At 50.9% G+C, this 57,671-nt stretch carries 62 protein-coding genes and 1 pseudogene (1 of these 63 running past the window's edge); 28 read left to right on the top strand and 35 right to left on the bottom strand.

What is annotated here, in order from left to right; genetic code table 11:
• The 17 genes and pseudogenes from D568_RS0100325 to D568_RS21330 all read left to right on the top strand — a co-directional run.
• Positions 1-178: the final stretch of a hypothetical protein gene (locus tag D568_RS0100325; RefSeq protein WP_020207553.1), read on the top strand. The gene continues 365 nt to the left of window position 1, outside the view; only the last 178 of its 543 coding nucleotides appear in the window; its start codon lies beyond the left edge, outside the window; it ends in the stop codon at positions 176-178.
• A gap of 35 nt (positions 179-213) precedes the next feature.
• Entirely contained in the window at positions 214-1,116 is a 903-nt protein-coding gene (locus D568_RS0100320) for a hypothetical protein (protein WP_020207552.1), read from the top strand.
• A 54-nt stretch (positions 1,117-1,170) separates the two neighbouring features.
• On the top strand, positions 1,171-1,848 hold the full coding sequence (locus D568_RS0100315; RefSeq protein WP_020207551.1) for a hypothetical protein: 678 nt from the start codon (positions 1,171-1,173) through the stop codon (positions 1,846-1,848).
• Positions 1,845-2,102 carry a hypothetical protein gene (locus D568_RS0100310; protein ID WP_020207550.1) on the top strand — a complete coding sequence of 86 codons (258 nt, stop codon included), beginning with the start codon at positions 1,845-1,847 and terminating at the stop codon, positions 2,100-2,102. The genes D568_RS0100315 and D568_RS0100310 overlap by 4 nt, the downstream gene beginning before the upstream one ends.
• Positions 2,103-2,105: 3 nt before the next feature.
• Complete coding sequence (gene cpaB, locus D568_RS0100305) at positions 2,106-3,077, top strand: Flp pilus assembly protein CpaB (RefSeq protein WP_020207549.1); 972 nt, start codon at positions 2,106-2,108, stop codon at positions 3,075-3,077.
• 1 nt (position 3,078) lies between these two features.
• Positions 3,079-4,398, top strand: coding sequence for a type II and III secretion system protein family protein (locus D568_RS18720; RefSeq protein WP_083915264.1), 1,320 nt, complete (start codon positions 3,079-3,081; stop codon positions 4,396-4,398).
• 9 nt (positions 4,399-4,407) lie between these two features.
• Entirely contained in the window at positions 4,408-6,072 is a 1,665-nt protein-coding gene (locus D568_RS0100295; RefSeq protein WP_026286750.1) for a TadA family conjugal transfer-associated ATPase, read from the top strand.
• A gap of 3 nt (positions 6,073-6,075) precedes the next feature.
• Positions 6,076-6,930, top strand: coding sequence for a type II secretion system F family protein (locus D568_RS0100290; protein ID WP_157497584.1), 855 nt, complete (start codon positions 6,076-6,078; stop codon positions 6,928-6,930).
• Positions 6,923-7,801, top strand: a complete 879-nt coding sequence (locus tag D568_RS0100285) for a type II secretion system F family protein (RefSeq protein ID WP_020207545.1) — start codon at positions 6,923-6,925, stop codon at positions 7,799-7,801. Before D568_RS0100290 ends, D568_RS0100285 begins: the two co-directional genes overlap by 8 nt.
• Entirely contained in the window at positions 7,802-8,155 is a 354-nt protein-coding gene (locus D568_RS18715; RefSeq protein WP_020207544.1) for a DUF192 domain-containing protein, read from the top strand.
• A complete protein-coding gene (locus D568_RS0100275) occupies positions 8,152-8,607 on the top strand; it encodes a tetratricopeptide repeat protein (protein WP_157497583.1) in 456 nt (151 codons plus the stop codon). The genes D568_RS18715 and D568_RS0100275 overlap by 4 nt, the downstream gene beginning before the upstream one ends.
• Positions 8,588-9,343, top strand: coding sequence for a TadE/TadG family type IV pilus assembly protein (locus tag D568_RS0100270; protein WP_020207542.1), 756 nt, complete (start codon positions 8,588-8,590; stop codon positions 9,341-9,343). The genes D568_RS0100275 and D568_RS0100270 overlap by 20 nt, the downstream gene beginning before the upstream one ends.
• An 11-nt stretch (positions 9,344-9,354) precedes the next feature.
• Positions 9,355-10,260, top strand: coding sequence for an OmpA family protein (locus D568_RS20810; RefSeq protein WP_020207541.1), 906 nt, complete (start codon positions 9,355-9,357; stop codon positions 10,258-10,260).
• Positions 10,261-10,624: 364 nt separating this feature from the next.
• Positions 10,625-11,625 (top strand): annotated as a pseudogene (locus D568_RS21335) (integrase core domain-containing protein).
• Between the two features lie 124 nt (positions 11,626-11,749).
• Positions 11,750-12,406, top strand: coding sequence for an HAD family hydrolase (locus tag D568_RS0100250; protein ID WP_020207538.1), 657 nt, complete (start codon positions 11,750-11,752; stop codon positions 12,404-12,406).
• Positions 12,407-12,575: 169 nt separating this feature from the next.
• A complete protein-coding gene (locus tag D568_RS0100245) occupies positions 12,576-13,139 on the top strand; it encodes a type 1 glutamine amidotransferase domain-containing protein (protein ID WP_020207537.1) in 564 nt (187 codons plus the stop codon).
• Between the two features lie 61 nt (positions 13,140-13,200).
• Entirely contained in the window at positions 13,201-13,359 is a 159-nt protein-coding gene (locus D568_RS21330) for a YqaE/Pmp3 family membrane protein (RefSeq protein ID WP_020207536.1), read from the top strand.
• A gap of 39 nt (positions 13,360-13,398) precedes the next feature.
• Here D568_RS21330 and D568_RS0100235 read toward each other — a convergent pair whose 3' ends face one another.
• From D568_RS0100235 to mutM, 6 genes are all read right to left on the bottom strand, one after another.
• Entirely contained in the window at positions 13,399-14,220 is an 822-nt protein-coding gene (locus D568_RS0100235; RefSeq protein WP_020207535.1) for a hypothetical protein, read from the bottom strand.
• A 309-nt stretch (positions 14,221-14,529) separates the two neighbouring features.
• Complete coding sequence (locus tag D568_RS0100225; protein ID WP_157497582.1) at positions 14,530-15,162, bottom strand: hypothetical protein; 633 nt, start codon at positions 15,160-15,162, stop codon at positions 14,530-14,532.
• Between the two features lie 253 nt (positions 15,163-15,415).
• Complete coding sequence (locus tag D568_RS0100220; RefSeq protein WP_020207532.1) at positions 15,416-15,784, bottom strand: hypothetical protein; 369 nt, start codon at positions 15,782-15,784, stop codon at positions 15,416-15,418.
• Entirely contained in the window at positions 15,772-15,972 is a 201-nt protein-coding gene (locus tag D568_RS0100215; RefSeq protein WP_020207531.1) for a hypothetical protein, read from the bottom strand. The genes D568_RS0100220 and D568_RS0100215 overlap by 13 nt, the downstream gene beginning before the upstream one ends.
• A 380-nt stretch (positions 15,973-16,352) precedes the next feature.
• Entirely contained in the window at positions 16,353-16,796 is a 444-nt protein-coding gene (locus D568_RS0100210) for a DUF2059 domain-containing protein (RefSeq protein WP_020207530.1), read from the bottom strand.
• A 67-nt stretch (positions 16,797-16,863) separates the two neighbouring features.
• Complete coding sequence (gene mutM / locus D568_RS0100205; RefSeq protein ID WP_020207529.1) at positions 16,864-17,676, bottom strand: bifunctional DNA-formamidopyrimidine glycosylase/DNA-(apurinic or apyrimidinic site) lyase; 813 nt, start codon at positions 17,674-17,676, stop codon at positions 16,864-16,866.
• 92 nt (positions 17,677-17,768) lie between these two features.
• On the opposite strand from mutM, the gene D568_RS0100200 reads away from it, so the two are divergent.
• Positions 17,769-19,763, top strand: coding sequence for a hydantoinase/oxoprolinase family protein (locus D568_RS0100200; protein ID WP_020207528.1), 1,995 nt, complete (start codon positions 17,769-17,771; stop codon positions 19,761-19,763).
• Positions 19,764-19,775: 12 nt separating this feature from the next.
• Here the strand turns inward: D568_RS0100200 and D568_RS0100195 are convergent, their stop codons facing one another.
• Positions 19,776-20,759: an alpha/beta hydrolase gene (locus D568_RS0100195; RefSeq protein ID WP_020207527.1), complete on the bottom strand. Its 984-nt coding sequence runs from the start codon at positions 20,757-20,759 to the stop codon at positions 19,776-19,778.
• Positions 20,760-20,847: 88 nt separating this feature from the next.
• On the opposite strand from D568_RS0100195, the gene D568_RS0100190 reads away from it, so the two are divergent.
• The gene (locus D568_RS0100190) at positions 20,848-21,564 is read left to right on the top strand and encodes an SIMPL domain-containing protein (protein ID WP_020207526.1); all 717 of its coding nucleotides are present in this window, start codon (positions 20,848-20,850) and stop codon (positions 21,562-21,564) included.
• Between the two features lie 31 nt (positions 21,565-21,595).
• Positions 21,596-22,039 carry an MgtC/SapB family protein gene (locus D568_RS0100185; protein ID WP_020207525.1) on the top strand — a complete coding sequence of 148 codons (444 nt, stop codon included), beginning with the start codon at positions 21,596-21,598 and terminating at the stop codon, positions 22,037-22,039.
• Here D568_RS0100185 and D568_RS0100180 read toward each other — a convergent pair.
• From D568_RS0100180 to D568_RS0100140, 9 genes are all read right to left on the bottom strand, one after another.
• The gene (locus tag D568_RS0100180) at positions 22,024-23,301 is read right to left on the bottom strand and encodes a glycosyltransferase (RefSeq protein WP_040516095.1); all 1,278 of its coding nucleotides are present in this window, start codon (positions 23,299-23,301) and stop codon (positions 22,024-22,026) included. The two genes, D568_RS0100185 and D568_RS0100180, sit on opposite strands and share 16 nt — an antisense overlap.
• Entirely contained in the window at positions 23,298-24,284 is a 987-nt protein-coding gene (locus D568_RS18700; RefSeq protein WP_020207523.1) for a lipid A deacylase LpxR family protein, read from the bottom strand. Before D568_RS18700 ends, D568_RS0100180 begins: the two co-directional genes overlap by 4 nt.
• A complete protein-coding gene (locus D568_RS0100170) occupies positions 24,268-24,561 on the bottom strand; it encodes a DUF3144 domain-containing protein (protein ID WP_020207522.1) in 294 nt (97 codons plus the stop codon). Before D568_RS0100170 ends, D568_RS18700 begins: the two co-directional genes overlap by 17 nt.
• 8 nt (positions 24,562-24,569) lie before the next feature.
• Complete coding sequence (locus D568_RS0100165) at positions 24,570-24,959, bottom strand: nuclear transport factor 2 family protein (protein WP_020207521.1); 390 nt, start codon at positions 24,957-24,959, stop codon at positions 24,570-24,572.
• Positions 24,960-25,244: 285 nt separating this feature from the next.
• Positions 25,245-26,000 carry a hypothetical protein gene (locus tag D568_RS0100160; RefSeq protein ID WP_020207520.1) on the bottom strand — a complete coding sequence of 252 codons (756 nt, stop codon included), beginning with the start codon at positions 25,998-26,000 and terminating at the stop codon, positions 25,245-25,247.
• The gene (locus D568_RS0100155; RefSeq protein ID WP_020207519.1) at positions 25,994-26,341 is read right to left on the bottom strand and encodes a hypothetical protein; all 348 of its coding nucleotides are present in this window, start codon (positions 26,339-26,341) and stop codon (positions 25,994-25,996) included. The genes D568_RS0100160 and D568_RS0100155 overlap by 7 nt, the downstream gene beginning before the upstream one ends.
• A 9-nt stretch (positions 26,342-26,350) precedes the next feature.
• Complete coding sequence (locus D568_RS0100150) at positions 26,351-27,256, bottom strand: hypothetical protein (protein ID WP_020207518.1); 906 nt, start codon at positions 27,254-27,256, stop codon at positions 26,351-26,353.
• Entirely contained in the window at positions 27,253-28,113 is an 861-nt protein-coding gene (locus D568_RS0100145) for an ABC transporter ATP-binding protein (protein WP_020207517.1), read from the bottom strand. The genes D568_RS0100150 and D568_RS0100145 overlap by 4 nt, the downstream gene beginning before the upstream one ends.
• On the bottom strand, positions 28,110-28,472 hold the full coding sequence (locus tag D568_RS0100140; RefSeq protein WP_020207516.1) for a GntR family transcriptional regulator: 363 nt from the start codon (positions 28,470-28,472) through the stop codon (positions 28,110-28,112). The genes D568_RS0100145 and D568_RS0100140 overlap by 4 nt, the downstream gene beginning before the upstream one ends.
• Positions 28,473-28,706: 234 nt before the next feature.
• Between D568_RS0100140 and D568_RS0100135 the strand changes: the two genes are divergently transcribed.
• A complete protein-coding gene (locus D568_RS0100135) occupies positions 28,707-31,031 on the top strand; it encodes a Tex family protein (RefSeq protein WP_040515935.1) in 2,325 nt (774 codons plus the stop codon).
• A 138-nt stretch (positions 31,032-31,169) separates the two neighbouring features.
• Here D568_RS0100135 and D568_RS18695 read toward each other — a convergent pair whose 3' ends face one another.
• Positions 31,170-31,994 (bottom strand): alpha/beta hydrolase, encoded by an 825-nt coding sequence (locus D568_RS18695; RefSeq protein ID WP_169334776.1) that lies wholly within the window; start codon positions 31,992-31,994, stop codon positions 31,170-31,172.
• Between the two features lie 250 nt (positions 31,995-32,244).
• Here D568_RS18695 and D568_RS18690 point away from each other — a divergent pair, with 250 nt between their 5' ends.
• On the top strand, positions 32,245-32,490 hold the full coding sequence (locus D568_RS18690) for a VOC family protein (protein ID WP_157497580.1): 246 nt from the start codon (positions 32,245-32,247) through the stop codon (positions 32,488-32,490).
• Here the strand turns inward: D568_RS18690 and D568_RS0100120 are convergent.
• Positions 32,479-32,973, bottom strand: a complete 495-nt coding sequence (locus D568_RS0100120; protein ID WP_020207512.1) for a DUF4019 domain-containing protein — start codon at positions 32,971-32,973, stop codon at positions 32,479-32,481. The two genes, D568_RS18690 and D568_RS0100120, sit on opposite strands and share 12 nt — an antisense overlap.
• A 138-nt stretch (positions 32,974-33,111) precedes the next feature.
• Here D568_RS0100120 and D568_RS0100115 point away from each other — a divergent pair, with 138 nt between their 5' ends.
• On the top strand, positions 33,112-33,636 hold the full coding sequence (locus tag D568_RS0100115) for a hypothetical protein (RefSeq protein ID WP_040515933.1): 525 nt from the start codon (positions 33,112-33,114) through the stop codon (positions 33,634-33,636).
• A gap of 63 nt (positions 33,637-33,699) precedes the next feature.
• Here the strand turns inward: D568_RS0100115 and D568_RS0100110 are convergent, their stop codons facing one another.
• From D568_RS0100110 to D568_RS0100090, 5 genes are all read right to left on the bottom strand, one after another.
• Complete coding sequence (locus D568_RS0100110) at positions 33,700-35,061, bottom strand: TolC family protein (RefSeq protein WP_020207510.1); 1,362 nt, start codon at positions 35,059-35,061, stop codon at positions 33,700-33,702.
• 3 nt (positions 35,062-35,064) lie between these two features.
• Positions 35,065-37,035: a MacB family efflux pump subunit gene (locus D568_RS0100105; RefSeq protein ID WP_245551586.1), complete on the bottom strand. Its 1,971-nt coding sequence runs from the start codon at positions 37,033-37,035 to the stop codon at positions 35,065-35,067.
• Positions 36,992-38,170: an efflux RND transporter periplasmic adaptor subunit gene (locus D568_RS18685; protein WP_040515930.1), complete on the bottom strand. Its 1,179-nt coding sequence runs from the start codon at positions 38,168-38,170 to the stop codon at positions 36,992-36,994. The genes D568_RS0100105 and D568_RS18685 overlap by 44 nt, the downstream gene beginning before the upstream one ends.
• A 155-nt stretch (positions 38,171-38,325) precedes the next feature.
• Entirely contained in the window at positions 38,326-39,954 is a 1,629-nt protein-coding gene (locus tag D568_RS0100095) for a methyl-accepting chemotaxis protein (protein ID WP_245551585.1), read from the bottom strand.
• An 83-nt stretch (positions 39,955-40,037) separates the two neighbouring features.
• Positions 40,038-41,951 carry an ATP-binding cassette domain-containing protein gene (locus tag D568_RS0100090; RefSeq protein ID WP_020207506.1) on the bottom strand — a complete coding sequence of 638 codons (1,914 nt, stop codon included), beginning with the start codon at positions 41,949-41,951 and terminating at the stop codon, positions 40,038-40,040.
• Positions 41,952-41,997: 46 nt separating this feature from the next.
• Here D568_RS0100090 and D568_RS18680 point away from each other — a divergent pair, with 46 nt between their 5' ends.
• The gene (locus D568_RS18680) at positions 41,998-42,465 is read left to right on the top strand and encodes a TIGR02444 family protein (RefSeq protein ID WP_020207505.1); all 468 of its coding nucleotides are present in this window, start codon (positions 41,998-42,000) and stop codon (positions 42,463-42,465) included.
• 57 nt (positions 42,466-42,522) lie between these two features.
• Here the strand turns inward: D568_RS18680 and D568_RS18675 are convergent, their stop codons facing one another.
• A complete protein-coding gene (locus D568_RS18675) occupies positions 42,523-43,395 on the bottom strand; it encodes a hypothetical protein (RefSeq protein ID WP_051083977.1) in 873 nt (290 codons plus the stop codon).
• Between the two features lie 323 nt (positions 43,396-43,718).
• On the opposite strand from D568_RS18675, the gene bamJ reads away from it, so the two are divergent.
• A complete protein-coding gene (gene bamJ / locus D568_RS0100075) occupies positions 43,719-44,465 on the top strand; it encodes a BamJ family beta-barrel-assembly machinery protein (protein ID WP_040515929.1) in 747 nt (248 codons plus the stop codon).
• Positions 44,466-44,583: 118 nt separating this feature from the next.
• Here bamJ and D568_RS0100070 read toward each other — a convergent pair whose 3' ends face one another.
• Positions 44,584-45,576, bottom strand: coding sequence for a WD40 repeat domain-containing protein (locus D568_RS0100070; RefSeq protein ID WP_020207502.1), 993 nt, complete (start codon positions 45,574-45,576; stop codon positions 44,584-44,586).
• 70 nt (positions 45,577-45,646) lie between these two features.
• Complete coding sequence (gene rsd / locus D568_RS0100065; RefSeq protein ID WP_020207501.1) at positions 45,647-46,111, bottom strand: sigma D regulator; 465 nt, start codon at positions 46,109-46,111, stop codon at positions 45,647-45,649.
• A gap of 142 nt (positions 46,112-46,253) precedes the next feature.
• Between rsd and D568_RS0100060 the strand changes: the two genes are divergently transcribed.
• Positions 46,254-46,658, top strand: a complete 405-nt coding sequence (locus tag D568_RS0100060) for a flagellar basal body-associated FliL family protein (protein ID WP_020207500.1) — start codon at positions 46,254-46,256, stop codon at positions 46,656-46,658.
• Here the strand turns inward: D568_RS0100060 and gshA are convergent.
• The 3 genes from gshA to D568_RS0100045 form a co-directional block, all read right to left on the bottom strand.
• Entirely contained in the window at positions 46,642-48,267 is a 1,626-nt protein-coding gene (gshA, locus tag D568_RS0100055) for a glutamate--cysteine ligase (RefSeq protein WP_020207499.1), read from the bottom strand. The two genes, D568_RS0100060 and gshA, sit on opposite strands and share 17 nt — an antisense overlap.
• Positions 48,268-48,281: 14 nt before the next feature.
• Positions 48,282-48,617: a hypothetical protein gene (locus D568_RS0100050; RefSeq protein ID WP_020207498.1), complete on the bottom strand. Its 336-nt coding sequence runs from the start codon at positions 48,615-48,617 to the stop codon at positions 48,282-48,284.
• Positions 48,618-48,696: 79 nt separating this feature from the next.
• Complete coding sequence (locus D568_RS0100045) at positions 48,697-49,245, bottom strand: DinB family protein (RefSeq protein ID WP_020207497.1); 549 nt, start codon at positions 49,243-49,245, stop codon at positions 48,697-48,699.
• Between the two features lie 109 nt (positions 49,246-49,354).
• On the opposite strand from D568_RS0100045, the gene uvrD reads away from it, so the two are divergent.
• Together uvrD and D568_RS18670 are read left to right on the top strand one after the other, a co-directional pair.
• Entirely contained in the window at positions 49,355-51,553 is a 2,199-nt protein-coding gene (gene uvrD, locus D568_RS0100040) for a DNA helicase II (protein ID WP_020207496.1), read from the top strand.
• 94 nt (positions 51,554-51,647) lie between these two features.
• Entirely contained in the window at positions 51,648-52,844 is a 1,197-nt protein-coding gene (locus tag D568_RS18670; RefSeq protein ID WP_051083976.1) for a TRAP transporter substrate-binding protein, read from the top strand.
• An 86-nt stretch (positions 52,845-52,930) separates the two neighbouring features.
• Here the strand turns inward: D568_RS18670 and D568_RS0100030 are convergent, their stop codons facing one another.
• The 6 genes from D568_RS0100030 to D568_RS0100005 form a co-directional block, all read right to left on the bottom strand.
• Entirely contained in the window at positions 52,931-53,890 is a 960-nt protein-coding gene (locus tag D568_RS0100030) for a DUF4862 family protein (protein WP_020207494.1), read from the bottom strand.
• Positions 53,891-54,369: 479 nt separating this feature from the next.
• The gene (locus tag D568_RS0100025; RefSeq protein WP_020207493.1) at positions 54,370-54,867 is read right to left on the bottom strand and encodes a DoxX family protein; all 498 of its coding nucleotides are present in this window, start codon (positions 54,865-54,867) and stop codon (positions 54,370-54,372) included.
• Positions 54,868-54,925: 58 nt separating this feature from the next.
• The gene (locus D568_RS0100020) at positions 54,926-55,438 is read right to left on the bottom strand and encodes a YybH family protein (protein WP_020207492.1); all 513 of its coding nucleotides are present in this window, start codon (positions 55,436-55,438) and stop codon (positions 54,926-54,928) included.
• A gap of 528 nt (positions 55,439-55,966) precedes the next feature.
• Entirely contained in the window at positions 55,967-56,254 is a 288-nt protein-coding gene (locus tag D568_RS0100010; protein WP_157497579.1) for a hypothetical protein, read from the bottom strand.
• A 166-nt stretch (positions 56,255-56,420) separates the two neighbouring features.
• Entirely contained in the window at positions 56,421-56,999 is a 579-nt protein-coding gene (locus D568_RS18665; protein ID WP_157497578.1) for a DUF5946 family protein, read from the bottom strand.
• Between the two features lie 106 nt (positions 57,000-57,105).
• Positions 57,106-57,671 (bottom strand): transposase (locus D568_RS0100005; protein WP_020207489.1); only part of this gene is annotated, 566 nt, incomplete at its 5' end.

Here is a 57,671-nt window from a genome sequence, read left to right as displayed (position 1 = left end):
GCATGAACCGTCAAATGAAGACGCCATGAAGGTTTTGAAAAACCGAGCCGTAGACGTTATGTGGGGTTACTACAAAGAATATGATGAACCTAGTGGGACGTCGGAAAAGACTTCCTCTGCTCAGAAAGTGATTTGGGACTATTGTATGTCAATACCTAAAGAAAGGTTTTTAGAATAATCTATCTTTCTTCAATCGACTACTTAGAGGTAAGTGTGAAGTTACACAAAGGAAGTGTTTTGGCTGAATTTGTTATCGTGGTCGGTTTTGTGCTTTTGCCCCTTATTCTGCTGGTGCCCGTTATGTACAAGTACATAGAGAACCGGCAAATGGTTGAACAGGCCGCGCGGTATGCCGTCTGGGAGAGGGTTGCTTATTTTGGATCGGCTCCCGACGGCAGTGTAGATAATGCGCCAGAGAAATCTGACGAAGCGATCGCTCTAGAGATAGAGAGCAGGATTCTGTCGCATTCCAGAAGCACTATTATGACTAAGAGCGACCCCGATAAAAATTCAGAGCCACTCAATCCAGTACTTAAGGTTCGGACTGGTGTAGATGGTGAGCTAACGCCAATTTATAAGGAGACTGAAGAAGATAAAGGAGGTGAATCGGCTAGGTACGTCTCGGTAAGTACCGCAGAACACGGCTTGGCAGGCTTTGGCTCTCTGCAAAGCGCCTTTGGAAAGGTACTAGACTTATCGTCGGGCTTTAACCCAAATTTAAAGGGAGTGTATGAATCAAATGTAAGTGTATCGTTAAAACCCCTGGATTGGTTTGAAGAATTGCCCACCGATACACTCTCAATGTCACGCACCAATGCATTGATGACCGAGAGCTGGAATGTCGGTGGGCCCGAGCATGCGCGATCTACAGTGCAAGGCTTGGTGCCAACAACATTTCTCAAAAAAATTAAACTTGAAAGCTTTTTTTCACTTCTAAAGTCAATGCCGCTAATTAAAGAGCTGTCTTATTTGAAGCTTGGCAGGGTCGAACCAGATGCCGTGCCTTGCGCTAGATTGGGAGAGGTCTATAACGATACCGAATTGAGGACCCCCAGGTCTTGCATGGGGCGCTTAACACCTCAACTAGAAGAATACGGGCATACGTACCAAGAATAGTGTTTTAGATTTTCTTGGAACCAGTCGCGAAATAATGTTTACAAAAGGATTGTTATGCAATTTTACGCTGCGTTATTAGCGGGGATATTGGCCGCTTTTCCAATGGCACTGTATGCCGATGTTAGTTTTCCCGTCCCCGATAATTTTGAGATTCATATCGTTGCCGAGGATATGGAGTTTAACGGAATGACAATGGCCGTTAGCGGTTTCTCAACAACACGAAATCCTGTAGAGATCGAATCGTTTTATCGCGAAGCGTGGGGTGAGGATTTTCGTAAAGCGAACATGAATAAACTAGTAGTTTTGTCTCATATTGATGATGACTTGTTGTATACCGTTCAATTTAATGAACCTGAAGAGCCGCAAATGCAATTGCAAGGTTTTTTAGCAATATCCAATCTCCCCAGTATGCGCAGCGCGAAGGATTTCTCGTATGGTGAAGGGTTTCCCATGTTATCAGACACACAAATCGTCAACGATATGAAAACCCATGACATGGGAAAAAATAACAGAATGCTTTGGTTGACGAACAAATCATCTGTGACCACAAACTTTAACTTTTATAAGCGAGAATTTGTTGGTGATGGGTGGAGCGTTATTAACTCCGAGAACAGGCTAAGAGAAAAAGAAGCAGGTTTGGCACTGGCTCGATCAGGCGAGAAAATTAATATTTCAATTATCGGGAAAAATGCCCTAACACAGGTAATGGCAATAGTGACGGAGTACAAATGAAAAAACAACGCGGTTTTGGGGCGGCTGAGTACATTGTAGGATTGGTGTTTTTTGCCATGGCCATGCTCGCTCCGCTGCCAGGGCAAGATGATAAAAATGTGACTGAGTTGTTGGTAGAGTCCGTCAAGAAAAATCACGCCAGTTATATGTATGCGCAATCATTAAGCCATATGCAGATAGATGAGACAACACTACCCAGTGTGAGCAGTGACAGCAATAGATCGACTCGTTTTTCGAGCGATGAGGAGAACTAAACTGTGGCAAAAGTAACAGGGACCAAGAAAAGCTGGGGTTTGTTGATTGTAGCCGTCGTAATAGCGATATTGGCATTTTGGTTATCCACTCGATATCTACAAAATAAGGAGACTACTCTTCGCTCGCAAATTCAAAGTCAGATTGGTAGCAGTGTAAAAGTAGTCGTAGCATCAGCACCACTTCGTGCAGGCGATGTTCTGGGGCCCGCTAATATGGCGGTGGCTGAGGTTTCGTCTGAATTTCTATCGCCAGCGGCAATTACACCAGACCGTTTTTCGTTGGTTGACGGTAAGGTGCTTAATTTTCCTATGGCGGCCGGTGAACCTTTGCTATCACACTACTTGGGAGACGACAGCGTTAGTAGATTCTCGGAGTTACTAGAAGAAGGCGAGCGAGCCATTAGTTTTGAAGTTGATAACATCAATGCGGTGTCTGGCATGGTTCTTCCAGGCGACTACATTGATATATCTTTGATTACCGAAAAAACGGATACAGATGGCAGTGAAATGGATAATCAATTATTAATTCCGCTATTGGATAAAGTAAGAGTTTTATCTGTCGACGCAATATCGCTAGTAAGTCGTAATGATGAGTTCTTTCGTCATGATAATAATAGTGCGGTTCTGGATTATGGCACAGTAACAGTAGCGGTAACTTACAAAAATGCTGGACTTCTAACCCTAGCCCGAGAGAAGGGCGAGATGACGATATTTCTACGAAACCCGGAGGACATTGCAAGCCGCTTAAGCGACTCGGTCGCAATGGATGATTATATTGACAGTCAGGCATCGTCGGGCGAATACCAATTTCTTGGGGGAAGTATGTCTAAGGACGGTGTGATAAAAGGTAAGAAAATCTCCGTTCAAGCTCTAAATCGGAACCGAAAATCGCTTAGGTTGAGCATGCCGATAAACAATGAAACAAAAAATCAAGATACTGTAAGCGAAAGCGTTGCAATGCAGGCCGGGGACTAGTATGCGCAAGTGGAAATGTGCGGTATGGATAGCTGCCGCAACTATAGTTATGTCTATTGCGGCACACGCAAAATCCAACAATCAGGCAATTGAAGCTTATGTGGGTTCGATTACCACCATTGAAGTAGGCGAAGTCGTACGCATAGCGGTAGGCAACGACACTATCTTAGGTACGAGCGTGCTAGATAACGGTGAAGTGATTTTAGTCCCCAAGCAAGCCGGAAAAACCGAGCTGTATGTATGGACCCGTGGCGAGAGAAAAAACAGTTATGTAGTGAATATTCTTGGCAGTGACATCAAGGATGAGATTGATCGCGTTCGGTCAATTTTTAGAAGCTTTTCGGGCGTAACTTTCCGTTATGAAGGTGGATATATCATAGCTGAAGGTAATGTGCCGATAGAAGATTTGGATCTTTTTGAAATGCAGGCGGGCAATCTTAACTTTGATAATTTAATTTCTTTTGTACGCCCCGAAAAGATTGCTTTTAAAAAAATGATCCAAATGAAAGTTCAAGTACTCGAGGTTAATAAAAATTTTACCAAACAAATCGGAATAAACTGGCAAGACTCTATCGCCGGCCCAAGTATAGGCTATGTTCAAAACTTTGTTACCAATGGCGCATATGTTTATGGGGATGAGGGGAATCCTTTACTCTCACTGTTTGAAGGGAATCCATCGCCAATCAGCCTAAACTCTACAGCGTCTTACCCTTATGCCGGTTTGCTAACCGGTATCACTTCCATGGTGCAGCTTTTAGAGGAGGATGGTTACGCTAGGATACTGGCTGAGCCTTCATTGAGTACTCGAAGTGGTGAGATCGCAACTTTTCAGTCTGGCGGCGAGTTTCCTATTGCTGTCCTTAATGAATTTGGCCAGCCTGTGGTCGAAATGCAAGATTACGGTATCCAGCTGGATATTGAGCCAATCGCTGATGATGACGGAAATATTATCTCACGGGTAAGAGCGGAGATGAGCTCTATTGATTTCTCTAATTCTGTTAACGGCATTCCCGGAATTTTAACCCGAAACACGGAGTCTGTGGTGAACCTGAGGGACGGTGAAACAATGGTTATATCTGGACTCTTAAAGTCTGAGGATAGTAAAACATACGATAAAGTTCCACTGTTAGGAGATATACCTATTATCGGAGAGCTTTTCAAGTCGCGTAGTTTTATTGAGGGCCGCAGCGAGCTTGTAATTCTCGTAACCCCGACCATACATGGCGCTTTGAAAGAAATCCCCGAAAACTTACAAAAAAATATAACTGAAATGACACAGCTGCGTAACGAAAACTCCATTACCGATCAACTTTTAGATTAAGGCTGCAGCGTGCTTCATATTAATGTTAGAACTCAGAAAGGAACAAAAGTCGCCGATGTCGCATGTCACGACTCCATTTGCTATCTAGGAAAAGATGACGACTGCCTTATTAAGCTACATGGCTGGATGGTGGGTAAGCGTCACGCAGAGCTTCGCTCGACCGAGACGGGCGTATTTGTAAAGGACCTAGGAACAAAAAGTGGCACTAAGGTTAATGGCCAGACCATAGATGACTATGGCCCATTGAAAGACTCGGACTCAATCGAGATAAACTCCTACATTGTTAGAGTTAAAGGCGCCATGGAGCCTAAGAAAAAGCCGGACACGAGCGAAGTCTCAATAGAGTCGCGTACCGGCCCTGAGCGTAACTCAGCGAAGAATGACTTCCCCGCTGAGGGGCCATTGAAAGAGTTTAGAATTAAAGTTCATAAAGAGCTTCTCAAGCAAATGGACCTGCGCCGTGTTGACGTTAACAGCATGACAGATGAGCAGCTACGTGTATTTACCGAAGACTTGATTCAGAAAATCATCTTGCAGTTTGACGATATTCCAGAGTTTATCGATCGATCTGACCTGTGTAATCAAGTTTTAAATGAGGCTGTCGGCCTAGGTCCGTTAGAGTCGTTGTTAGCAATGGACGATGTTAGTGAGATCATGGTCAACGCTGCGGATGAAATATTTTATGAGAAGAAAGGCAGAACCTATAGATCATCTGTTAGTTTTACAGATGATCGCGCGGTTCTATCGGCAATTGAGCGAATTGTTACCCCATTAGGACGGCGCATAGATGAGAGCTCACCCGCTGTAGATGCACGCTTAAAGGATGGCTCCAGGGTAAATGCTGTAATCCCGCCTATTGCGTTAAAGGGGCCCTGCATTACGATTCGTAAGTTTATGAAGGATCGTCTATGGGCGAACGATCTCGTCAAGTTCGGTACCTTTAATGACGAAATGGTCAAGTTTTTAGAGATGGCTGTTGTTCATAAACAAAACATTATTATTTCTGGTGGTACCGGTTCTGGTAAAACGACGCTTTTGAACGTGTTGTCGAACTTTATTCCAGAGGCCGAACGTATCATTACGGTAGAGGATGCCGCCGAGCTAAAACTATACCAAGACAACCTGATTTCGCTAGAAGCAAGACCCGCCAACCAAGAAGGTAAAGGCGCTGTCCCTATTCGGGAGCTCGTCAAAAACTGCTTGCGGATGCGCCCGGACCGAATTGTTGTAGGCGAGTGCCGCGGGGGTGAAACCTTGGATATGCTCCAAGCTATGAACACAGGTCACGACGGCTCATTGACCACCGCTCACGCCAATAGCCCTCGGGATTGTATCTCAAGGTTAGAGGTAATGGTGATGATGGCAGGGATGGACTTGCCTGTGCTGGCCATTCGTGAGCAGATATCCTCGGCTGTTAACATCATTGTTCAGCAAACGCGCTTTGCCTGCGGCACTCGCAAGGTCATCAGCATTTGTGAGGTTTCCGGCGTAGAGGGTAATCGTATTCAGCTTGGCGAAATATTCCGGTTTCAGCAAACAGGGTTTGATAACGAAGGCAAGGTTAAGGGAAAGTTTATTACCACCGGCATTGTTCCTCAATTCTACGAAGATTTGGCAAAACGAGGCATGGATGTTGACCGAGAAATTTTTGCCGAAGGTCGGGAGCTTTCATAAGTTATGAATCTGGAGATCTTGCTAGTTGCCTCCTGCTTTTCCGTGTCAGCGGCGGTTCTTGCATGGATTGTGTCGGTTATGTTTTCGCGTGCAGCGGTCTTATACCGATCAAGATTTACAGAAGATGCAAAAGTAAAACTATCTGACTTATTTTTGTTTGTTGAACCAGAAAAACTTTTCATCATTAATTTAGCCATCCTCTTTGCGGCGTTTTTTTTAGTTTTTTTAATCATGGGGAGCTGGGTTATAGCACTTGTTATTAGCGTCGCATTATCCGTTTCGCCCCCCTTTATTTTTAGACTTATGAAGAGGAAACGGCAAAAACAGTTTTTGGCTGATCTACCCGACATGCTACAGGCAACATCGACAGCCATGAAGTCAGGGTCTAGCTTAAACCAGTCTATGGAGTCGGTAATCTGTGAAATGAGCGGGCCAGTTCGGCAAGAGTTTGATCTTTTCATGCGCGAAGTACGTGTTGGTGTGGATTTTGATGTTGCGCTAGATAATCTTTACGAGCGAATTCCATTAATTGATTTAAACTTGGTCATTTCAGGCATTAAAATTTCGCGCGAAATCGGTGGAAATCTTGCTGACACAATCGAGCGAATGGCCGACACCTTGCGTAAGAAATTAGAGATGGAAGGTAAAATTGATGCTCTCACCTCACAAGGACGAGCACAAGGGTACGTGATGACAGGTTTGCCGATTTTGCTGGGAATTGTGTTATATCAAATGGAACCCGAACAAATGTCTCTACTGTGGGAAGTCTGGTATGGCTGGGTGGTAATCGCTATCGTTGTCGTATTAGAGACTTTAGGATATGTATTTATTCAAAAGATTGTAAATATCGATGTCTGAAAACCTCATCATTAGCCTGATTGGACTTGCATGTGCGTCGTCACTTTTTCTTGGTGTGTATGCAGTACATGCGATTCGCAAAGAGATTCCTAAGGATGATCGCGAATTTCTAGATCCGCTGCCAATCACCATGCGTCTATTCTGGCCAGCGGTCAGCTTTTTCTCACATTACCTTGGCGAACGCCTCGGCGTAGAGTATATCGAAAAGACGAAAGTTCGGTTGCAGAGGTCGGGCCTTGGGTATTTGATTACTCCTGAGCAGTTTTTTGGTCTTAAAGTCGTATCAGCATTGCTGTTCATGTTTTTATCGTGGATGTGCATGAAAATGCTTGAAAGCCCAGGCTTTGCGGTGCCTCTTAGCTTTTTCGTGCTAGGTTTTTTATTCCCGGAACTTAACTTGAGCGACCGACGAAAAAAAATTGAGAAAGATATTGTCAGGCTGCTTCCTGTTTACTTGGACTTTATTACGATGGCGGTAGAGTCAGGCATGAACTTAAACGGGGCGTTAATGCAGGCAGTTCAGAAAGGTCCAAAAGGTCCGCTGAATCTGGAGTTTAAGAAGGTATTACGAGATATTACCGCCGGCGTAGGTAAAATTGATGCTCTTAGGTCAATGGCTGAACGCTTACAAATCAGAGAGATTGGAAATTTGGTTACAGCGCTTTCACATGCCGAAAAATCAGGATCAAGTGTAGGTGTTACGCTCCGAATACAAGCTGATCAGCGCCGTGTCGAGCGATTCCAAAAGGCTGAAAAGCTTGCCATGCAAGCCCCGGTTAAACTAATCGGCCCCCTGGTTATATTTATTTTCCCTACAACTTTTATCATTTTGTTTTTCCCGATTGTTACGCAATTGATGGACGTTATGTAGATGCGCCCCAACGGTATTATTTATATACACCACAACGAAGTACTATTCGATAAAGTTTATATGCCTCGTGGTTTTTTTTCGAGAGCTAGAGGGTTACTTGCGAGAGCTGAGCTAGAGGCCAGAGAGGGAATGTTTTTTATGTGCTGCAATGCCGTACATATGCTTTTTATGACTCGCTCTATAGATATAATTTTTTTGGATAGACGTTTTTTTGTAACATCAATAGTTGTTAAAGCTAGTCCTTATCGTTTTTATCGAGATTCGAAAGCTTTTCATACGCTGGAATGTAAATCAGGGATAACATTTTTAAAGGGTATTAAGGTAGGGCAAAAGCTTACTCTGGAGGAAATTTGAAGTACTTTTTCATATTAGTGTGCATTTATTCATTACTTGGCTGTTCAACGCAGCCAAGTGAACCTAAAGAGTCGATGATTGATCTTATGGCAAAAGCCGATTCTGAGTATGCGGCGGGACGATTGGGGCAGGCTGAAACCATGTACTTAAAGGTTATTAAGCATAACAGAGATTATACGGAGGCGAAGTTAAAACTTGGCAACATATACAATCGCCAGGGCCGATTAGATGCCGCCGCCGCCAGCTACAGCGAGATATTAACAAATGACCCAAACGAAGCGCGGGCTTGGTATAACCTAGCATTAACACGATTTCGTCAAGCTAACGCCACGCTAGAAAAGGCGCAACAGAAGGTGGACATCACGTCTCCGTATTATACTCGGTTGATCAACCTTCAAAAGTATTTTTTAGATGTATCATCAGGGATCGGTGATGAAGAAAAAATGCCTTAGCGGTCAGGCCATCACCGAATTTATTATCGTGATGCCATTATTTTTGATTCTGCTAGGCGGTATTTTTGAGTTTGCCTATATTTATCGAGCGAAAGTGACGCTTAACACAGCGACTTTCGAGGCCGCTCGGGCAGGCTCATTAAATCATGCCCGCTTGGTGCCGATGCGTAGAGCACTTTCTAAGGGCATGATCCCCCTGTATATGAATGCGGCAAACGTTGAGAACGCTCCGATCGCGCTGGGCAACATGACCATCGCTTACGCAAAATCCAGAGGTGCCGCTGAGGCAATGAATTCGGCTCCCGGAATGAGTGTTGTTGAAATTGTGAGCCCAACTAAAGCAATTTTTGAATATTACAAAGTTAAGCGACGAGTCCGTCTCCAGCACGAGAGTGAGTTTGTTGAACGGGATATAATTCCTAACGATAGCTTGCTATTTAGATCTTCTGAAAGTCGCGATATTGGAAAAGACAGCGAACAGGTTAATATTAATATTCAAGATGCTAATCTACTGAAAATAAGAACCTTTTGGTGTTATAAAATGAAGGTTCCTTTTGTTAAAACCTTAATAAAAAAAGTTGTCTCGGGATCTTTTGGAATACTAAACACTAGCTCAGAGCAAAAGGTTTGTAATGCTGGAGCTTATTTTCTAGGAAATGAGTATCTTGCTTTAGTATCGCAGTCTACCATACGCATGCAAAGCCATATTGTGCTGGAAGGCGGAAACTTACAATAAGGGATTTTTACATGACAAATGCTATCCGTGTAAGCCTATTACTTATAGGATTATTTACTTCAATAATTGCTACCGCCGAGTGGGGAGCTCAGTCGGTGAACAAGGGTGAGTGGTATCGCACCAATTATCAATTAGTAACAGGGAAAGTGGCGTACCGCGATACCCCAACGGATGGCTATACTGAGGGTTATTATCCCACCAAAACTCTCGATATTGGGGGTTACCATGTTCGCCAAATATTTGACTATAATTCGATGTTTACGGCTGGCTACATTTTTAAACAGGTAAGCGAGCGCCTTCTCCGTCAAGGGTTCACGCCAATTTATACCTGTCAAAGCCTTGAATGTGGTGACGTAGAAGGTTGGCGATTGTTGAGCAGTCGCTTACTTGATGGGGAGTCTCAAAGCCAGGCCTATATAGTGGCGCATAACCCGCTTGGTGGTGAAAGCGGCACTTATATCGCTATTCACTTGGCTAACCTAGACAATCGCCCACGTGCCACTATTGATGTGGTTTTTTCAGACCCAAGCCTACGTCAGACACTTGACCTAGAAGACATTCAAGTTATTCCTGTATATAGCCAATCCAATGTTTTAGCGGGATCGCAAATTTACTTCGGCCATAATAGTGCTGAGATTCCAGAACAAATGGAATCTGCATTGGTATCTCTGGCAGATACACTGAAAGATCAAACCGATAGTAACTTAATCATCGTCGGCCACTCGGATAGTACCGGAACCTATGAGCATAACGTAGGGTTGTCGCACAATCGCGCTGAGGCGGTTAAGCGCAAACTGCTCGGTTACGGTGTTGATGCTTCTGATATTAAAGTCGTGGGTGTTGGTTCTGCAATGGCCGATCCTAATAGCGATAGTCAGTTTAATCGGCGTGTCGAGGTCATTACTAAGTCGCCTTAACTTAAATGCTACTGCCAGAGAATAGGGCGTAAGGTGAAGGTTTCTTTGACGATTTGTATGAGATCGTAATTATAGCTAGTGCATTATCACGGAAACCATTAAGTTTCTTTTGTAAATCTATGCCTGCTGAAACAGCCTAGCCTCGAGCCACCCTTTTCGCTAACTCAGGATTCTATTAATTATTTTTTCAAAAAATATTGCGCCCTATTAAGGCGCGGTTTCAGATAATAAGTGCAATTGGTAACAGTGAGGCGGTACCCCTGCCGTAAGCTACCCCATTAAGTAAACCACTCCAAAGTAAAAATTTGGCACAATTAAGCCAAGAGGAGAGGATATATGATAATCCAGAGTTACTGAAACACAGATTATCGCTGTTTTGAACGAGGCGGAAGCTGGTATACCGGTCAAGGAGGTATGCCACAGCTCGGCGTGCTACTACCAGTGGAAATTGAAATACGGCGGTCGTGGCGTATCTGAGCTAAAGCGAATCAAAAAGCTTGAAGCCGAGAACGAAAGACTCAAACGGGTGTATGCGGATATGGCACTCGAGCACAACGCCATGAAGCAGCTTATCGGAAAAAAGCTTTAAGGCCGCCTGAGAAGCGCGAAGCCGCACAATACTTGATTGAGCAGCAGGCATTATCCATTCGAAATGGCCTGCCGCTGCGTGGGGTTTTCTCGTTCAGCCTGGTACAAGCCTTGTGTGGATTGGCGAGCTCGGGACCGCAAAATCATTGACGCTCTTCAGGATCTGGCGAAGACAAGCCAAGCTTGGAGTTCTGGAAGCTGTTCAGGTGCTTGCGCCGCAAGAAGCCCCGATGGAACTACAAGCGAGTTTACCGGGTTTACTGTCAGCTTCAAAGCTCAACACCCTTGCTTGTGCCAGAGCGCCCGAATCAAGGCTGGTCAGCGGACTTCGTGAGCGGCGCACTGTACAACGATGTACGGTTCAGAACCTTCAATGTATTGAATAACTTTAATCGTGAAACCTTGGCGATTGAAGTGGATACTTCACTGCCGAGTGCAAGACTGGTTCGCGTCTTCGAACAGGTTAAAGCCGAGCGAGGTTTACCAGATGTGTCGCGCACAGATAACGGGTTTGAATTTCTGAGTGAAATTTTTACCCAGTGGTGTGCGGATAACGAGGTTCTAATTGATTATATTGAGCCGAGTAAACCAAACCAGAATGCTTGCATTGAGCGCTTTAATCGAACTGACCGAGACGAGGTTCTTAATACTTGGCTGTTTGCAAGCCTTGATGAAATTCGAGAGATCAGCTGGGCATGGAGGCTCGAATACAAGGAAGAACGAGATCATGACAGCCTCTGCGGGCTGACGCCCGCAGAGGTTTTAAAGCAAGCCTGATATTCTCGTTATGGGTTGTCTACTTGACGAGGAAGCTTACGGTAACCGCGACAATGGGGGGTCACCTAGGCGGCCCTTTTTTATGCCCATGTTATGATTAACGCCTTTTCACAAGGCTTAGACGATGATTAAAGGCGTTATTTTCGACCACGACGGCACCCTGGTAGATTCCGAACGCAAGCATTACGGCCTATGGGCCGAGCTACTAAAAACCTATGGTGTGGACTTTCCAGAGCAGGAGTACAAAGAGTTTCTGTCTGGTGTGCCCACGCAACAAAATGCCGAGTACCTAGTCAACGCTTACTCACTGCCGGTGACTCCCAATGAGCTCTTTCAGCAGCGAGACCACGCTACTCAGCAGGTTCTAGGCCGTCAGGCCTGTCCGTTAATCGCAGGTGCCGAAGCTCTCGTGCAATGGGTGGTCACTCAGGGACTGCAAACGGCCATTGCCACAGGCGCTCCCTACAGTGAAGTAAAGCCGACGTTAATTCAGCACGGTTTTGAGCGTTATTTTTCCATTGTCGCCAGTCGGGATAATGTTACACACGCCAAGCCCGCGCCCGACGTTTACCAATATGCTCTGGATCAATTGGGCCTTAAAGCGAACGAATGCATAGCCATTGAAGACAGCCCCACTGGGCTTAAATCGGCACTAGCCTGTGGGCTGGAGTGCATCATTGTTCAAAATGACTATTCTCTAGGCCACGACTTTAGTCGTGCAACAGCTGTATTTAACACTATGAACGATGCCCGCTTGTGGCTTGAACAACGCATTTTGTAAAACTCACATTGTTTATCTGGTGACTTTGCAAGCTCTGCAAAGTCACCGCTAAAATGCCGCTACTACCCCCGCAAACACCGCTTAATATCGACAGTACAATCCGGCCCGTACTTTGCAAACACACCTATGAACCCAGTGATGTAACAGTCGTAACTGTTAGGAGGTATATATGTCTAAGTCAGTAAAAGGTAAACGCGTTGCCATTCTTGCTACTGATGGCTTTGAGGAATCTGAATTGTCATCTCCCCGTGAAGCACTGGATGTCGCCGGTGTAGAAGTTGACATCGTGTCTCTTAAGAGCGGAAAAATTACCGCTTGGGCAAAAACGAATTGGGGTAAAGAATATCCGGTGGATAAAGTATTGGATGAAGTGACGTCTGATGAGTACGACATGCTGGTACTGCCAGGCGGACTATTCAACCCCGATACCTTGCGAGCAAACGATTCAGCGCTGGCATTTACCCGCAGCTTCTTCAAACAGCATAAGCCGGTGGCGGCCATTTGCCATGCCCCCTGGGTGCTTATCAGCGCAGGTGTTGTTAACGGCCGTGATCTGACCTCTTACCCTACGGTCAAGGACGACGTCATTAACGCCGGAGGCAATTGGCACGATCAATCTGTGGTGGTAGACAGTGGCTTGGTCACAAGCCGGAGCCCCGAAGATTTAGAAGACTTTAATCGAAAAGTCATAGAAGAATTGGCCGAGGGCAAACACCAACGTCAGGTGGCCTAAGGTTATTTAATCATCTAACGCACCGCCTCGGCGGTGCCCTATTAACTGAAAAGGAAATTATATGGACGTTATTCGCGTATTACTCTCTATCCTGCTACCACCAGTAGGCGTGTTTCTACAAGTTGGTTTTGGTTTACATTTTTGGCTCAATATTTTATTGACGCTTTGTGGCTATATTCCAGGCATCATACACGCGGTTTGGATTATCGCCAAAAAGTAAAAGTGTCAAATCGCTTTCCTTTTTAAGGAAAGCGATTTTTTATTTTATGGCCAAAGCTCCCATCTCTTGCGCATATTCAGCTTTTAAAGCTTGAATGTGGACCTGAAAAGCCTCAGGGATACTGTTATCAAACGGCCCCAATCCCAGTTCCAATCGCTGGCCTTCATAATGGTCGTATATATCCTTTGCCCTCTTTTTAACACCTCGGACTTCGATAGACGACAAACTTGTCTTTTCCGGCATAAAGCTTTTGAAGAAAAACTTTTGCCCATAGTATTTCCCTCCAAAATCCCCCCTCAACCCTAGAAACTCATAGTAAGCAAGTGCTTCAATCATTGCATTCGCCTTTTCCGCTTCTGATGCTGAATCCATTAACAACGGAGAACCGTCAACATATTTAGTTCTCAGCAAACCCAATACTTCTCTGTCTCCATATACGACTGCACTTTCCAACAACTCAAGATAACTTTCGTGGTACTTTAATGACTCCTCGGCCGACTCAGCTTTTTCGGACTTATCCATCATTTTCAAAGCCGCCACTTTCATCGCCTTTACATCACCCCCCTCGGCTAAGCTAAGCAATGTTTCCAAATCATAGACCTTATAATCTTCATCATTTACCCCAATAACATAGTTTTCCAGGTGTTCTTTCCTTTCCTGGTACATAGATTCATCGTTATAGTCAGCACTAGATTCGACAATTGTCTTCTCGCCGCTTTTAGGCTTCGGAGGAACTTTCTCAGCGGGATGGCCATTACTGAGACTCTGAAGAGGGTTCCGAGTAAGTCCCTCCTGATTATTCTCGCCAAACCAATAAATCGAGAACAAAAAAAGGCTTAATAAGGAAATTACATATCGCACCAAGACTCCAGAATAATTATTATAAAAATAATATAGAGTTCGGCTTTTAATTTCGAAAGAAATATCTCTAGTTCACTTTATTCCAAAAAAGCATTATCGCCCATTTCTCTTCTATGCTCTTCAATATTACGTTGGTACGACATAAGGTCATAGTTCCGAGGCGTATTGTCGAATTCATCCAAACCAAAGCTGCGTCTTTTTTCCTCGATTTCATCATAAATACTTAATGCACGCTCCTTTATGTAATTCTTTTCTTGTGAAGACAAGGTTACTGGACCATGCAACGTCTGATAACTGGATATTGTACTTTCAACCCCCCCTTATCATCGCCAGCTTACTTCCCCTAATACCGATAAAATTATCGTATGAAAGACTCGCCAACAACACTTCTTTTGGAGACATATCATCGGACACAACCTCAGCCAGAAAAGCTTCTTTAGCAAAAGGCAAAAACTCTCTGTCTCCATAGTATACCGCCATTTTTTGAAACCTTTCCGCTTCAGAATAGGAGTCCAAAATCATCTTATTTTCTTCGGCTATCTCTATAAACGACATCCCCCCAGATTTTTTAGCACTTGCCATCTCGTTCGCCTTTTCCGTAAAACGAACGCTAAGCTCCTTCATAGCAACAATGTCACCACCACGAGCCAGTTCATAAAGGCTATTTGTTTCATAGTGGACATATGGGTGAGAATCTCTATGGATCAGAAAATCAGAGTCTCTGTCTTGTGAAACTTCTACCACGTCTTGAATAGTATATTCTCCGTACCTTTTTGACTCAGAAAATACTTCAGATTTATCGACAGAATCTAAACCAGTATTTTGTACTGACTTATCTATGCTATCAGTCCCAACCAAAACCCGAGACTTCTGATCAACGGGTGAAACCACCCCATCAGGTTTATGGCCTGCAAAATATAAGAAGGCAGACACCAACAGCAATAACGTAAGACCTCCCTAAATTACTCTTCTCATATAACTTAGTCCCAAGTCTTGCTAGTTCCAGAACACGCAATTCTATCTTTTTGAACCGCTTTATTCCTGCCAGCTTCACACTTTTGCAAATATAAATTCTCATGTCGAATCAGTGTATCTGTGCATACAGTGTAGTAATCTGTACTCTCACTAAAGGATACTTCTATATTGAAAACCTCTCTTATTACTACACCTCCAGACACGCTCCAATTAACTGAATTCAAACCATTGCATACGTATTGAGATTCAACAGACAACTCAAATGTTTTATTCCTACAACCATGATAAGCAGACTCAAGTTCATATGCCTTTTCACCACAGTAGTTTCCCCTTTTTTGTGCAACCCATGACTCTTGACTCCTATACTGTCCTGTGCCCCACCGTACATTGATGCAATACCTTGTTTATCGTAACCTAAGTGATTTAAGAAAAAGTAATGGGAAGCAGGTATTCTGCCCCCTTTAACCAAAATAGTTTCCATTGATCTCGCTGACACACTTATAAGCATCATGGCTACTAAAAATAATACTGTTTGTAATTTCATAACGACTTTACCCTGATTAATTTTATTAACTTCTACCAACTCCACACTGAACTGGTTCCTTCGCAGGCCAGAAAATCAGCCTGAATAGATGTCTCTTTAGTGGATTCACACTGATGCAGTTCCGAAACATTCGCAGCATTTCTTTTACATGAATGGTAGATTTGAAAAATTTGTCCGGCTTTTTTGACCACAGACATGAGCACGCTGCCTTCCACATAAGCTTCGTGGCTCATCGTGGATCCAGAGCTTCCGCACATGTTCGCAATAGCTAAATCACTATTACTTTAACCTGAAAGGAAATCGTAATTGGAAGAGAAAAGAGGGAAGACTTACCCCACGAACTACTATGGCATCTATCGCTAAGCTAGGGATCGAAATCAGAAATAAAATTAAGAATGCAAAATTGAGTTTTATTTTCATAACAATCATCCTTTGTTAATTATTGTTAAATCCAAGGACGATAAAATATCAAAAAAAATAACTGTCACAAATACCATTAAGCAATAAGCTTTAAATTTTTTACTCCATCGACGATCAATCAATTTATCATATTTCAGATTAAATTTTCTTTTTAAAGAACAACATCCCTGTCACTCTTCATGTTAATTTAATATCACTCTGCGGCTTCTGCCTCGCCTTCCGCCTTGGCCTCTTCCAGCATTTGCATCAACTCAGCTTGATGCTCTTGAGCGATGCGCATACCCACCTGGCTGCCTTCCTGAAACAATTGCGGCATCACTTCAATGGATTTTTCGCCCACCGGGCTGCTGTAAAACTCGATTAATTTTTCAATCTCTTCGTCGTTAAAATACTTTCGGTAAATTTCAGCCATGTCGCCTTTCATGGCGTCCCAGGTAAAGTATTTTTCGGACCATTCGCCAATGACTTCCTGATACGGCGCCAGTGCAGGGTTGGCCTGAACCATCATGCTCACCATCTGGCCCGACATTTGATTTATCTGATCTTTGCTGCCAATTAAATCCATGAGTTCGTAGACTGGCTCGGCTTGGGCACCGCTGCAGATGACCAGAGCGGCAGTTGCGAGTAGTTTTTTCATCGTCCTTTTCCTTATTTAAAGTGAGTGCAATGTTATAGCACAAAATAGATACTGATTTCTGCTAGCGTTAACTCTGACAAACCGTACAGTACACAGTAGCACGCTGACCAAGCTGAACTTCTTTTAGTGGCTTGCGACACACCGCACAAGGCTGCCCCCCGCGACCATACACCATCAACTGCTGTTTAAAATAACCAGGCTTACCATCGCCCCCCACAAAATCTCGCAGGGTCGTGCCGCCTTGCTCTATGGAGCGCTGCAGCACGAACTGAATTTTCTCCCACAGCAGCGCGCAATTGTTGCGCGTTAAGCTACCTGCTTTGCGGATGGGCTTGATGCCTGCCATAAACAGCGCCTCGTTGGCGTAAATGTTTCCCACCCCCACCACGACTTTACTGTCCATTAGAAACTGCTTAACCGATTGCTTGCGCTTGCGTGAGCGGGCGAACAGATAAGCGGGATTAAACGCGTCGCTCAGAGGTTCGGGCCCCAAACTGGCCAGTAACGGATGAGAGTAGGGGTCGGCCGGATGCCAGAGAATAGAGCCAAACCGACGCGGGTCGTGATAACGCAGCACCGCACCTGTGAATTCAATGTCCACATGATCGTGCAACTCTGGCGGCGTATTGGGCGGCACAATACGTAAACTGCCGGACATACCCAAATGCACCAGCAAAACACCATGGTGGTAGCCGAGCAGCAAATATTTGCCCCGACGGCCGACCGTCTGCAGCTTTTTGCCCGTCAAAATATCATCCAGCTGATCGGTTACGGGCCAACGCAGACTGGGTTGACGCACGCACACCTTGCGGACTTTCTTGCCGCTAATGTGCGGCTCAATACCGCGCCTGGTGGTTTCAACTTCGGGTAGCTCTGGCATAGGTCGCTCACACAAAAAGCGCTATTGTAGCCCCTGTCCCTTGTCTTTGCTGGCGCTTACAATGGTGCCATTAATTACAGCGAGTGAGACACATGTTACTGGGCGTAGATACAGGCGGCACTTTTACGGATTTTGTTTTACTGCATAAAGGGCAGCTGCAGGTACACAAACGCCTCTCAACACCCGACGCACCGGAGCGCGCCATTTTAGAGGGTATCGCCGCCATGGGGCTCAGCGACGCAGCCCGTGCAGGCGAACTCACCATTGTTCACGGTAGCACCGTGGCCACCAATGCCGCGCTGGAGCGCAAGGGTGTGCCGACGCTGTATGTGGCTAACAAAGGCCTTGCGGATGTGCTGAGCATCGGCAGGCAGACACGCGATGAACTGTACAACCTTACCCCGGCTCCACGCAGCAATCCGGTAGCGCGGGAGGATTGCCTTGAGGTAAGCGCCCGCCTCGCGGCGGATGGCACGCGGGTAAGCGACCTAAGCAATGAGGATATCTCAGCTCTGCAGCGGGCTATCGCCGAGCGCAAACCCGCCGCCGTGGCGATTAACTTGCTTTACTCGTTTATCAACGACGAAGACGAAAAGACCCTTGAGGCCGCCTGCCCAGCCGATGTTTTTGTCAGCCGATCGTCCTTCGTATTACCAGAATATGGTGAGTACGAGCGGGGCATGGCCACCTGGCTCAACGCCTATTTAGGCCCCAAAGTGCAGGGCTACTTAAACCGCCTGGCCTCAGGCGTAGCGCCTAGCCCCTTGGGTGTTATGCAGTCGTCCGGTGGTACGATTGATGCCGCTCAGGCCGCCAACCGAGCGGTTAATTTACTGCTGTCCGGGCCGGCCGGCGGACTGGCGGCCGCCAAGTTTTTTGCCGAAACGCTGGGCACACCAGATCAACCGGAAAAGCTGCTCACCTTCGATATGGGCGGCACCTCTACCGATGTCGCCATGATTGACGGCGAGCTGAAGCTGACCAACCAAGGCAAACTGGGCCCCTACCCTGTGGCTGTACCCATGGTGGACATGCACACCATCGGCGCCGGTGGCGGGTCTATTGCACAGGTTGATGCCGGTGGCTTGCTGCAGGTGGGCCCTGAGTCTGCAGGCGCCACCCCTGGTCCGGCCTGCTACGGCCAGGGCGGCACCCAGGTTACCGTGACCGATGCGAATGCTTACCTTGGTCGGCTGCACCCGGATTACTTTCTGGGCGGCGCTATGGCGCTGGATACGGAGTCGGCCACCCAGGCTATCGAAGCACTGGCGAAGCAACTGGGGCTTAGCCCGAATGAAGCAGCGCTTGGCGTAATTCGCCTGGCCAATGAACACATGGCGGCGGCCCTCAGAGTCATTTCGGTACAGCGCGGCTACAACCCGGCAGACTTTCGTTTGTGCTGCTTTGGCGGCGCTGGCGGCCTGCACGTGTGCGCTTTAGCCGAAAGCCTGGGTATGTCACGTGCGTTGGTTCCCGTTCACGGCGGCGTTCTGTCTGCGCTGGGAATGCTTGTAGCCAACCCCGAACGGCAGCTGTCGCGCTCATTGCAACGCCCACTGGAGGATTGCAGCGAAACCGAGTTGGCCCGGGAATTTACAGCGTTGGTCAGCGACGGCACGCAGCAACTTACCGCTGAGGGCGTCGCCAGCGAGGCAATATCCGCTGAGCTCAGTTTGGATTTACGCTATCAGGGCCAGAGCTTTAGCTTAACGATTCCCTACCAAGACCCAGCCAGCGCGGCCGATGCGTTTCACAGCGCGCACGCTCATCGTTATGGCCACCGTTTGGGTATTGGCATTGAGTTGGTCAACCTGCGGGTAAGCTGCAAGGCGCCTGGCCACAAGGTGCAGCTGCCGCGACACAACGGCAGTACCGCTAAAGCACTGCAAACCCTGGACTTACCCGAGATTGGCGAAACACCGGTGTACCAGCGCGAGGCACTGCCGGCCGGCACGCGGCTGCAAGGTCCGGCGTTAATTTGCGAAACCGTATCAACCACCCTGGTGGCACCGGGCTGGGAGGTGGAAGTAGACCCGGTGGGCAATTTGTTATTAGGGCCCGCTGCAGCCGGGATAAAAACTAACTAGGGCCTGTTGGCTCTATGGCATCAGCTTTTCAGGCCGACTGACCTGACCCAGCCAGTGAAACATAGTGTTAATAACTTGCTCTCGTACCGGCTGGGGCGAGAGAATTAAATCGTGCATCCCGCCTTCAATCTCTACCAGGCTCACGTTGCTCCCCAGTCCAGGCCCGTAGCGGCGCATATGGTCAACATCCAGTACCACATCGGCGCTCATTAAATCGTCGGTCCAGGCACGGGGCAGTTTTAACGAGCGCGCCGAGTGCAACACCAACACCGGGCACTCAATATTGAGTCCCGCTCGCAGCTGCCGCTGGGCCAGCGTAACCGCGCGTATCCACCCCAGGTAAATAGGAAAACCCACCACCGGCTTGAGCGTCAGATTGTAATCCCACTCGCCGCGATACCCCATGTAAATACTCTGGCCATACAGGGATGGCATACCGTGGTGATAACACCACCCGGGAAACACTCGCCCCAGCATCACAAGGCCGTTTAACAACACCCGGTGTAAACCGCTAAAGGCAAAGTCAAAAAACGGGCTGTTTAACATCAAGCCGTCCAGCAGCTCTCGCTGTGCACCGCGATCGGCGTACAGTGAACTGATCAACCCACCGGTGGAATGGGCGTTAATAACTAACCGTTCAACCCCGGTCGCCTTAATACGCCGCAAAGTCTCATCGATTTCGGCAAAATAATCCTCAATACGCCGACAATAATTGGCTCGCTCTCCGGTTCGGATTGACCGGCCGTAACCGTGTAAATCCAGCGCATAGAAGGCACAACCTTCGTCCACACAAGCGCGCGCTAGATGGGTCTGAAAAAAGTAATCGGTAAAGCCGTGTAAGTAGAGTATCGCGGTTTTCGCCTGAATGGGGTTATCGCTGGCACGGACTAAGGTCGCCTGAAAACGCTGCCCGCCTGACTCAACACTAACCGGCTGCACCTCGTAGCCTTCTAGCTCCGCATCCGGTTTCCAGACCATATCCTTATCACTGCTCACAACGTTCTCCCACTTATTCAGATCATAGCCGGGTTCGACTCATAGCAGTATAGTAGCCAGGTCATTCCCACTTTACAGGTATCATGCCATGGAAAGATGTCAGCTTCGCAACGCTTTGGCGTTGGGTTTGTGTGCCATTATCGCTTTTGCTTTGTTAGGTTATTTTTTGCGCGACGCCGCCATTGCGGTGAAAGAGTACGAGCGCACCGTCACGGCCAAGGGCCTTGCCGAACGCGAAGTGCCCGCCGACATTGTAATCTGGCCTGTCAGCTTTACCTTGGCCAGCAACAGTCTGGATGAGCTGTACGCCAGCCTTGAGAAAAACACCCAGGCCGTGCGCAACTATTTACTGGCAGGTGGTATTCTCGCCACCGACATCAGCGCCAACGCCCCCGTGATTACCGACAAGTCGGCGCAATCTTACGGCGGCCCCGACGCCCCTTTTCGCTACGTAGCCACTGCCGTGGTGACGGTGTACAGCCACGATATAAAAACGGTACGCAACGCCATGCAGGGTCTGGCTGAACTGGGAAAACAAGGCATTGTTCTAACGGCGGGTAATTACGACTCGCAAACCCAATACTTGTTTACCGGTTTAAACGATATCAAGCCCGCCATGATCGAACAGGCCACGCTCAACGCCCGAGAAGTGGCCAGTAAATTCGCCGCCGATTCCGGCAGCCGCCTGGGTAAAATTAAGCGCGCGTCACAAGGGCAGTTCAGCATCAACCCGCGTGATGCCAATAACCCTCATATAAAAAATGTGCGCGTGGTCTCTACCGTCGAATATTATTTGGCCGACTAAGCGTTGGCCCACGAATTAAAAAGGAACCGCCATGGAATTTGATTTAAGTTTTCAAGAGGTTATTACCCACTTGTTGCAACTGGGCATTGCATTGATTTTGGCGCTGCCTATGGCCGTTAATCGTGAGCACCGCGCTCAAGGGGCGGGCTTGCGCACATTCCCGCTGGTGGCTATTGCCTCTTGCGCTTATATGCTGGTGGGCATGCAGGTTTACGATAGCGGTGCGGCCGAAGCCCGTGTCATGTACGGCATTATTACCGGCATTGGCTTTATTGGCGGCGGCGCTATTTTAAAAAACAACAACCAAACCATAGGCACGGCCACTGCCGCCAGCATTTGGAACACCGGGGCCATTGGCATCGCAGTAGCCTACAGTCGTTATGAAATTGCCCTGGTATTGGCGGTGACAAATTTTGTTATTTTGCAATTTGCCACCCCCTTAAAAAAGAACGACACCGATCAATCGGATAACTGAACCCGGCTTTTCACTTCAATCCAACGCGACATGAATTCAGTACTGCGCGCTGCGTGGTACTGAAACATCGCGCCTAAAAAATTGTCGCGCCGATGCCGTACAAGATCACCCCGTAATTGACTTAAATGCGCAAGCCATAATGGTGAGAGCCGCTCGCGCAGGTAATGTGCCCGCAATAGCTTTTCAGCCTGCTGCGAAGCGGTTTTCCAGCTGGGCTCTTGACTATAAAGTTGTGCAGCGTATTGGGCAAAATCACTTGCCGAATTCGCAACAGCCCCTGGCCATGGCTCATCGCCCGCCATCGCCTCACTGGCAATAGCTGTGGCAACGCTAGGGGTTGCTGTTAGCATGGCATCCATTAGTTTACCTTTTATGCCCGCACCGAACCGCAGCGGTGCCAAAAGAACCCGCGCATTGGCCACCACCTGCAGGGCATCGTCGGCCCAGCCTTTAACAAAAAACTTCTCTTTGGGATTGGTTAGCTGTGTCGCTTTTTTAGGAGGGTAAGAGCCATAAATATGCAGTTCAGCGCCCGGTACCTTAGTACGCAGCAACGGCCAGATGCTTTGCTTCAACCACAATACCGCATCCCAATTGGGCGCGTGACGGAAATTACCGATAGTGACAAAGTGTTGCCTGTGAGAGTAATCCGGCCACTCGTTGTGCGGCGGCTCTACCATAAAAGGCAGATGATAAAGAAGTTGCGAGGGTACAGAAAAATACTCCTGCAATAACGATATTTCCTTATCGGATATCATCAAGGTTAGATCACAGCGAAAAATAGCCGCCACTTCGCGTAGGATCATGTCGCTCTGTCGCATTGCGCCAAACAGATCCGCATCATTCGCCAATACTGGCCCTACATCGCCCCCTTTTTTTAACTGGGCTTTTAATAAGGCTTCGCGCGCAGCTCGCAAGCTGTGTAAGTCTTCGGTGTCTAAAATGCGCAAGGCATCGGGGCAGGTGTTCGCAACACGCCAACCGAACTGTTCTTCGGTGACAAAACGATCAAAGATAACCACAGCGGGGTTTAACTGTGCCACAAACTCATCAAAACTACTGCAATTAAGTTGAACCTGATGGGCCGTTACATCAACACTTGCCAAATCCAGCTGATGCTCGCTGAGAGCCGCGGCGCAGGCGAAATGAACTTCGTAGCCAGCCCTGCGCAAACTCGCCAGCAACTGCGCAATGCGCAAGCCCGCCGCGGATGAATTAGGCTCGGGCCACACATAGCCCACAATCAACGCGCGCTCCTTCACAAGCGCCACGCGACACTGATCGCGCCAAAAGAATCGCGCGAGCTTTTATTCACATCCAAAGCGGTACCCGTTTTGTAACTTAACGCCAGGCTTATATTGTCCCAGCTATAACTAAACCCCAGGGTGCCGCTTAATTGTTCGTGCTCTAAATCGGAAGAGGGGCTATCACGGTAAGTGTTGCCGTTAATCAAAATATTGTTGAACACGTAATCGACTTCCAGCCCACCGTACACGTACCAGCCACCTTCCACCGCCAGCGGCATACTGATACGGCCAAAATGCAGCGCGGTTGTGGCAAAGCTTTTCTCTAAGCCCTGGCCAATTCGGACAATGGCTCCCCCACCCACCGTGCTTTCCAGATTCCCGACCCCAGCCTGGGCAAGCAGCACGGAATCAATACGCTCGTGTAACGCAAAGCGCCATACAGCCGTGCGCTCCAGCTGAAATAAAAATTCATTTCCCAGTTGATAGTCCCAGCCCTGTGGCTTATCGGAGCCGGTAATTTTGTGCACCAACTCTTGGGATTTTTCCGCACCGGACGCGGGCCCCACAATGCCGATCGTGGTACTGACCATATCGGCAAAGTCTTTTTCGACAATGGCGTGACTTGAGCGGTAAATCAACAGCCCGGCATAAGGCGCATCCTTGGGGTCGGGCACCGGGCGACTGATGTCTTTTGGCGTACTCATGCCCTGCCCCAGAGAACGCTCACTAAACATTACCGCATCCGCAGAGGGCTGCAACATCCACTGCAGAGGCTTGGCCAGTAATGGCACTTTGTAGGGCTCATCACCCTGGTCGGATAAATCGTAAAGGGACAAAAACAAACCGTTGGTATACCCGCCGCCGTCTGTGCCCGTAAAAAAGTCGTTTTGCCAAACGGTTCCGGCCCAGTCGAACGCCTGGACATGTACCGCCGGCACAGTGCTCAGCAAACCTGCAGCGAGCACGCTGACAGGGCGGTGGTTATTCGTCTTCGTCACTGCGCATATACACCTTGTAGTTTTCCCGGTAATCCTCAAGGTTGTCACGCAGTATGTCCCGATACTGGTTGGTGAGATAGCGCAGTGAAGGCTCGATTTCTTCGGTGTATTCTTTCTTATCAACCGATGCGCCAGCAACGGTGAACGCATTAAATCGCGCCGCCGCCTGCAGCAATGCCGCACTTACCATACTCGGGTCGGCGTCATCACAGCGCGCATTAGCACGCTCGATAAACTCGTCCACTAAATTCCAAAATAACTCGTCGTTATCGCTCAAGGTTAGCCTCAATTCATAAAGGTCATGCGGCGAATCAGGCCGCTTTGAAATTGGTATATTTTAATCACATCCATCTGCTGGCGCGCGCCTTTTACTTTATAGGTGGCGCGCTCTAAGGTAATGACTTTATCGTTTAGCTCTATGAGTTTTACAATTTCGCTGGTGGGTTTGTGCTGTGCGAAGGTGCGGCTGGTGGCCTGAATAAGGGCGCCCTTGCCCGCTGTCATAGGCGAGTCTGGAAAGTTATACACTTCGATATCATCGTGAAAATAACTGGCGTACTTTTCCGGGTCGTGTAAATTGTAGGCGGCCACCTGATCCTCTACCTGTATTGAGTGCTGCGCCACTGCCCAGCCACTGATCAGACTCAATACCACCGCAATGCACCATCGTTTCATATTTTCACCCCTTCCATTAACCTGACATGACTCTCTGTCACCCGGACTGATTTTAATGCCGCGCGCAAATACCTGGCGTGGATGTGCTCACATCTGTCGATGTGCGCAACTATAATAGCGCGAACTCTCTATTTTTTAGCGTGAGCTTCCAGTGGGTTTCACAGGCTCGCATCGGCCAGGACCGACGGCGTAGATTCCTGTAGCAAGATAGTAACCAGGCTGCCCCAAGCGCCGGGCTAATCGACGCTTGCGAAAGTGTAGCGCAAGCGCGCTAGGCGGCAAAATTTATTGAGATTGGGATAAGCTGCGCTGAATTTCCCTTTCAAAACGCTCCCCCGCGCCATAACTCAGGTGGTAGTAGCGGTCGGTGAGCGCCACCAGGGTGTTATTGATTTCGCCGTAACGCCTTTGCGACTCGGTTTCTACATGGAAGCTGATAAAAATAAACGCCCGGCCCGAGGCATCCACGCGGCTACTGCTGGCCAAGGGCACGCCCTCGCTGTTGATCCAAACCGAGTAAATGCCCTCGTAGGATTTCACGTATTTGCGCTGACGCTTACTCAGGCGGCTTTCAGGAAGGCTGAAATCCAGGCGTTGTACCGTTTGTCCGTCTAACTCATCGTCTTCTACGCCTAGGTATTCCCCTTCACCCATGACTCGACGAATTTGATCGGCAGCGCGCACCGCCGCTCGAACCGGCAGTGCCGAAAGCTCGTGCACCCCTTCAATGGCAGGCGTGGGCGCATCGACATCGTCCAGGCGAGCCTGCTCTTCGGCATCAATTTGCTTAAGCAGACTTTCGCTGTAGGCGATATGCAAATGCTCCCCGGTGTCGTGCACGCTGACTGTAGCGAAGCCTTCACGGGTCAGTTTGTCATCACCCTTACCGTTTGACTCCACCACTTTTGCGCTGACCTCATACCGCCCTTGCGCTGGCTGGCTTAACCGCAAAAGGGCGTTGGTTAGATCATCTAAGGGTTCTGCTTGTACCGCCGTCGTGACGAAAGCTAACGCAATACCGCTCAATGCTCTTGTTACCATTTACGAAACTCCCTGATCGCCAAAAGGATAATACCCAAAGCGAACACCAAGCTGAGCTGAGCACCGCGCAGCAGAACTACATCCGCCGATGTGCGCCAGCTGGTCGCTTCCAACTCCACCTCGGCAGAGGAAAAACTGACCTGGCTTAGCAGTTGCCCGAGCCATTGTTGCAGTACTGACCACCACTCGGAGCCCAAGTTTCGCCCATCCCACCGCCACACGTCTGCCTCGACAAGGTCAGCTATATCCACAGCCCAGATCGGCGAGTACGCTTCGGCCATTGAGCTGATCGGTACAAACATCGTCAAAAGCAATACTACCCGCAACACTGAGCGCTTCACCTCGCCCTCCTAAATTTCAAAACGTCGGTTGCGCAGAAATACCGCCATCCACAGGGCCCCAGCGGCCACCATCCACCCCACATACAAACCGGGGCGGGTAAACAACTCACCTATTGCAGCACTAAAGCGTTGCGGTTCGCTCGACCCTTCGAGCCCATCGATCGCAAAACCACTCAGATAATCGCCCAGCCCGCTGAGCACAATGCTTTGGCCTAACAGCAAATTCTCGATAAACCACACCACCAGCAACAACAACAGTAAATTCCCCAGGGGGTGCTTTTTACTCCAGGCCGAAAACAACAACAGCACACTAAACAGCGGCAGCCCCCACAGCGCTGCCAAGAGTAAATAAACAAAGCTGGTCGCCCCCACCGCCACCGCATCCATGGCGGACCACAGAGAGAAGGCATCCAAAGACAATGACGTCGTGCCCAGCACCACCGTAAGAGTGCTGAACACCAGCGTGGTAATGAACGCGGCCAACCAATACATCAAGGGAATGGCCAAGACCGCAATGAATAATTTGGCCGTCACCACCACCCATTCCGACACGGGCATAGATTTGAAAAACAGCACACTGCGGTCCTGCCTGTCGGTCAGCAGTGCGGCCAAGCTGTAGCTGAACATATTGATCAACGCGACCACGGTAAAAATCAGGTAAATGATGTACTGGACGTGCGCCAGCTTTTCAAGAATATTGGGGCCGTCAGCGCTGTTGTTCGTCGCCACCTCTTTTTTCCACGGCAAATCAATATCAACATTCATATCCATCGATATATCAGCGTGCTGAAACAGTGAATAGGTGGACATCACCGAAAATAAAATAATAAAAACCGCCAGCCAAAACGGCACCTTTAGCAGATGCCCCGGGTTCTCCCAATACTCGCGACGCAATTGCGCAATCACCCGGTTCATGCCACACCTCCCTGTGTCGCTTTGGCGACAAACACCTCGGCCAAAGAGGCGCGAGCAATACTGCCCAGCGGCTCCAATCTCGAGCGCTCAACGCCATCAAATAAATACTGCTTAGTGCCCAGCGTCTTAATTTCGCCAATGGGGCCGAGCGCCTGTGCTTGGTCCAGTTTGTCACTATTAACCGACACCTTGGTAAAGCGCGCCTCAAAATCGTCCACGGTACTATTAAGCACAATGTCGCCGGCGACAATAAACATCACATCGGTCAGCAGGTGCTCAATTTCTTCCACCTGATGGGTGGTGATAACAATGGTTTTCCCCTCGTCGTAGTAATCATTCAACAGGGCATCGTAAAAGGTGCGCCGATACAGTAAATCCAACCCCAAGGTGGGCTCATCAAGCACCAGCAGTTTGGCATCGATGGCCATAACCAGCGCCAGATGCAGCTGCGTCACCATGCCCTTGGACAAACTGCGAATCCGGCTGGATAAAGACACAGACGTTTTTGCCAGAAAATCCCGCGCCCTGGCTTCGTTAAAATTGGGGTGCACATCCGCTACGTAGCGCAGCGTCTGCTTCACCGTCATCCAGCGTGGCAGTGTTGCCGTATCGGCAATAAAACACACCTGCTCCAGCATTTTGGCTCGCTCACGCCGGGGGTCAAAGCCCAGAACGTCAATCTCCCCGTCAGCCACACAAAGGCCCAGTAGCGATTGCAGCAAGGTGGTTTTACCCGCACCGTTGGGGCCGATGAGCCCTACAATTTTGCCGCTGCCAATGTCCAAATCCACTTGGTTAAGCACCCGCTTCTTACCGAAACGTTTGCTGAGTCCCGCTGTTTTTATGACCCGGTTCACGACTCCTCCTTCAGGTTTTTAATGGCTTGCACCAAGGTGTTTTTATCCATTCCCAAACGCTTTGCCTGTGCCACCAGCTCAGGCAGTTGTTGCAAAAACACATCTCGCTCGCGTTCACGTAAATGTTCATCCGCGCCCTCGCAAACAAACATCCCCAGGCCGCGGCGTTTTTCGACCAACTGCTCATCCACCAACGCCTGGTATGCCTTGGCGACGGTGAGATGATTAATTTGGTAATCCGCCGATACCTGTCGCACCGATGGCAGGGCTTCGCCTGGGGCAATATCCCCGGCGACAATCGACGCCACCATACGCTGGTACAGTTGCCGGTAAATGGGCTGGTCATCGCGCCACTGCATGCAAACTCCGCTCAAATAAAAATATACTGTTATATTTGACTATAACACCATATCAGGACATGGCAAGTCAGATCATGGCAAGAATGAGAATGTGGCCGTGCGCAAAAGACACAGAATGCAGAGGAATTCAAGACTGTAATAGGTCGCGGATTTGCGCATAATGCGCTGGGGCCTGACTCCATAAGCCCTAAGACCGCTGTGCGGCGACCGAAAATGTCCAACAGAGAAACTTACATGAGCAGTATTTTTCAACGCATTGCCGACGAGCTGAGCATTCGCGAACAACAGGTAGACGCCGCCGTGGCGCTGCTGGATGAAGGCGCCACCGTGCCGTTTATTTCCCGCTACCGTAAAGAAGTCACCGGCGGGCTAGACGACACCCAGATGCGCACCCTGGAAGAGCGACTGCGTTATTTACGCGAAATGGAAGACCGCCGGGACGCCATCCTGAAAAGCATTGCCGAGCAAGACAAGCTCACCCCCGAGCTTGAAAACGACATTCGCGCCGCCGACACCAAAACACGACTGGAAGATTTGTACCTGCCGTACAAACCCAAACGCCGCACCAAGGGTCAGATTGCCATTGAAGCGGGCCTGCAGCCGCTGGCCGACGCCCTGCTGCAAGACCCAACACTGGAGCCTGAAGCCGAGGCCGCCAAATACCTCAACCCCGAGCATAAGATTGACGACACCAAGGCCGCACTGGACGGAGCCAAATATATCCTGATGGAAAAGTTCAGCGAAGATGCCGAGCTTTTGGGCAAACTTCGCGGCTTTTTGCAGCGTGAAGCGTTAATTTCCAGCCGCGCCGCCACGGGTAAAGAAGACGATAAATCACAGGATGTACAGAAATTCCGCGACTACTTTGAACACGACGAAGCCCTGAAAAGCACCCCGTCGCACCGGGCTCTGGCCATGTTCCGAGGCCGCAACGAAGGCGTGCTCACCATCGCTATTACCCTGGGCGAGCAGGAACCGGGCGCCACTCACCCCTGCGAGGTGATGGTGGCCGAGCACTGGGATGTTCGCGATCAGGGCCGAGCCGCCGATAAATGGCTAGCGGAAGTGGTGCGCTGGACCTGGCGCGTTAAATTGCTCACCCATTTGGAAACCGATCTGCTGGGCGAGCTGCGTGACCGCGCAGAAGAGGACGCCATTAAGGTATTTGCCAGCAACCTGAACGACCTGCTGCTGGCGGCGCCCGCGGGGCAAAAGGCCACCATCGGCCTGGACCCGGGCCTGCGCACCGGGGTGAAAGTCGCAGTGGTGGACGCCACCGGCAAGGTGCTGGATCACGGCGCTATTTTCCCGACCGCCCCGCAAAATAAAGTCGCCGAGGCGGAGAAAGTACTTACTAACCTATGCCAAAAATACGATGTCGAGCTGATCGCCATCGGCAATGGCACCGCCAGCCGCGAGACGGAAAAGTTCGTTAAAGACATGCTAAAAAAACAGCCCGAGCTGAAGGCCCGCCCGGTGATGGTGAACGAATCCGGCGCCTCGGTTTACTCGGCCTCGGAATTTGCCGCCAAAGAATTTCCGGATTTGGACGTAACCATTCGCGGCGCCATTTCCATCGCCCGCCGCCTGCAAGACCCACTGGCCGAACTGGTGAAAATCGACCCCAAATCCATCGGCGTGGGTCAATATCAGCACGATGTCTCGCAAACCCAGCTGGCCCGCTCGCTGGATGCGGTGGTGGAAGACTGTGTAAACGCCGTTGGGGTAGAGGTAAACACCGCCTCCGCCGCACTGCTGGCACGGGTTTCGGGCTTGAACGCGTCCCTTGCCAACAATATCGTCGAATTTAGAGACAAAAATGGCGCTTTTACCAGCCGTAACCAACTCAAAGACGTAACGCGATTTGGCGCCAAGACTTTTGAACAAGCGGCGGGTTTCTTGCGCATCAGCGGCGGCGATAACCCCCTGGACGCCTCGGCGGTGCACCCGGAAACCTACAGCGTGGTGGAGGCCATTGCCGAGAAAAATCAGCGCGATGTTAAAGGCCTGGTAGGCGACTCGGGCTTTTTAGGCAGTCTGAAGGCGCAGGATTACGTGACCGAACAGTTTGGTGTGCCCACCATTACCGACATCCTGAAAGAGCTGGACAAACCCGGCCGCGACCCCCGCCCAGAGTTTCGCACCGCCGCTTTTAAAGAAGGTGTAGACACCATTAAAGACCTGGAGCCGGGGATGATTCTGGAAGGCACAGTTACCAATGTGACCAACTTTGGGGCCTTTGTGGATGTCGGCGTTCATCAGGACGGTTTGGTGCATATCTCGGCACTATCTAACACGTTTGTGAAAGATCCCCGCGAAGTGGTGAAAGCCGGTGATATTGTTAAAGCCAAGGTGATGGAGGTGGATGTGGACCGCAAACGCATCGGCCTGTCGATGCGCCTGGACGACACCCCTGGAGAGAAGACCGGTGGTGACAACAAACCTCGCCGACAGCCGGGCAAACAGGGCCAGCGCAAGCAAGGCGGCAACAAACCCCAGCAGGCCTCCATGGGCAGTATGGGCGCGCTTTTGCAGCAGGCGATGAAAAATAAGAACTAAAGCCCATTAAAGGCTTAACTTCTGACGGCTTTGGCCGTTAACGTGAATACCGGAGCCCCTTCGTTTCTTGCCCGAATACGTCGTAGGGGCTTCCGGTACATCCTTACAACCAGTCCACAGCTTCAAAAACTGCGTGCGTTATTCAGCACACAACGGCTGTAAAAACGTGTCGATATCCTCTGTAGTTGGCGCTAAAAATCCCAACGGCCTTCCCATGGCTGCCACCAGCTTAACGTGGCTCACACCTTCGTAGGTTTTTTGCGTTACTTCTACCCGCGCCTCGCGTAGCTTTTTCTCTAACGACAAAGCAGATTTAGGCGTGACGGTTTCATCGTCCGCACCGTGCAAAATCAGGGTAGGCGGGTTGTTCGGATGAATATGATTCACCGTCAGGGCATCAACCTGGCGGTTTTGATCCTCCCCGAATATTCGCGTCCACTGAGGCTTTTCGGTAGGCAGAAAATAGTCGTGCGGCCCAGCCAGAGAAATATAGCGCGCAATCTGCTCGCGGGATAAACCCTCCGCCTGTAAATACTCTGGGTCGTAACTGATTAACCCCGCAATCATCGCGCCCGCTGAATGGCCCATTAGAACCAATGGCTTACCAGCCAACAGGTTTTGCACTTTCTCACTGGCAATAGCTTTGGCGATATCCTGCACAAACGCGGGGTAGGTTACCTCCGGGTACAATCGATAATCGGGCACAATCACCGTGTAGCCTTTGCGAGCCAAAGCCGCACCGACAAAACCATACTGCTCCTTCTTGCCACTGTCCCAGCTACCGCCATAGACAAACATCACGGTGCAGCCGTTGGCATCACTGCGGGGCGAGTAAATATCCAAAGTCTGTCGCGGGTGTTGGCCGTAGGCAATATCGGTTGCGCTTTGGTAATGCGGCGCTCGGCCTAAGGCATTCAGCACATCTGTGCCACTGCAACCGGTCAGCCAGGCCAGTACACTCATAACAATAAAACCCCTTCCGGTGCGTTCCAGTAGCCTGCCAAAAACCATGCAGATTCTCCCGATAAATAGAGCTTTACGAGTGTGTGATGCGAGCGGATCATTCGTGCCTTCAGGCCCGTGTGAGCCTGTGGCGATTATGGCATAGCGGCTTTACTGGCGAATAAGAATACACTTTGCCCCCTGACTCGCGGCTATTGCCTGGGACGGCGTTCGCGCGTCCAACGACCTGCCCGAGCGCGACTTTAGCGCCTTGAGCGTTGGCGGAATCACACTGGAAATAGTTCAGGCCGACCACAAGGTGAACAGCGCACCTTCCGGCACCGTACTCTATTGGCAAACGGATAATCTGGAAGAGGCCGTGATGAAATTGACGGCGCTAGGCGCAAAACTCTATAGAGGCCCTTTAGACATAGAAGATAACCAGGTCATCTGCCAGCTAATGGACCCCTTTGGTAATTTAATTGGCCTGCGTGCACCAGCACAATCACAGGCGTGAGAAGTTTCCGGGCTTCGCTATATACTTGCCCGCACGCTTGCCTGTTTGCGTGTTCACATAGCTTCTGCTGTGGCGCATCACCCTAAACCGCTCGCCCAACTCTGAATAGAGCACCAGCGTTTGCTCGCAAGGTTTTAAATACTGATATTCACAGGCAAACTCATACTCAACGTAGAAGCCTTTTGTTGGCGCTTTGGCGGGGTCCAACTGCCAGTTGGCGCCGATCAATGTATCGCTCAGACTTTTGCCGGAGCTGTCGCTGAACGCGGTTTGGCTTTTGGCAAAACGTTCGTAATTCATACGTTGGTTCAGCAATTCGCTGTGCATGTTATAGGCTTCGCGATACTCGCCAGCATTAAGGTGCTGGATGTATTGCAAGGCTGTTGCTTGAGCAAGCTCACGCTCCTGCGGGCTTGGCTCGTAGGCTTGGACGGAGTGAAAGCACAATAAGCAAATAAGAATTGCGGTTAATCGCTGTTGCATTTATCACCCCTGGGTAGTTACTTTGCGGGCTAATATACGCGACCACTGGCGGGCTGCAAGAGGCCGATAAACGGTCTGTGAATCAGCACATGACTTGTGCAATAATTAGCCACCCATGGCCCGACTGTAACCACTGCTTTGAAACTACCACACCTGCCTAACACCAGCCTTTATCCGCTACAGAATCCGGTATCGAATCGTATTCAAGCCAGCGAACCCGTGCAGCAGGGCGAGCGAGCGCGGCCGGTTAATCAGCCCGAATCCGCGAGAAAAGGCGAAAGCAAAGAGTCGTTAGTCCCGCTGGAAGGCGAGCTGTTGGAGGCGGGTTTATTTGATCCGCAAGCACTGGACATCGCCGTGCAGCAATTGCTGCAGCGCGGCCGGGAAGACGGAGGTGGAGGCTCTGCCGCTGAGCGCGAACTAAACCACGAGCTGAACGTTGTAGAGCGCGGGGCCAGTGCTCAGCCAGACGCAAATAGCCCACCCAACAATCCATCTAACAACGGCCGCTTTGCCTTTACCGATTTGCGCAGCGCCCTCGACTACTGGGAATCGCTAAAACCAGAGCATACAGCCCCAGAGGATTTACCAGCCCCTATCGCCGCTTACCGGGCGGTGGAGTCCGGCCCCACGCTCAGGTTGGGGTTGTCGGCTTACGCGTGATGCCTGCAACAATTGTGACCGCTAGGATCAGCCATTAAAACCTCGACGGAGAAGAGTATCCGCTCAGCTGTCGAACTCGACCAGCGCTGGCGCCGACCCCATGGCCTCGTACACATTGACCAGCGCTAACAGATAATCCAGCTTGCTGGCCACTAAATCTTCTTGGGCGCTAAACCAGCTTTGCTGCGCCAAGAGTAAATTTAAAAAGTCAGTATCGCCCGCCTCGAAGCGCGCGTTGGAAATATCATACAACGTGCGGTTGTTGGCGAATTTATCCCGCGCGATATCCAACTGCTGCTCTCGCAGGCGCTGTCTTTCCAGCTGATCAATGGTGTCGCGATAAGCGTCTGCCAAGGTGTATTGATAGCTCGCGTAATCAATGTCGGCATCCAGCTCGGCCAAGCGGATTTGCGCACGGGTCTGGCCGCCGTCAAACAGCAACAGCGATGTCGCCTCGCGAATACTGGCGGCCCATTCGCTGCCACCGGCCAGTATGTCGTCGATACCCCAGCTTAAGCTCAAGGTTAAATCCGGCCAGCGGGCGGTTTTGGCCTGGTGGATCAGTGCCTGGTTTTCCGCCAGTGCCAAGGTAGCAATCTGTACGTCGGGGCGCTGTTGCAAAAGCTGCGCGCTTTGTACCGAGGCCAGTTGCGGTAGGGTTAGATCGTCAAAGCTAGTTTGCAGCGTGGGGGTTTGCAAATCTAGGCGGCCTAACATAACGGCTAGCGCCCGGCGGTTAATGGCCAACTCGCTTTGCAAGCTCACCAATTTATTGCGTGCGTTTAGTACCAGATTTTTCTGCTGGCGCAGTTCTAAGCCAGAGGCACCGCCTGAATCGTAGATCAGCTGAAATAAATTCAATAGCTTTACACTGGCGTCCAGGTTTTGCTCAGCCACCTCATATAGCGATTGCAAACTCAACGTATCGAAATAAGTGCGGATAAACTGCGCCTGCAACGCAATAAAGCTGGCACGCTCTTCCCACTTGGCCACTTGCAGCTGGGTTTCGCGCTGACTGATTTGCGCAGCGCGTTCGCCCCACAAATCAACGGTATAGCTGGCGCTAAAATTCAAACCACTGCCATTACCCGTATGGCCAGTATCGTCGTAGCTGTCGCTGTTGCTTAGCGACGCACTCGCGCGCGGCCAATTGCCCGCATGCGCCGAAGTTAACATCTCGCGGGCGCGCTCAACCCGTAATTGCGCCATTTGCAAATCCAGGTTATTGCTTTGTAGCTGCGCCAAATACTGCTGCAACTCTGTGGGCAAAAAATCGTTCCAGGTATTTTGCGTTAGCAGCGTGAGCTCGCGCCCGCTTAACGCGTTTTGATAGGCTACGGCCGCCAACTCTTCAGGGGTATGTTGTTGCGGATTAAATGCACAGGCACTTAGGGCAAGACAGGAAAACCATACTCGCAATTTCATCGGTTACTCCTCAGCCAATGCCGTAATAGGATTTAAGCGCGCGGCTTTACGTGCGGGGATAAAACCAAATACCAAACCTACCGCAATAGAGGTGGCGAATGCCAGTGCCGCGGGCAATAACGTAAACGCAATGGCAACATCAAAAAATCGTGCGATTAACGCCCCGGAAAACCCAATCACTATCCCAAGCACACCACCTAAAAAGCACACCACTAAAGCCTCGATATTAAACTGACGCAAAATATCCGAAGGCTTAGCACCAGTGGCAATGCGAAGTCCGATTTCACGGCGGCGTTCAGTCACATTGACCAGCATAATGTTCATCACACCAATACCGCCAACCAATAGCGAGATGGCTGCGATAGATCCGAGCAAAAACGTTAAGGTGTTTTGCGCCGCCGTGACCGCCTGCACCAAAGATTCGGTAGAGCGTACCTGAACATCTTCCGCCTGATGGCGTGCGAACAACAAAGCTTCCACTTCGGACTCCAAACGCGATGCCGCTTCGGTGTCGGTCGCCTGCAAGGTAATACTGCTTAAGTGAGCGCTGCCAAACATTTTCAGTCGCGCGGTGGTGAGGGGAATAAGCACTTCATCATCTCTGTCCTCACCCGACGGATCGGCGCCCTTGGCTTTGAGCAAGCCGATAATCTGGTAAGGCGCTTTGTTGACTAACACAAAACGGCCAATGGGGTTGTCGCCCGGCTCAAACAAACTCTCGGCAATGGTATTACCCACCACCATGACCGAGGCATAATCATTTACATCTTCATCGCTGAAGAATACACCTTGCGACAGCTCCCAATCGTGCACCGTAAAATAGTCGGGGGTGGTGCCCTTAATTCGACCAGAGTAATCTTTATTGCCATAACGCAGCGTAGAACGCGAGTTTCTTTCCGGTGCTACAGCGCGAACACCAGAAAGCTTTTCAATGGCTTCGGCATCCTCCACAACCAAGGTGGCAATGCTGTCGTTACCTCGGCGCATATTGGGGCCACCGGGGCGAACCGAAATTAAATTCGTACCAATCGCTTCAATGCGATCCAGCACCTCGGCTTTACCCCCCTCACCAATGGCAATCATGAGCACCACACTGGCAACACCAATAATAATGCCCAGCAGCGTCAGCAAGGTGCGAAACAAATTTACCCGTAAAGAAGCAAGCGCAATGCGCGCTGACTCAAACACACTGATACTGGGAAATACGCGTACTTTTTCCGGCGCGCCTGGGCGCTGCACAGGGTTGGTTTTTTCAGCGGCGGTATCGTCGATAAGCTGCCCGTCTTTAAACGAGACGACGCGCTCGGCGTGTTCGGCAATGCCACGGTCGTGAGTGATCAAAATAACCGTCACACCTTCGCGATTGAGTTCTTGCAACAGGGCGAGCACTTGTTCGCCGCTCTGGCTGTCCAAGGCGCCGGTGGGCTCGTCCGCCAGAATCACCTCGGCGCCGTTAATCAACGCGCGAGCAATAGACACACGCTGCTGTTGGCCGCCGGATAATTCACTGGGTTTGTGATGAGCGCGCTCGCCCATGCCCAGCTTTTGCAATAGTTGCTGCGCACGCTCTGTGCGGGCTTGTTTTTCTTGCCCTTTGTAAATGCCGGGCATGGCAACGTTATCCAACGCGTTAATGTTGGCTAACAGTTGATAGCGCTGAAAAACAAAGCCAAAGGTATTTAAGCGCAGCGCCGAGAGTTCATCGGCGTTCAGGCCTGCGACGTTAATACCGTCAACTTCGTAGGTGCCAGACGATGGCTGATCCAGGCAGCCAAGAATATTCATCAGGGTGGATTTACCCGAGCCGGATTGCCCCATAATGGCGACAAACTCACCGCGCTCAATGGTGAGCGACACATCCTTTAGTGCATCAACCCGAGTTTCACCTAACTGATAAAAGCGCCCGATACCCGATAGTTTTATCAGCGCCTTAGAAGCCACGGCGACCTCCGGGGGGCCCACCCATAGGTCCACGACGGTTTTCCTCGACCGCACCGGTTTCCGGGTTGCGGATACCGGCCACTACGACATCGCCTTCATTCAGCCCCTCGGCAATTTCCACCTGGGTACGAGTGCGCATGCCCAGTTTTACAGCGACCCGCTCGGTACCACTTGCGGTTTGCTTTAGCACCCCCGGGCCACCGGGGCCGCGCCGCAGGGCACCTGCCGGTACGGTTAATACATTTTCGGCCTGATCTTCAATAAAGAACACCTGCGCGGTCATGGAGTCCATCAGCCGCGAGTCTTTATTTTCAATATCAATTAGAACCTGATACAGCACCACTTCGTTAACAATTTCAGGCGTAGGCAAAATTTGGCGCACCGTTGAGTACCAGCGCTCTTCAGGTGCGCCCAACGTAGAAAAATACACCGGCATACCCGGATAAATTCGCGTGACATCCGCCTCAGAAACCTCGGTGCGCAGGGTCAGCACCGACAAATCGGCAATTTTCATAATCAGCGGGGCGCTTTGATTGGCGTTCAGGGTTTGTCCTTCACGTACAGCAATTGATACCACTGTGCCGTCCATGGGCGCGTATATTTTGGCGTAGTTGAGGGTGGCTTTATCACCATCCAGGGACGCGGTATCCGCTTTAATTTGCGCCTGCATGGCACGAATGCTGGCCTTTAAACCTTTCACCTCGGTTTCACTGGCGGTTAAGGTATCGCGGCTGATAGCATTTTGTGTAAACAGATGAGAGTTTCTTTCCAGCCGCTCTTCGGATAAATACTGCTCAGCAAACAGCTTCTCCAACTGGGCGCGTTTATTTTCAAGGCTGGCTTCAGCGCTCATCACCTTGGTTTCAAACACCGTAGCGTCAATTTCCGCCAGCAGCTGTTCGCGCTTAACCACGTCGCCCACATCCACCGCCAAGCTCTCCAGCTGGCCCGACACCTGCGCGCCGACTTCAACATAGTCTTTAGGCTCCAGAGTGCCGCTGGCCGCAATGACGTTTTCAAGTGATCCGCGCTTTACTTGATGCCATATATAATCCGGTCGCGCAGACTTAGAAAACACATAGTGATAGCTTAGCGAAGACGCCAGAATTAAACCAAGCAACGCAAGCACTATTAACGTCAGTGCTCTACGTGAGGAAAATAAATTCATAAAACGGTTACGTTTGCGAAAAGTGGAAGGCTATTGTAGAGAATAGAAAGCGAAAGAAGGGTCGAGAGTCTGCTTTTATACACTATTTTACCTGTGCATAACTCAGTTTACAGAAGTTACGAACCGGCCCTGCCCTCCTTGGCAAAGGGTGATTTTTATACCGTAAAGTGCTCGATCTGATCCGACAGTGTTTTTGCCGAAGCATCCAACTTATTGGCGGTTTGCGTCGACTGGCGCGCGCTTTCATTGGCGTGCTGCACCATGGTCACGACGTTAGCAACATTTTTGTTAATTTCTTCGGCCGCGTAGCTTTGCTCTTCGGCGGCGGTGGCAATTTGGGTGTTCATATCCACAATGCTGGCAATAGCAGTAGAAATTGCGCGAATGGACTCACCGGTTTCACTCACAAGCTCGACCGTACGCTGGGTTTTTTCGCGGCCAATTTCCATCGCCTGGGTAGCGCCCGAGGCCCCCTGCTGTACCGCCTCAATAATTTCCTGAATTTCAGCGGTGGACTCTTGGGTACGCTGAGCCAATGCGCGTACCTCATCGGCCACCACCGCAAAACCGCGGCCCTGCTCACCGGCACGCGCCGCTTCAATGGCTGCGTTTAGAGCTAATAAGTTGGTCTGCTCGGCAATGCCTTTGATCACCCCCAGCACATGACCGATACGATCGGTTTCACTTTCCAACTGGGTCATGGCACCGCTGACTTCGTCCACTTGCGAGGACAATTCACTGATAGAGGCAATGGTTTGTTCCATCATGCCCAGCCCCTGCTTTGCCCCCATGTCAGCTTCGCCTGCCGCATTTGCGGCGCCGGATGCATTACTGGCAACCTCTTGCACGGTGGAAGACATTTCGTTGACGGCCGCTGCCACCTGGTCGGTGGAATGCTCGGTTTCGCTAATGTGCCGGGCGATATCGCTGGCGGTTTGATTGATTTGAACAGACGCTTCACCCAACTGGCCCGAGGTTTGCTGCACCGAATGCACCACCTGACGAACTTCCTCCTGCATCTGCTGCAGGTTTTCACCCAACTGGCCCAGTTCATCATTACGGCGCAAATGAAACGCGCGAGAAAAATCGCCGCCCGCCATCACTCGAATATGCCCCATCACCGCTTGCAAGGGTTTGATTAAACTGCTGCTAAGCAATAACCATAGGCATGCAAGCACCATAATAGCCACAACAAAAATCACTACCTGAGACCAAAAAGACACCTGTGCACTGGTGCTTTGCACCGCTTTGGATGCCGCTGCAACTTCATTTTTAATGGTGTCGGCCGCCTCAGCCAATAAGCGGCTGGGCTCGCGGTCAATGCCCGAAACCGCCTCGTCACCAGCCTGGGCGTTAAAGCCTGAAGCAATAAACGCATTGAGCCCGGTTTGATACTGGCCGTAAGCGGTTTTGTGAACGCTTAAAAACTGGCGTAATAATTCGGCACTGGTGCCCGCCTGCAGTTGTTGCAATAAAGCCGCACCGCGCGTTTGAATTTGCTCGTGGTTGTTCACAAAGCGGGTCCAGTATTTCTCACGCTGCTGGGTATCGGCGCCACGCAACAGAACGTTTTTCCACTCCTGCACCTGCACTTTAAAATCAAAGTTGATCTCATTGATGGCACGCTCTTGGGCCACATTGCGCTCGATCAACTGATTGTAGTTGGCAAGCTGTGTGTTCAGCATAGAGATGGCAATTTCGGCGGCCAGCAGTAAGCCGCCAAGCCCCAGGCCCACCACAACCATTAGGCGCACTTGTACGCTGTGCGTTATCCACTTCATCATTTAATGCCTTCTTTAAGGGTCAAAAAGTCCTGCGTAAAGTTCACACTTCGCGCAATGCTTGTTTTTAATCAGTATAGGAGAGTTTACGCGCCGCCGAGTGCTTCTAGCTCTTCCTGAGCTTCCAGCCACTGCTCTTCGCTGTCATCTAACTGTTGGCGACAATCCGCTTGCTGTTGTAGTAACTCCTGCAGGCGATCTTTCTCACTGTCGTCGTAAAGAGAGGTATCGGCCAGTTGCTCTTCGACTTGAGCCAACTGCTTATTGAGTTTTTCCATCTGGGACTCAAGCTTTTTAATCCGATTGGTAAGCGGCTTGAGTTGTTCGCGCCGCGCCGCTGCCTGCTGACGCTGGGCTTTTTTGTCGCCGGAAACAGGTTTGCTGGCAGCATCCTCGCGGGCCTTAGGCTTCGCCTCGCCAGGCGCCTGCGAGCGCCGGTTGTGCTCAGTCAGCCAGTGATGATAATCCTCCAGCGTGCCATCAAATTCGCTGACTTTGCCATCGGCGACTAACAACCATTCGTCCACCGTATTGCGCAATAGGTGCCTGTCGTGGGACACCACAATCACGGCCCCGTCAAAGTCCTGCAGCGCCATGGTCAGTGCCTGGCGCATCTCTAAATCCAAATGGTTCGTGGGCTCGTCCAACAGCAGCACATTGGGCTCGCGCCAGGCGATCAATGCCAGCGCCAGGCGCGCTTTTTCGCCACCGGAAAAATGATGAATCGGCTCAAAGGCACGATCGCCCTGAAAGTCAAAACCACCCAAGAAGTTGCGGATTTTCTGCTCGCTCGCCTCAGGGCTAATGCGCTGAATATGCAACGCGGGCGAGGCGGATAAATCGAGCGCCTCCAGCTGATGCTGAGCAAAATAGCCCAGGCGAAAGTGCTCGCCCGTTACCCGCTCGCCGGTTAACGGCTCGAGGGTATTCGCTAAGGTTTTGATTAAACTGGATTTACCCGCGCCATTAGGGCCCAGCAAGCCGATGCGCTGGGCCGGAGCGATATTGAGCCCTACCTTGGATAACACCGCGCGGCCGGGGTAGCCAATGTCCATGTCCCGCAGCACGATTAAAGGGTCCGAGACTTTATCCGAGGCGGTGAAAGTAAAGGTGAACGGCGAGTCCACGTGGGCCGGAGCAATGGCTTCCATGCGCTCCAACTGCTTAACCCGGCTCTGGGCCTGCTTGGCCTTGGTAGCCTTGGCACGAAAGCGGCGAATGTAGTTTTCCAGGTGGGCGACCTTTTCCTGCTGCTTTTCAAAAGCCGCTTGTTGCTGAGCAAGGCGCTCGGCACGCTGACGCTCGTAGCCAGAGTAATTGCCGGTGTAGCCAACCAGCTTTTCGTTTTCGATACTGACAATACGCCCTACTACGTTGTCGAGAAAATCCCGGTCGTGAGAGATAATCAGCAAGGTGCCAGCGTAGGCCTGCAGCCACTGCTCAAGCCACAGGGTAGCGTCTAAATCCAGGTGGTTGGTGGGCTCATCCAGCAGCAGCAAGTCAGATGGGCACATCAGTGCACGCGCCAGGTTCAAGCGAATGCGCCAGCCGCCGGAAAAATCACTCACCGCACGCTGGTGATCGCCGGTAGCAAAGCCCAGGCCGCTTAACAATTGTGCCGCCCGCGCTTTGGCGGTGTAGCCATCCAGCTGTTCCAGCTCGGCGTATAAGCTTGCCAAGGTTTCGCCGTCGTCCTCGCAGCGGGCAATTTTTTGCTCCAGCACCCGCAAGGCATCATCGCCGTCCAGCACATAATCCAGCGCACTGCGCTCGGTATCGGCCACCTCTTGAGCCATGTGCGACAGCCGCCACTGTTTGGGAATGTCCACCCGGCCACTGTCGCTGCCGAGTTCACCCAACAACATTTTAAACAGCGAGGATTTACCACTGCCGTTGGAGCCAATAAGACCCAGCTTCTGGCCGGGGAAAATAGTCAGCTCGGCTTCGGTTAAAAGAAACTTAGCGCCGCGCTGCAAACTGATAGAATCGAGTGTAATCATGGGCGCATTCTAAGGAATGCCGTCTTACTTGCCCACTGGAATTTTTATGCCGGACTCACTGTGGAATTTTGCCGTTCGCCTCTACAGCCAAAAGAGCGTGGAGTCACTCTGCCTGCAACTGCAGGACGACTGGCAAGCCAATGTGCCGCTGCTGCTGTTTTATCAGTGGCTCGACAGCACCGGCCGGGCCTTAACAGAATCACAAGCCAAACAAGCTGAGCAACAGGCCCGGCACTGGCAGAGCAATATCATCACCCCACTGCGCACCGCCCGGCGCGCGCTTAAAATCACACCGTACAAGGGTGAATTGCGCCAGCACATCAAAGACTCCGAGCTTGAAGCCGAGCAGCAATTACTGCAACAACTGGAGGGCTTGGCCCCCAAACCCTGCGCTCAGGCCTGCGCCATCAGACATGCCGAGGCTTACCTACAGTCACTGCAGGTGGACAGCGCAACCCTCAATTTCTGGCGGGAGGCCTGTGTGGACTCACTCACAACCGCCACAAACGCTTAATCGAAAAAAAGCCCCACCTGAGAGGCGGGGCTTTTTTGATGGTAAGGCAATATACCGTTAACGATGGAAGTCATCGTCAAACAAACTGCCGGTTTTCGGCGCGGCGGGAGCATCGGGCACAGGCTCGGGTTTCAATTTACCCTCTTCTACCGGCTCAATCACATGGGTACCTATATGGCTGGGCAATGGATTGGGAGCCAGATCTTCTTTTGGCGGTTCGGGCGTCTCGTTAACCTGAGCCGGTGGTGCAACAGGAGCCGGTTTAGGCTCGGCAGTTTGCGGAGCAGCTTTAGCCGGAGCTTTTTTCGCCGTCGGTGTTTTTTTAGTCACCGCTTTTTTAGCTGTGGGCTTTTTAGGCGCTGCTTTTTTGGCGGCGGCCTTTTTAGGAGCGCTTTTTTTCACAGCCGCTTTTTTCGGCGCGGCCTCGGCGGCAGTGGCTGACTCTGCCTTCACCGCAGCCTTTTTCGCGCTGGCCGCAGCTTTGACCGGGCGCTTCTTGGCTTTGCGCGTGCCCGTTGCAGCGCTTTTCTTCAGTTTTGCGTTTAGCTCACGCTCGGCTTTAGCCTGCAGCTTGGCCTGCTCTTGAGCGTACTTTTGCTGTTTGCGAGCTTCGGCCAACGTCTGTTTGGCGCTGTCCAGATCGGCGCGCAGGGCGTTGACCTCGGTTTGTTGCTCTTGTAATGCCGTGCCGGCCTTGTCTAACCGTTTTTGGGCTGCGGCGGTCTTACCGGCCTTAGCAGCGGCTTGCTTGCGCGCGCGCAGCGTTGCCTCTTTCTTTTTAGCAGCAGCCAGCTTCTTGGTGGCCATAGCCACGGTTTTTTCTGCGCTGCTTACCTGCGCTTTACGTTCTTTATCCAGCTTGGCTTTGACCGCGGCGATGTCTTTTTCCAACTGCACCACGGACAAGACTGATTTCCTCTTGGCAGCCATAGTAAAACCCTTTATGAGCAAATTTGGTAATCGAAGGGGAACTTTCCGCGATTATTGTAGACGTATCCCATTCAAATGTGTACGCCACAAAACTTAAATTGCGCTAGGGCGTTGAAAATTATTACGACGCCCACACCAACTGAGTCTATGGCATTAAATGCCTGCAGCATTTGCGGCAGTTCGCATTGTGCACAGGAATACGCACACAGACTCTTGCATGGGTTACTATGTGTGCCCTTGGGGCCATCGGGACATCCGGCGGGCTAATTCATCACCGCCAGAAACAGCGGTGGACAAATACATTAAAAAGACGAGTTAAAACCATGAACAAGCGTTTACTGATGACCGGTATGCTCTGCTCGGCGGCAATTCTGGCCGGCTGCAACCAGGGCGAAACCGAACAACCAGCCAAGGAAGTGCAGCTGGAAACCCTGGAGCAAAAAGTTAACTACGCCATCGCCCTGAATATGGCCAACAACTTCAAGCAACGTGAAGTTCCTATCGAGCTGGAAGCCTTCACCCAGGCGATTAAAGACGTTCGCGACGGCACCGAGCCACGTTTAAGCGAAGAGCAAATCCAGGAAACCATGCAGACCTTCCAAGAGCAACAAATGGAGCTGCAGCAGCAACGTCAAAAAGAAATTGCTGACCAGAATAAAGCAGACGGCGAGAAGTTCCTGTCTGACAACGCCGCCAAAGAAGGCGTAGAAATTACCGAGTCCGGCCTGCAGTACAAAGTGCTGGAAGAAGGTGATGGCATCAAGCCCGCCGCCACCGATACCGTTACGGTTCACTATGAAGGCTCACTGATTGACGGTACCGTTTTCGACAGCTCTTACGAGCGTGGCAGCCCGGCCACTTTTGGTCTGAACCAGGTTATCCCAGGTTGGACCGAAGGCCTGCAATTGATGGAAACTGGCGCGAAATACGAGCTGTACATCCCATCAGACTTGGCTTACGGCCCCGGCGGCAACCACGGTATTCCACCTAACGCCACCCTGATTTTCCAGGTTGAGCTGTTGGAAGTGGAAAAAGCTGAAGAGCCAGAGGCGGAAGAAGCGGCTGAATAAGCGTTTCTGATCCGACTCAAAAAGCCCCGCTTGTTGCTACAAGCGGGGCTTTTTTATGCGTGAAGGTGGGGGCTTCTGATGCGCAAAAGCGTGTGGTTGTCTCTTTGCGGACAGGGCGCTAGTAACTCAAGGTATACACAAAACCATTGCCACTCACCGCCCGGTACTGATCCGGGCTTGGGGTAAAGCTTAACGCCATAACCGGCGATGCACTGGGTTGCCACATTTTGCGCTCGGGCAGCTGCCAGGTGTAGACCTCGGCCTGGCCATCAATATCCCACAATTGTACAAAACCGTCGGGCCTGCCGGTGAGCAGATAGCGGCCGTCCACGGAAAAGCGAGCCGCACTGATATTCAAGCCCCGCTTAACCCGTTCACGATTAAATGGTAACTGCCATAGGCTGTGATTATCAGCCGCCGTAAAAACCTCAATTCGGTCGTATTTTGCAGCCGCCAGCACCCGTGCACCATCCGCGCTTAGAGCCACTCGCTGCACAGGCTCATCGTATTGTCGTTGATGGCGCAGCTTACCGGTGTTGGCATCCCACACGCTGACCCGCCCGTCTTCACTTCCGGTTACCATCACCGCCAAATCATCGCTTAAAGCAACGGAGTTCACCCGGTCATCGTGGTCAAGCTGCAACAAAATACCGCCGCGACGCAGGTCGTACACCAGCGCTCGCCCATCGCTGAGCCCCACCAGAGCCACATTACCGTAGCGACCCACAGCAATACTTAAAGCCTCTGAAGGCAGACGCCAGTAACCCGCGCTGCGCCCACTAACGGTATCCCACAGCACCAAAGACAACTCATCAACGGTCACGGCCCAACCGCCATCGGGAGAGATCGCACTGGCTTGAATTAAGGTGTCATTAGCACGGCTATGGTTCCAATTAAACAGACGCTCGCCATCGGTTAAAGACCAGAAGCTCCCGCCATGATAAGCCGAGCCAACTACCGTATAACCACCATCACGAGACAAAGCCGCGCTTTGCACATTACGCGCGGCCACCTCCAGCTTTTCACTGGGGGCAGGGGTGCAAGCGATGAGTAAACCGAAGAGGCCAGAGAGGAAGAGTTGAAGAAAACGTTTGCAAAAGAGGTTACACATGGGTCGCCGTTTTTTCGGTGTACACGGCAAGTGTAGCACCCGCCCAAGTAGCGGGTGCATTTATATGGAGCTACTCGTCCACCAAGTCTTTGTGTGCGCTGTGCAATACCGCAATCATGCGGTCTTCAGCGGCAAAGCGCGCTTCCAGTGTTTCGCCCAGGTTGGACAAGTCGACATCAAGGCTTGAGAGGTCGTCAGTTTCCAGATACTTATCGTTAAAATCAAGAATCCCTTCGGTGGTCGCATCCACAACCTTAAAGTGCTCAGCACCTTCTTTAAGCGCTTTCTCATCGCCGAAGTCCTGCCCTTCTTTAATGAGCTGGTCGTAAACCTCAAAGTGCCCCGCCGAGACATAATCCACCATAATCTGGCACAAGGTACGTAGTGTCTCACCACGGGTGTCGTCGGGCTTTTTCTGATGGTTGGAAAGAGAGCAATAACGCACCAGCATTTCCTGTCGCTCCGCCAGCCAACGGTCGATAATTTGACTTACACCGCCCCAGCGTTCTTTTGCGTCCTGACAGTTTTCCAACATGGCTACCCTCTACAATCATCTGTCGTCATAAGACCGGCATAGTAACACGAGCAAGGTATTTAGTAATCTCTCCCGCGGCCGATAACTTGAGTCAAGTACGGCGTGTGGCTATGCTGAGTGCAAATGAATAAGGGTGGTAAACATGCTGAAAAAGTTAACCTTGGGATTACTGTTGCTGAGCCTTAGCCTGGTAACCGCAGCACAGGAAAAAGAGGAAGAGGTGGAAGGGTCTATATATATCCCCATGCAGCCACCCTTTGTCGTTAATTACGGTGGCGCAGGACGCCTGAAGTATTTAAAAACCGAACTGACACTAAGAGTGAACGATGTTCATACGGCCGCAGCCGCACGTCATCATATGCCCCTGCTACGCAATGCAATGGTGATGCTGTTTTCGCGCCAGAGCGAGGAGTCCATCACCACCCAAGAGGGCATCGCCCAACTGCGCGAGACCGCCAAGAGTGAAATTATCGCCCTGCTGGAATCCGAACAGGGCGAGGCGGATGTGCTAGAAGTGTACTTTAACGATCTTATTGTGCAGAAGTAGCGGCAGCCGGGTCTGTCTGCTCGCAACCGCAGCGGCGGTACTGGCGATAATAAGCTTCCAGATAGTCCGCAAAGCTGACCTCGTCGGCCTGTTCTACCGCCGTTTGTCGCTGGTGTGATTGGCGGGCCAGCTCGCAAAAGTGCTCCTGCCGCCCGGCGTCTAACCCTCTGCCCGCAAAATACTCGCGATGCCGATTGGCCATCTCTAAGGTGTGGGCGTAGTAAGTTTGCTGATTCTCTTTAAGAGACTGCAGCACCGCCTCGGCTGGAGTGGCCGCACGGCCCGCCAGTTTATCCTCCTGCGCGGCGAAAGCGCGGCGATAATCATCAATGCCCCAGGCGCTGTCTAAAAGCTCCGCGCAGCGCTTAATCTGCACCTGTAATTGCGCTGCCCAATCGGCCGCCCTGACGTCTTCTTGGCCGTTGTGCAGCGTCAGCTCGGGGTCAAGTCCTCGGTACACCACGCGCTTCTGGTTCTCGAGCAAGTGGGTGTATTCGGCGTCGGTTGCTTCGGGGCTATCTTGCAGCAAACAAAACAACAAGAAGGCATCCAGATAATGCAGCTGATCGCTGGACACGCCCAAAGGCTCAAACGGGTTTAGATCCACGCAGCGCACTTCAACATATTCAACTCCGCGCAAGCGCAGCGCCTGCAGCGCTGTCTCGCCCGAGGCGGTGGTGCGCTTAGGGCGAATGGTGCTGTAAAACTCGTTTTCGATTTGCAGCAAGCTGGTATTGAGCTGGCGGTAATGGCCCTCGGCATCGGTCACGCCAATCGCCTGATAATCCGGATGCGGCTGGGTAATGGCGCCGCACAAGGTTTTTAAGTAGTTATCAAGGTTGTTGTAACAAACAATTAGCGAGTTCTGCGCATCGCTCTGATACCCCAGATCGCCCATGCGCAGCGACGTGGCGTAAGGTGCGTGCAGGGTATTTTCGTCGCGGCCAAACGGCTCCAGCGAATGGGCGCGGCCGCGCACAAAACTGCGGCACACCGCCGGGGCTGCGCCAAACAGGCGAATTAACAGCCAGAAATAGCGGCGAAAATTACGAATTAGGGCGAAGTACTTATCGGTCTTAAAGTCTTGCAGTGACTGGGTATTACCTTCAATGCGCGCCAGTTCACGCCAGAAATCATCCGGCAGCGAGAAGTTGTAATGCACCCCGGCAATGGTCTGCATTGCGCGACCGTAACGATGGCCGAGCCCTAAGCGGTACACGGTTTTCATGGTGCCGCTGTTAGAGCTGCCGTAGCGGGCCACGGGTATAGAGTCATCCCCGGCCAGCACGCAGGGCATACTGCCGGGCCACAGCAGCTCATCGCCCAACTGACTGTAGGTGTAGCGATGAATGTCATCCAGCTGCGCCAGCACATCGCCAATGCGGGTGGCCGGCTCGGTAATAAATTCCAGCAGCGCTTCAGAGTAGTCAGTGGTGATGTGCGGGTGGGTCAGGGCTGAGCCTAATCCGCTGGGATGGTCCCCGCGGGATAGTCGCCCCTCGGGGCACACCCTCAGGCTCTCTTTTTCAATGCCGCGCAGTATTCCACGCAATGTAGGTTGAGCAGCGGGGGCGGCCAAGGCCGCCAACTGCGCGTCGAGCTGTGACAAAAGCTAATCCTCAGTTAGTGAGTCGCCTCGGAGGCAGTCGCGGGCGGGGCCTCGGGGTCGGGCGCGGCCGTAGCATCGTCCAAATCGAGCGGCTGGGTTTCCTTCTCTTTAGGCAAAGGCGGCGGCAGGATGTCTGGGTCAATGGCGGGCTGGCCGCGCTCGTTCAAACCGCAAGCCACCAGCTTAACCCGCTGAGTGTAATCCTTAGCGTTAATTTCAAATTTTTCGTTCACCGCTTCATCTTTATGGGGCGAGCGATACAGTGCGGCCGGATCACGACCGTCGAGCCAGGTGCGCTGCTTGCCGAGAAACAGCTTGTCCTGATTCTGAATAATGTAAACCTCAGACATAAATAACCATGCTTGTCTGTTACCAAAGAACTCTGCGCATAATGGGGCCTAATCACTCAGTGTCAAGTGCTAACCAGCCCTAGCCGGTCTCCTCCTGCCTCGGAATATCCAACAGAAAATCGGTGACACCCACATCCAGCCCACTTTGGGCCAGCAGCGTGCTCACCTGGCCACGGTGATGGGTTTGATGATTAAACACATGCATCACCAATTCGCCAAAGTCGCGGGTAGACGTTTCACCCCGCGTGTTGCAATAAGTCAGGGGCGCGGACAGGTCCGGCACGCTCAGCTCATCGCCTGCCCAGCGCATCATCGCCTCGTCCACCAGTGTGCGTGCGGCGGCCAGCGCCGCGAAGCGCGGATACACCAGCTGGTTCAACGACTGTGGGCGCGGCAGCTCTGCCAACGCCTGCAGGCTTGTATAAGCCTCGCGGTGCGCTGCAAAACGCGCAAGCCAAATCAGATCGCCCACCAGAATATGGTTCAGCGTTCCCAGAATAGAGCCAAAGTACGCCCCGGCGGGCCTACTCAATTGCGCTTCATCCAGCTGCGCCGCCGCCGCGTATATCTGCCGGTTCATCCGCTGGTTATAACGGGCGAGTAATTGGGTGTGGGTCAGAACATCCATTGTGGGGATTCTCAACGTCGGGTTTTACTGGGTAAATTTACAGTAAAATGCTATGCTTGCGCGCAACTTATTCACCCGTTTATAACACATCACAGCAAAAGATCACCTCATGTCTGCAGCAGAACTGACCGCCAGCCTCAACACCGCCCAAAATGAAGCCGTTACCGCCGACCCCGGCAATCAACTGATTCTGGCTGGTGCCGGCAGCGGTAAAACCCGAGTGCTGGTGCACCGCATTGCCTGGCTGGTGCAGACGCAGGGCACCTCGCCCTACAGTATTCTCGCGGTAACCTTTACCAACAAGGCCGCCAAAGAGATGCGCGCCCGGCTGGACGAACTGTTCCGCGAGGCGGGCACACCCATCAATACCCGCAGCATGTGGGTAGGCACCTTTCACGGCCTGGCGCATCGCTTATTAAAAGCGCATTGGAAAGACGCCAATTTGCCGCAAAATTTTCAAATTCTCGACAGCGACGATCAACTGCGACTGATCAAGCGGGTGTACCAAAACCTTGGGCTGGACGCCGAGCGCTGGCCGCCGCGCCAGGCCCAGTGGTTTATTAACGGGCAAAAAGACGAGGGCCTGCGCGCCAAGCATATTCAAGAGAGCGCCGACCCGTTTATTCGCACCATGGCGCAGGTGTACCGCGCCTACGAGGCCGACTGCGAGCGCGGCGGCCTGGTGGATTTTGCCGAGTTGCTGCTACGCGCCCACGAGCTGTGGCTCAACAAGCCGGCCATTCTGTCTCATTACCAGGGCCGCTTCCCGTTTATTTTGGTGGACGAATTTCAGGATACCAACTCGGTGCAATACGCCTGGCTGCGGGTGCTGGCCGGTGAGGCGTGTTTTGTTACCGCCGTGGGCGATGACGATCAATCCATTTACGGCTGGCGCGGCGCCAAGGTTGAAAATATTCGCCGCTTTGAAGAGGACTACCCACAAACCCACGTGGTGCGGCTGGAGCAAAACTATCGCTCCACCGGGCATATTCTGAAAGCCGCTAACGCGGTTATCGCCAACAACTTTGGTCGCCTGGGCAAAGAACTGTGGACGGACGGCGACGACGGCGCCCCCATTTCACTCTACGCCGCGTTTAACGAGCAAGACGAAGCGCGCTTTATCGTCGAGCGCATTAACGACTGGATTGCCAAGGGCAACGCCAAAAACAGCTGCGCGATTTTATACCGCTCTAACGCCCAGTCGCGCGTGCTCGAAGAAGCGCTGCTGCGCGAAGGCATTGCCTATCGCATCTACGGCGGGCAGCGATTTTACGACCGGCTAGAAATTAAAAACGCCCTGGCCTATATGCGCCTGGCGGCCAATTGCGACGATGACCCAGCGTTTGAGCGTGTCATCAACACGCCCACCCGGGGCATTGGCGGCAAAACCGTGGACGACATTCGCACCTTCGCCCGCGAACACGGTTGCTCACTGTGGCAGGCGGCGCGGCAAATGGTGGACAACAAAGTATTCACCGCCCGCGCGGGCAATGCCGTACTGGGATTTATCTCTCTGGTGGAAAGCCTGACCGAAAAAAGCACCGAGCTGGCGCTGGACTTACTGGCCGAGTCGGTGCTGGAAACCACCGGCCTGTTCGAATTTCACAAAAACGAAAAAGGGGAAAAGGGTCAGGCCCGCGCCGAAAACCTGGAAGAACTGGTAACCGCCTGCCGCGTGTTTAACGCTGAAGACGAAGACGAGCCGGTGCTGCAACAATTTTTGGATACCGCCGCGCTGGATGCTGGCGATGCGCAGGCCGATGAATTTGAAGACGCGGTGCAACTGATGACCCTGCACTCCGCCAAGGGTCTGGAATTTCCGCTGGTGTTTATGGCCGGCGTAGAGGAAAACCTCTTCCCCCATAAAATGTCTGTCGAGGACCCTGACCGCCTGGAAGAAGAGCGCCGCCTCGCCTACGTAGGCATCACCCGCGCGATGGAAAAACTGTACATTTGCTACGCCGAAACAAGGCGTCTGCACGGCGGCGAAACCTTTAACGCGGTATCGCGCTTTGTGAAAGAAATACCCGATGAGCACTTAGAAGAAGTGCGCATTAACAGCACCATCACCCGCCCCGCGCGCTTGCAAACAGGCGCAAAGCGCGCCAGCAAAAACCAGCCGCGCCTGTCAGACTCGGGCGCCGACACCGGTTTTCGTTTGGGCCAGCGCGTCATGCACAAAAAGTTTGGCGAGGGCATCATTGTTCACTTTGAAGGCTCAGGTGCCAGCACCCGGGTACAAATTAACTTTGACGCCGAGGGCACCAAATGGCTGGTGATGCAATACGCAAAACTCGAAGCGATATAACTGCCGCGTCGGGCACTCCCAAGTGAGCGCCCGACGTTTTTCAACAACGACCATGCTATGCTTTCTTTTTCCCTCCAAACAATAAAACAGCACCATGACTCAGTCCCGCTCCTTTAACGTCACGCCCCTTGTCATTCTCGCCTTGGTCGCTCTTTGCATCGTGTTATTCGCGGCCTTGGTGATGAGTAAAACCCAACCGTTTGGCAGCACCCAAAGCGAGGGTATACCCCAGCACCAGCAAACCTTTCGCTGGCGTATGGTGACCACCTGGCCGAAAAACTTTCCGGGCCTCGGCACGACCGCCGAAGAATTTGCAAGCATGGTCAATGACATGAGCGGCGGGCGCTTAACCATTCACGTCCACGGTGCCGGAGAAATCGTACCCGCCATGGGCGTGTTTGATGCAGTCTCTTCCGGCAGTGTTGAAATGGGCCATGGCGGTGCTTATTACTGGCGCGGTAAATCGCCCGCCACGCAATTTTTTACCACCGTGCCTTTCGGTATGAACGCCCAGGAAATGAACGGCTGGTTACACCATGGCGGCGGCCTGGAACTGTGGCGCCAAGTTTACGAGCCGTTCAATATTATTCCGTTTGCCGGCGGCAACACCGGCATTCAAATGGCCGGCTGGTTTAACAAAGAGATTAATTCGCTGGCCGATTTAAAAGGCCTGAAAATGCGCATCCCCGGCCTGGCCGGTGAGGTGTTTAACCGTGCCGGTGGCACCAGCGTTAATATTCCCGGCGGCGAGCTTTACACCGCCTTGCAAACCGGTGTGATCGACGCCGCCGAATGGGTCGGCCCGGCCAATGATTTAGCCTTTGGTTTTCACGAAGTGGCGCGCTATTACTACTACCCCGGCTGGCACGAGCCGGGCAGCACTTTGGAAATTTTAGTGAACAAGCCCGCGTTTGAAAAATTGCCCGCCGACTTGCAGACCATAGTCACCTACGCCGCCCGCGCCGCCAATCAGGATATGCTGGACCAGTACACCGCCACCAATAACGCCGCGTTAAACACTCTGGTGAACCAACACGGTGTACAGCTGCGCCGCCTACCGGATGAAGTGCTGCACGAACTGCACGCCATGACCGAACAAGTGTTTATCGAGCAGGCTGAGCAAAACGACATGTTTGCCAAAGTCTGGCAATCGTACAAAGACTTTAAACAAAAGTCCGCAGACTGGCATAAAGTATCAGAAGAGTCTTATTACGAGATTAGAAGTCAGAATATTCAATCTGAAATTAAACCAACCGGTAATAAACTTACCCAGAAATCGCACCAAGATTGATCAGAAAAACCATTCACAGAAAAAACTATCGCTTCTACAGGTCAGGACAAACCGCTAAGGCCCAGGCCCTAGCGGTTACCGAGGACTTACTGCGCCCTACTTATCATAGCCAAAGCTTCTCGGTTATAAGCCACTCGATTATCGACCGACTCATCTTTGGGGCGAATACCCAGTTTAACGCCTAGAATTGGTAGCTCCTCGCCCCCCGCGGCCTCCACACATCGGTGTATTTCTTCTTCAGTCATTAACGAGCCTTCAGCACCAATCTCGGCGCCGGCCGACTTTGCTGCAGGCATGTGGGTATCAGCCCAGCACCCGTAGGGCGTTTCCTGATCCGCTACACCTGAAAACATTAACCCGGCCAAGACGCCAGCATCTTTTGCCCGCTTAATGTGTTCAACGGCACCCGATGCAGAACGGGTTTCAATCACCGAGCGGCCCCAGTTAATTACCACCCCTATATCGGCGTTGTGAGCCTCGTTAACCGCTTTAACGACTTCAATTTCCTCATCCAGTGTCAAAAAGCCCTTTGCGGGAGTTTGCCCCTCAATAAACGTATCGCAATGCTCCAGTACAATTTGCGCGCCCTGCCAGTCCCAAGCCAACATGGTTTCTAGCGACGCCTTGAGCGAAGCAGGCGAAGAGCTTGCTTTGGCTTTATTGGGTGCAGTCTGCATTTCGATGGCCTGCACCACCTGACGACCTGCATGGGCATTGAGTTTAACAATAGCGGCGCGAGCTTTTTCCATAAACGCCAAAGCCTGTTCACGACCGTCAACATCATCCGAAGCGATGCCAAAGTGAGGGTTGCTCCCAATCGCTGCCATGGTTCCCGGCACACAGGTGAAAACAAACTGCCAGCTAGGGTCAATAGTCTTTAAGAACCATTCATCATCATGGGCGTGCAAGTGTTCCCCTAAAAACGGATGCTCCAGGCCTTTTAGCGTTGGTACTTTTTTTAATTGATCGTAAAACTCTGCTTCCAGCTTTGGGTCCCAACCGGAAGAACAGGGTGACGACGCGTAAGCGCCCACAAAATAAGACATTGTTTACTCCTTAAAAATAACCTGTGATATTGCCATGCATTCGTTAGACGAACACCGGGGTGAAGGTGACTTTTTATCCGCGCGGGAAAACTGAGACCGTAGGACATTGTAACGCAGCTGCGCCGTGAACGGCATCACGGACACCCCTCTGGTGACAGATCGCAAATAAACGTGTCTGTCGTTTCGCCATTATCTAACTCCGCCGTGGTCAGTACACGCTGGTATCCCCAACCGCCAGGGAATCGCGCAACCTTACCCTTGCCGCCCGCCAAAAGCCTTCACATATTTAAGTAAATGCTCATTGGGCTATCCTGGCGCTAAGGCTCCATATACGTACTGACTCTACGTTTGATTAAAGCATGACAATTCTGGATTTTGATCTGTGGCCCTCCCCACAATATCGCGGGGAGGTCAATGCTTTAGTTCGAAGTGCCCGTCAATGTGGGGGAACTGAAAGGTCGGAAATACCTTATAGTGCCTCAATCAGCCGATACTTTAACGCTTGGCTGTATTGACTTGTTACGATCTTTTAAGCACAGAAAATATGACCATACAATTAATATAATCTGTAGCGGTCCGCGTACTAATAAATAAACAGGCCCCCATTGATGCCCACCAAGGCCAATGCTATTTGATGCCGCATAAATGTTTGCCGGAAAGAAGATAACAAAAACTAAAATTGCAAGCTTTGCAGCAAGGGGTTGATACCTTGGTATAAAGAGAGCGATACCTATCAATAACTCAATTAACCCTGTGAAATAGACTAATGCTAGGCGCAAAGGAACCCAAGGCGGTAACATTTCGACCATTCCTTCCGTTTGAAAAAAGTGCCCAACGAAGAAGAATAGGAAGGCTATTCCCCACCCCCAACAGGAATATTTGGGAACATCTAAAGGCTTTTTACTCAATATTGAATAAAGAAAGGCGATACTCAAAGGACTACTCAACAGACATAGAATAATTATTGGAGTTGACATGGTCCCTCATGAGGTCATAACGCGCTGGCTCTCATTCTGCCGCTGATTGTTATGCACGTTAGTTGCGCCGCTCTCGAATGTCTGTGATGACCTGATTTGTTACCTTCCACTCACCCTCAATTTTACCGAGGACAAATGTAAATCCAATTTTTCTATTTGAAGCACCAACAGAAGATCCACGGTTACTTTCCGCTCTTCCGGTGATCACAACAGCACTCTCACCTATATATCTCCTGGAGATTTCTTGATAAGACTCGGCTTCATACTTAGCGATTTCAATATCAAACCCTACAAACAGGCGTGTATCTAAAAATTTTTCTAATTCTTTAGAGCCCCTGAATGTACGACCAAATGCATTCGTCCACTCAGCATCTTTAGAATGAAGATTTGCAAAAGTAGCGGAATCATGCCGAGACCATGAATTCCACAGATCTTCCATTAATTCATCAATCGCTAACGCATCTGAGGAAACCGCCGGAGAACCAAAGACCTTGTAGTCTTGTACCGGATAATATTCAGCATGGCCCGCCAAGGAAACCGTAAGACAGATTATAAAAATTAATTTTTTCATTATTGAGAGCCTCCTTTGCTACTAGTTTTTGTGAATAACGCCGCGCACACGGGCGCGAGCTTGCGAGCGTCCCACCACCGCTCGCGGTGGTGTAGTGCTGCACCTGGTTATACGTTGCTAACCCGCCAGCCAAAATGTAGCTCCAAAGACTAATAGCCCACCTAAAAAAATCCAATTAAGCCAGAAGTAAATGTTACACCAAAGCCGTGTGTTTTCGTCTAGGTTGTATCTTGAAAACTGCCTAAGGCCAATAAAACCTAAGCTAAACGACCACTGGGAGAAACCATTCCACAGCGGCACTGGAGAGCCAGCCTCTTTGTAAACTTCCGGGTACCTGCCCCTTAGTTTTAAAAGGACCACAGTATTTACGGCTGCCAATAACACCACAACGAAAAAAATTAGCCACATGCTAAGGACCGATTACGTATAACGCCGCCAGCACGCACGGATTTGTAGTGGAGGCGAAGCCGCAACGAAAAAAAGCCGTCGCTGTGCTGGGCATTGTTAGCGACTGCCTTCAATTGGTGTTCATCTGGAAACAAATAGTGGCACCATGTACTGGCCCATAGCCGATGGAAGATTGGGATCATTAACATGCAGCAATTTTCCAACACTGCGATCCCATTTAAACTTTGAGTATATTTCGCCAGTACTGGCATAAATCTCCAAAATTCCCCATTTCACACCCCACCGGCTCTCCTGGTCATTTGAATCTCCGCCAATAGATCCATCCGGCTTGAAGAAAATTCGCTTGTTCTGTTCTGGAGTGCTATCGCCCCTGAAGTAAAGATCAAATTTTCTATCTGTATTCGACACAAGTTTTCTAATTCTATTCGAACGAAATCGTAGCATTACCAACCAGCCAATTGCGCCGACGATTGCAGTGGTCGTTATGGATACCACGGTGCTTAAGCACCTGTCCCGCGATAACACACCATAATTCAGTCATATGTGTAGCTCCGATTGGACGCTAACGCCGCATTCACCGGCTTGTCCGGTGCAATGCATTGTTAGGCAACCACTCTCTAATAATGTTGTGATGTATTGACCACGCTTCCCATGCTGTTCGAGCCCATTCTTTAACAATAGCTTTATGCTCTTCTACTGACTTAGCTCGATAGACATCAGCAGCAGTAATTGAACCAAAGCTTGAGGGAGGCTCAAGATAAATAAACGAATGTTTTTCCTTCCCTGCTTCGAGCATGGCGTCATTCGCATTTTCGGCAGTTAGTCCATGCTCTAAAAACAAGCAAAGCCTAATCAAGTGTACACCAACAGATTGTATGCTCTGACGATCTTTTGAACCTGGATGCTGGACTGCGTATGCATCAACGGTCAATCGGTGAACTTCAAAATATGCTGGATCGCTATACTCACGAGCCAAAACTTCACCATAAACCGACCAGCACCCCGGAGACGAACTCATGTATCGATGCACTGGCCCATCAATATTAGGAAATACCCCACCACAACTAAAACACTTACAAGTATCCATATCGATATTCTGTGTATTGCCTAACGAGGCTGTAGAAAAACAGATCTGCAATTGCAGCTTTTCCACAGGCCATTTCTCTGTAATTTACTGACCACTATTTGATCATAACTGCTTAACATAATCACCTAATAGGCGTTCAGAGCACAGATCGAGTGTAGATAAGTCTGTGTCCTCACCCTATGGAACCATATCGTGCGATTTTCTCAATATTGTGGACTAAGCAATACAACTGCCATTGTCCTTCGACCTTCTTTCGACCACGTAACGTAAAACGATTAAGTCGCTTATTGGTGCCGATATTGCCAAACACCGGCTCAACGACCGACATTCGATGACTGTAAATAGCTTTACCAAGCCGGCTATCGACTCGGCGCTTCATCCAGTCCGTCGCTGTGCGCCCATTCGTCCACGTAAATGACACTTGGCGCCCAGCGCCCTCGCGTGTATCCGCCGAGCTCGGGTTTCGCATGCACTGTTCTTTAATAGGGCAATGCCGACAGTCGGTGAGCTTGCCCTGGAAAAACAATTTACGTTTTCCGTTGGGCTCGACGGTTTCGTGACTGAGCCACATTTCATTGCCTTCGGGACAACGACAGGTTTTTTGTCGTTTATCAAAGTCGAATTCGCTGGACGGAATAACACTCTTGATGCCTTTTAAGGTATCTCTGTGCCGTTTTCCGTATTTGTCTTTTTGCTTGGCAAAGGTTTTGTCACGACGACGAAATTGATTGTCGGGAA

It is taken from the genome of Gilvimarinus chinensis DSM 19667, assembly GCF_000377745.1.
GTDB classification, from domain to species: Bacteria; Pseudomonadota; Gammaproteobacteria; order Pseudomonadales; family Cellvibrionaceae; genus Gilvimarinus; species Gilvimarinus chinensis.
The sequence above is the reverse complement of the archived record's forward strand: the minus strand, read 5'-3'. Positions and strand labels throughout refer to the sequence as shown.

Coding starts and splice junctions, on each gene's coding strand:
- D568_RS0100315 (WP_020207551.1), top strand. CDS start 1,171: ATGCAATTTTACGCTGCGTTATTAGCGGGGATATTGGCCGCTTTTCCA.
- D568_RS0100310 (WP_020207550.1), top strand. CDS start 1,845: ATGAAAAAACAACGCGGTTTTGGGGCGGCTGAGTACATTGTAGGATTG.
- D568_RS18720 (WP_083915264.1), top strand. CDS start 3,079: ATGCGCAAGTGGAAATGTGCGGTATGGATAGCTGCCGCAACTATAGTT.
- D568_RS0100290 (WP_157497584.1), top strand. CDS start 6,076: ATGAATCTGGAGATCTTGCTAGTTGCCTCCTGCTTTTCCGTGTCAGCG.
- D568_RS0100285 (WP_020207545.1), top strand. CDS start 6,923: ATGTCTGAAAACCTCATCATTAGCCTGATTGGACTTGCATGTGCGTCG.
- D568_RS18715 (WP_020207544.1), top strand. CDS start 7,802: ATGCGCCCCAACGGTATTATTTATATACACCACAACGAAGTACTATTC.
- D568_RS0100270 (WP_020207542.1), top strand. CDS start 8,588: ATGAAGAAAAAATGCCTTAGCGGTCAGGCCATCACCGAATTTATTATC.
- D568_RS20810 (WP_020207541.1), top strand. CDS start 9,355: ATGACAAATGCTATCCGTGTAAGCCTATTACTTATAGGATTATTTACT.
- D568_RS0100250 (WP_020207538.1), top strand. CDS start 11,750: ATGATTAAAGGCGTTATTTTCGACCACGACGGCACCCTGGTAGATTCC.
- D568_RS0100245 (WP_020207537.1), top strand. CDS start 12,576: ATGTCTAAGTCAGTAAAAGGTAAACGCGTTGCCATTCTTGCTACTGAT.
- D568_RS21330 (WP_020207536.1), top strand. CDS start 13,201: ATGGACGTTATTCGCGTATTACTCTCTATCCTGCTACCACCAGTAGGC.
- D568_RS0100215 (WP_020207531.1), bottom strand. CDS start 15,972: ATGAGCCACGAAGCTTATGTGGAAGGCAGCGTGCTCATGTCTGTGGTC.
- D568_RS0100210 (WP_020207530.1), bottom strand. CDS start 16,796: ATGAAAAAACTACTCGCAACTGCCGCTCTGGTCATCTGCAGCGGTGCC.
- mutM (WP_020207529.1), bottom strand. CDS start 17,676: ATGCCAGAGCTACCCGAAGTTGAAACCACCAGGCGCGGTATTGAGCCG.
- D568_RS0100200 (WP_020207528.1), top strand. CDS start 17,769: ATGTTACTGGGCGTAGATACAGGCGGCACTTTTACGGATTTTGTTTTA.
- D568_RS0100190 (WP_020207526.1), top strand. CDS start 20,848: ATGGAAAGATGTCAGCTTCGCAACGCTTTGGCGTTGGGTTTGTGTGCC.
- D568_RS0100185 (WP_020207525.1), top strand. CDS start 21,596: ATGGAATTTGATTTAAGTTTTCAAGAGGTTATTACCCACTTGTTGCAA.
- D568_RS0100165 (WP_020207521.1), bottom strand. CDS start 24,959: ATGAAACGATGGTGCATTGCGGTGGTATTGAGTCTGATCAGTGGCTGG.
- D568_RS0100160 (WP_020207520.1), bottom strand. CDS start 26,000: ATGGTAACAAGAGCATTGAGCGGTATTGCGTTAGCTTTCGTCACGACG.
- D568_RS0100150 (WP_020207518.1), bottom strand. CDS start 27,256: ATGAACCGGGTGATTGCGCAATTGCGTCGCGAGTATTGGGAGAACCCG.
- D568_RS0100140 (WP_020207516.1), bottom strand. CDS start 28,472: ATGCAGTGGCGCGATGACCAGCCCATTTACCGGCAACTGTACCAGCGT.
- D568_RS0100135 (WP_040515935.1), top strand. CDS start 28,707: ATGAGCAGTATTTTTCAACGCATTGCCGACGAGCTGAGCATTCGCGAA.
- D568_RS18695 (WP_169334776.1), bottom strand. CDS start 31,994: ATGAGTGTACTGGCCTGGCTGACCGGTTGCAGTGGCACAGATGTGCTG.
- D568_RS0100120 (WP_020207512.1), bottom strand. CDS start 32,973: ATGCAACAGCGATTAACCGCAATTCTTATTTGCTTATTGTGCTTTCAC.
- D568_RS0100110 (WP_020207510.1), bottom strand. CDS start 35,061: ATGAAATTGCGAGTATGGTTTTCCTGTCTTGCCCTAAGTGCCTGTGCA.
- D568_RS18685 (WP_040515930.1), bottom strand. CDS start 38,170: ATGAATTTATTTTCCTCACGTAGAGCACTGACGTTAATAGTGCTTGCG.
- D568_RS0100095 (WP_245551585.1), bottom strand. CDS start 39,954: ATGATGAAGTGGATAACGCACAGCGTACAAGTGCGCCTAATGGTTGTG.
- D568_RS0100090 (WP_020207506.1), bottom strand. CDS start 41,951: ATGATTACACTCGATTCTATCAGTTTGCAGCGCGGCGCTAAGTTTCTT.
- D568_RS18680 (WP_020207505.1), top strand. CDS start 41,998: ATGCCGGACTCACTGTGGAATTTTGCCGTTCGCCTCTACAGCCAAAAG.
- D568_RS18675 (WP_051083977.1), bottom strand. CDS start 43,395: ATGGCTGCCAAGAGGAAATCAGTCTTGTCCGTGGTGCAGTTGGAAAAA.
- bamJ (WP_040515929.1), top strand. CDS start 43,719: ATGAACAAGCGTTTACTGATGACCGGTATGCTCTGCTCGGCGGCAATT.
- D568_RS0100070 (WP_020207502.1), bottom strand. CDS start 45,576: ATGTGTAACCTCTTTTGCAAACGTTTTCTTCAACTCTTCCTCTCTGGC.
- rsd (WP_020207501.1), bottom strand. CDS start 46,111: ATGTTGGAAAACTGTCAGGACGCAAAAGAACGCTGGGGCGGTGTAAGT.
- D568_RS0100060 (WP_020207500.1), top strand. CDS start 46,254: ATGCTGAAAAAGTTAACCTTGGGATTACTGTTGCTGAGCCTTAGCCTG.
- D568_RS0100050 (WP_020207498.1), bottom strand. CDS start 48,617: ATGTCTGAGGTTTACATTATTCAGAATCAGGACAAGCTGTTTCTCGGC.
- D568_RS0100045 (WP_020207497.1), bottom strand. CDS start 49,245: ATGGATGTTCTGACCCACACCCAATTACTCGCCCGTTATAACCAGCGG.
- uvrD (WP_020207496.1), top strand. CDS start 49,355: ATGTCTGCAGCAGAACTGACCGCCAGCCTCAACACCGCCCAAAATGAA.
- D568_RS18670 (WP_051083976.1), top strand. CDS start 51,648: ATGACTCAGTCCCGCTCCTTTAACGTCACGCCCCTTGTCATTCTCGCC.
- D568_RS0100030 (WP_020207494.1), bottom strand. CDS start 53,890: ATGTCTTATTTTGTGGGCGCTTACGCGTCGTCACCCTGTTCTTCCGGT.
- D568_RS0100025 (WP_020207493.1), bottom strand. CDS start 54,867: ATGTCAACTCCAATAATTATTCTATGTCTGTTGAGTAGTCCTTTGAGT.
- D568_RS0100020 (WP_020207492.1), bottom strand. CDS start 55,438: ATGAAAAAATTAATTTTTATAATCTGTCTTACGGTTTCCTTGGCGGGC.